Origin of the sequence: Pseudomonas sp. URIL14HWK12:I5 (genome assembly GCF_900176445.1) — a bacterium.
GTDB lineage: Bacteria > Pseudomonadota > Gammaproteobacteria > Pseudomonadales > Pseudomonadaceae > Aquipseudomonas > Aquipseudomonas monteilii.
Map to the genome: position 1 here is coordinate 169,554 of NZ_FWXQ01000007.1, position 55,654 is coordinate 225,207.

The window sequence follows — 55,654 nt, forward strand, 5'->3', positions numbered from 1 at the left end:
ATGACATCAGCTACGCCTACCTGGGCGATGCCCGCAACAACATGGGCAACTCACTGCTGCTGATCGGTGCCAAGCTTGGCATGGATGTACGCATCGCCGCACCCAAGGCGCTGTGGCCGCATGATGACCTGGTCGAGCGTTGCAAGAAGTACGCTGAAGAAAGTGGCGCCCGCATCACCCTCACCGAAGACCCGGTTGCTGCGGTCAAGGGTGTGGACTTCGTGCACACCGACGTGTGGGTGTCGATGGGCGAGCCGATCGAGGCGTGGGGCGAGCGCATCAAGCAGCTCAAGCCTTATCAGGTGAATGCGCAGCTGATGAAGTCCACTGGCAACCCGCGGACCAAGTTCATGCACTGCCTGCCGGCGTTCCACAACTCCGAAACCAAGGTAGGCAAGCAGATCGCCGAACAGTACCCGGACCTGGCCAACGGCATCGAAGTGACCGACGACGTGTTCGAGTCGCCGGCCTGCATCGCCTTCGAGCAGGCGGAAAACCGCATGCACACGATCAAGGCGATCCTGGTGTCGACCCTGGCTGACCTCTGACAACCACCTCGTTCCTGTGGGGGCTGGCTTGCCAGCGCCTGCAGGATCGAGGCGCTACCTCATCCGCAAAGGACATTCCCCATGCGTATCGTTGTTGCATTGGGCGGCAACGCCCTGCTGCGTCGCGGCGAGCCCATGACCGCTGAGAACCAGCGCGCCAATATCCGCACCGCCACCGAACAGATCGCCAAGATCCACCCTGGCAACGAGCTGGTCATTGCCCACGGCAACGGCCCGCAGGTTGGCCTGCTGTCACTTCAGGCACTGTCCTACAAACCCGACGAGGCCTACCCGCTGGACGTGCTGGGCGCTGAAACCGAGGGCATGATCGGCTACATGATCGAGCAGGAACTGGGCAACCTGCTGGACTTCGAAGTGCCATTCGCCACCCTGCTGACCCAGGTGGAAGTGGACGCCAATGACCCCGCCTTCAAAGACCCCACCAAGTTCATCGGCCCGGTCTACAGCAAGGACGAAGCCGAACGGCTGGCCAAGGAAAAGGGCTGGGTGGTGAAGGCTGACGGCGACAAGTACCGCCGCGTGGTGGCCAGCCCCAAACCCAAGCGCATCTTCGAAATCCGCCCGATCAAGTGGCTGCTGGAAAAGAGCAGCATCGTGATTTGCGCAGGCGGTGGTGGTATCCCCACCATGTACGATGAAAACCGCAAGCTCAAGGGCATCGAGGCGGTGATCGACAAGGACCTGTGCTCGGCTTTGCTGGCCGAGCAACTGGATGCCGACCTTCTGATAATCGCCACTGACGTCGATGCGGCGTACATTGACTGGGGCAAGCCTACGCAAAAAGCCATCGCCCAGGCACATCCTGACGAACTCGAACGGCTTGGCTTCGCTGCCGGCTCCATGGGGCCAAAGGTGCAGGCTGCCAGTGACTTCGCCCGCAATACCGGCAAAGTGGCGGTGATCAGTTCGCTCGAGAACATCGAAGACATCGTCAAAGGCACTGCCGGCACTCGGGTCTCCACCGCGAAGCCGGGGATCAGCTACCGTTGAATGCAGTGGGCGGGCGCCCGGCGCCCGCCATTTTCGACCTTCCAGAGGAGATAGCCATGGCCCAGTACCACCCCGGTCATGTACACATCGAGCGCACTGCGCTGAACGCGGCAGACCACAGCTACGACCTGAACATCGAGTACGAGGCAGTGTCTGACCCCAAGGAAGGCAGAGGCATTCAGTTCCATATGCATGGCAGCATCGAAGGCAAAACGGTGGAAGAAAAGTTCTTCCTCGCCAAGGACCAGGTGTTGCCCAGCTTTCTCATGCAACTGACCCGCAAGGCCCAGTCGTATCTGGCGCCGCCGAAGAAGTTCGAGACCCTGAGTTCGCCGCACAAGCTCTATGACTACATGTTCGCCGACATTCGCGAAAAACTCGATGTGAAATCGGGCGATCCGATCAAGCCTGAACATCTGGAGTGATTTCAAGAACCGGGGCCGCACAGCGGCCCCGGCGATGTTAAGGCATACTACTGCCCTCCCCGGCCACCACCTCACCCTCCCTCATGCGCATCCACGTCAGCTTCATCGACCGCGTCGGCATCACCCAGGAAGTCCTCGCCCTGCTCGGTGCCCGCAACCTCAACCTGGACGCCGTGGAGATGGTCCCGCCGAACGTCTACATCGACGCCCCCACCCTTAGCCCCGCCGTGCTCGAAGAACTGCACGACGCGCTCTTCGAGGTGCATGGCGTGCAATCGGTGGACGTGGTCGACATCCTTCCTGGCCAACGCCGCCACCTGCAACTGGATGCCCTGCTGGCCGCCATGAGCGACCCGGTGCTGGCGGTGGACAGCGCCGGGCTGGTGCTGCTGGCCAACCCAGCGCTGATCGAACTGTGTGGCCGCGAATCCGCCGGGCGCTCGGTGGGCGAACTGTTTGGCGACCCGGCGCTGCTGCAAGCCCTGCTGGACAATAACTTCCACCTGCCCATGCGCGAGATGCAGCTGAACGGCCAGAGCCTGCTGCTGGACGCCATGCCGATCACCAACGCCGGTGGCCTGCTGACGCTGTACCCACCTTCACGCATGGGCGAACGCCTGTCAGCCTTGCACCACGACCACGCCGAAGGTTTCGATGCCCTGCTCGGCGAGTCACCGGCCATCCGCACCCTCAAGGCCCGCGCCCTGCGCGTGGCGGCGCTCGATGCGCCATTGCTGGTGCATGGCGAAACCGGCACCGGCAAAGAACTGGTAGCCCGCGCCTGCCATGCCATCAGCAGCCGCCACGCAGCACCGTTCCTGGCCCTGAACTGTGCCGCGCTGCCCGAGAGCCTGGCCGAGAGCGAGCTGTTCGGTTATGCCCCTGGCGCCTTCACCGGCGCGCAACGGGGCGGCAAGCCCGGGCTGATGGAACTGGCCAACCAGGGCACGGTGTTCCTCGATGAAATTGGCGAAATGTCGCCATACCTGCAGGCCAAACTGCTGCGCTTTCTCAGTGACGGCAGCTTCCGCCGGGTGGGCGGTGACCGCGAAGTGAAGGTGGATGTGCGCATCATCAGCGCCACCCACCGCGACCTGGAACGCATGGTTGCCGACGGCAGCTTCCGCGAAGACCTGTTCTACCGCTTGAACGTGCTCAACCTGCAGGTACCGCCACTGCGCGACCGGGGCCAGGATATCCTGATGCTGGCGCATTTCTTCATGCAGCAAGCCTGCACGCAGATTCAACGCCCGCCCTGCCGATTGACGCCAGCCACCCATTCGGCGCTGCTGGCCAACCCTTGGCCGGGCAATGTACGCCAACTGCAGAACGTGATTTTCCGCGCAGCGGCTATCTGTGAGGGCAACCTGGTGGACATCGGCGACCTGGACATCGCCGGTACTTCGGTGGCACGTGGGCTGGATGGCGACGTAGCCAGCCTGGAGCAGGCCGTGGGTGACTTCGAGCGTGAGCTGTTGCAGCGCTTGTATGCCAGCTACCCGTCGACGCGGCAGTTAGCCGGGCGTTTGCAAACTTCGCATACCGCTATTGCCCAGCGACTGCGTAAATATGGAATACCCGGAAAAGCCTGATACTTGTCGTCAAAACTTACCGCTGATTCAGATTTTTCCTAGCCGCTCAGCCGCAATTGACTGGAGTACTCGCCGTAGAATGGTGACATTGTAATTTTGCATGTCACCCTGAGCGAAGAGTACCCTGATGTTTGAACTCGATTTTTACGGGACACTTGTAGCCGCCTCCTTGGTACTGCTACTGGGGCGCGGTCTGGTCGCACGTATTGGCTTTCTGCGCGCTTACAATATTCCGGAGCCTGTGGCAGGTGGTTTGGTCGTTGCGCTGGCACTCTTGGCATTGCGCAGTTTCGATGTACAGGTCCAGTTTGATACCTCGTTGCAAGCACCGTTGATGCTGGCGTTCTTCGCCACCATCGGTTTGAGTGCAGACTTTGCCAGCCTGAAGAAGGGCGGACGCGTGGTTACTGTGTTCCTGCTGGTGGTGACGGGCTTGCTGCTGGTTCAGAACGCCATGGGTATCGGGCTGGCAACGGCATTGGGGCTCGACCCACTGATGGGCCTGCTGGCCGGTTCGATCACCTTGTCTGGTGGCCACGGCACTGGCGCTGCCTGGAGCGCGACCTTCACTGAAAAGTTTGGCTTGGCTTCGGCCTCGGAACTTGCACTTGCCTCTGCCACGTTCGGCCTGGTGTTGGGCGGTTTGATTGGTGGCCCGGTTGCCCGGCTGCTGATCAAGCGCGTCAAAACACCGGGTGTGGAAGAAGAAGTGCCGCAGTTACCCAAGGGCTTTGAGCAGCCGGACAAAGAGCGGTTGATTACATCGTTTTCATTTATCGAAACCTTGGCTCTTATTGCCGTCAGCTTACTGGCCGGCACATTACTTAATAGCCTGTTGAAAGGTACGGCATTCGAACTACCGACATTCGTTTGCGTACTCTTCGTGGGCGTATTGCTGCGCAACGGCCTTTCGGCGTTCGGTTTTTATCATGTCTTCGAACGGGAAGTCTCGGTACTGGGCAACGTCAGTCTGTCGCTGTTCCTGGCGATTGCCTTGATGTCACTCAAACTGTGGGACCTGGCAGCACTGGCCTTGCCGTTCTTCATACTGCTGGCTGCGCAGACATTGGTCATGGCACTGTTTGCGATCTTCGTGACATTCCGAGTCATGGGCCGCAACTATGATGCAGCCGTGCTGGCCGCGGGGCACTGTGGCTTCGGCCTGGGTGCAACACCCACGGCGATTGCCAACATGCAAGCGGTGACCCAACGCTACGGCGCCTCGCACATCGCCTTCCTGGTGGTGCCGATGGTGGGTGCGTTCTTCATCGACATCATCAACGTGATCGTGATCAAACTGTACCTGGCATTGCCATTTATCACTGGCTAAACCCACCGGCAAGTCCCGGGCATGGCTAGCCCGGGACCGGCGCATGCCCGGGTTCAGGGACGAACCGCTGTCACTTCGATCTCGACACGCCAGGCAGGGTCGGCCAGGCCTGCAATCTGGAACGCCGAGCGTGCAGGAAGGACTGGCTGCCTGGCGGCTGGCCCGAAGAATTGGGTATAGCCGGCCATGAAACCGTCGAAGTCCATTTTCCCGCCGTTCTCCGGGCCGCCCACCAGGAACACCTGCATCTTCACCACATCGGCAAGACCAAGGCCCAGTTCTTTCAGCTGCTGCTGGATGTTTCCAAGCACATTGATGGTTTGTGCCTTGGTATCACCATAGGCTTCCAGCGAACCCTTGGGTGCGTCAGGGTGAATAACCGACGGGACAGAACCACTCAGGTAGACAACCGTCTTCCCGGCAGGCACCTCTACAGCCGACGAGATAGGGAAACTACCTGCGCCATGGCGCACGATTTCTTGTGCATGAACGCTCCCGGCACCCGCGAGTGCCACGGCCATTGCTGCGGTCGTTAAAGCCACTTTCATACTGTTCTCCTGATGATTGCCAAAAATGTGCACGCATCGATGCTGCGCGCACGGGTCATTCCATTGCGCCTTGTGTGCTTAGAACCGATACAGGCTGAAGGGTTTGGGGTCCAGCACCGGCGCCTTTCCAAGCAGCAAGTCCGCCGACAGTTCGGACGACACCGGGCTTTCGGTCATACCCCAACCGGTTGCGGTGTTGAGGACCAGCCCCGGGTACTCATTGACCTGCGAAATGATGGGGTTTTCGTCGGGAGCGATGGCCATCGCACCGCTCCACTGATCGATCAGCTTCGCATCGCTGAACGCGGGGAACTCGACCTTGAGTTTTTCCAGTGAGGCATTCAGTTCCGGCAGGTCCGGCGCTGCGGTCATCAGCCGGTTTTTCTCGAAAGGCGAAACCTCGTCCAGCTTCCAGTGCGTTGGCTGAATGAACGAATCGATCAGTTGCTTGTTGAGTGAAATGTGCACCGGGAAGTCGGGGATGGCCAGCAGGGGCAGGTACTTATAGCCATACATGAACGACTCTTTGACCACCGGGGCAACGACGACGCGTGGCGAGGTGGCGTATGTGCCGTCAGCCTGCTCACGGAAGTAGATATTCCCCGGCAATGCAACGTTGCCCCCGGGTGCACGGGGTGCCGCGCTGATGATTTGCTGGGACTGGTAGGCGGGCAAGGTAGGCACATCGACGCCCAGGTTCTGCATGAACAGCCGGGACCATGCGCCGCCCGCCACGATCACGCGAGACGCCCTGATGGCGCCCTTTTCCGTGACCACGTCGGAGATGGCACCTGCGTGGGTTTCCAGGCCCCTGGCCGCGCAGTGGGTGTAGATCCGCACACCCACTTTCTTGGCATACTCGGCCATGACGAACGATGCACGCTCGGCATCCAGGCTACCGGAGTCTTCCTCGAAGCCTGCGACCGTCCAGCGCGAGGATGCACCGCGCAGGCGCTGTTCAAGTTCACTGCCTTGAATGATTCGCGTCTTGAAAGGAATGTCCGCGCCGACTTCCCGCGTTTTGACATCGATCCACTTTCTGACGCCTTCCAGGTCTTCTTCATCGAAAGGTACTTCGACCCGACCTTGTGTGCGGTAACTTGTGTCCGCCCCCACTTTGGCATTCATCTCTCGCCAACGTTGCTTGGCAAGATGGTGCAACTGGAATGTCGCATCAGGCATCTTGTAGGTCATGACCTGGCCATAGAACCTGCAAGACTGTTCGCCGGCAACTTCACCTTTTTCAACGACAACGACCGAGAGGCCGCGCTCGACAAGGTTGATTGCAGTCATGAGCCCCAGAATACCAGCGCCAACAACCACTACGTCTGCCTGCTTGGGAAGCGCCCCCTCGGTGCCTGCGACATAACCAAACCGCGGTTTGCCGGGAATCAATCGGCCTTCCCGGGTCAACAAAGGGGTCAGAACCCCTGCGCCGCCTGCGATCGCCAAAACGCCGCCGCCAATCAAAAATTTACGCCTCGTCATTCCCATGACACTTTCCCTTCCTGATATTCGGTGCTGGTTGCATGAGCCCGGGCAGCAAGGCACATGCTTGGCCGACAGCCGAATTACCAACTTGTGGTTATTGCTTCAGGCTAACGGCCCACATGAAAGGTGGCCATTCTGGTGACGCGCAATAGGCGGGAAAATCGTTGGGGGCAAATACTTAGTTCAGCCATTTGAAAACTATCACGCAGGTGACATAAATAGTTGATATGGCGACACCCTATAGGTGCAAGAAGAAAGCTCGCAAAGTTTCGCAAGTATCGAACTTGTTTGATTCATTTCCGGCTTGGCAACAACTGAACCGCCTCAAGGTACCGTATAGATTTCGATACACCGTAACGAAATCAGTACACATCCGTTCGAGTGCTATTGCGCAAGGGTTTGATCCCCAAACCCTTTTTCATGCACAACCTTCTGTAGCGTTTTCGTTCCAAACCAACAAACAGCCATCCCATAAAAATAAATAAGGTATTGTTTTTAAAGGATTTTCCTCTATTGGCCGCATTATTGCTAAGGGAAAGCACCCCAAGAGCGCGGAGCCACCGCGCCCAACGCCCTGCTTCCCGAGGATTCCCCATGAGCGAGTTGCGTTTCACTGAAGATCACGAATGGCTGCGCGTCGAAGTCGATGGCAGCGTCACCGTGGGCATCACCGCCTACGCCCAAAACGCCCTTGGCGATGTGGTTTTCGTGCAACTGCCAGAGTTGCAGCCGTATGAGAAAGGCAGCGAAGCGTCCACAGTCGAGTCGGTAAAAGCCGCCAGCGGCGTCTATATGCCCCTGACCGGTGAAGTGGTTGAGGTCAACGGCCAACTCGAAGAAAGCCCGGAACTGGTCAACGAAGACCCGATGGGCGAAGGCTGGTTCTTCCGCTTCATCCCTGCCGACGCCAGCGCCGTAACCGCCCTGCTCGACCAGGACGCCTACGACCGCCTGCTCAAAGCCAACGACGACGCCTGAGGAACCCCGCCATGACCATCCACCTCGGCACCGCCAACGAATTCATCGCCCGCCACATCGGCCCGCGCGCCGCTGACGAGCAGGCCATGCTCGCCGCCCTGGGCTTCGACTCGCTGGAAGCCATGACCGCTGCGGTCATCCCTGACAGCATCAAGGGCACCAGCGTGCTCGGTTCGCACGACGGCCAGAGCGAAGCCGACGCGCTCGCCGCGCTCAAGGCCATCGCCGGCAAGAACCAACTGTTCAAGAGCTACATTGGCCAGGGCTACTACAACACCCACACCCCGGCACCGATCCTGCGCAACCTGCTGGAAAACCCGGCCTGGTACACCGCTTACACCCCATACCAGCCAGAAATTTCCCAAGGCCGCCTGGAAGCGCTGCTGAACTTCCAGACCCTGATCAGCGACCTCACCGGCCTGCCGATCGCAAACGCCTCCCTGCTCGACGAAGCCACTGCAGCGGCCGAGGCCATGACCTTCTGCAAACGCCTGTCGAAGAACAAGGCCAGCCACGCCTTCTTCGCCTCCGTACACTGCCACCCGCAAACCCTCGACGTGCTGCGCACCCGTGCCGAGCCGCTGGGTATCGAAGTCGTGATCGGCGATGAGCGCGAACTGGGCGATGTCAGCGCCTTCTTCGGCGCCCTGCTGCAATACCCGGCCAGCAACGGTGACGTGTTCGACTACCGTGACGTGGTACAGCGCTTCCACGCAGCCAACGCCTTGGTTGCCGTGGCCGCTGACCTGCTGGCCCTGACCCTGCTGACCCCGCCGGGCGAGTTCGATGCCGACGTGGCCATCGGCAGCGCTCAGCGCTTCGGCGTGCCACTGGGCTTTGGTGGCCCGCACGCGGCTTACTTCGCCACCCGTGACGCCTTCAAGCGCGACATGCCGGGCCGCCTGGTCGGCGTATCGATCGACCGCTTCGGCAAGACCGCCCTGCGCCTGGCCATGCAAACCCGCGAGCAGCATATCCGCCGCGAAAAGGCCACCAGCAACATCTGCACCGCCCAGGTGCTGCTGGCCAACATTGCCAGCATGTTCGCCGTGTACCACGGCCCGGCCGGCCTCAAGCGCATTGCCGAGCGCACCCACGCCCTGACCGCGATCCTGGCCGCCGGCCTGAAAACGTTGGGCGTGCAGGTAGTGGGCGCCAGCGCCTTCGACACCCTGACCCTGGCCACCGGCGCTGCAACCGCCAGCCTGCATGACAAGGCCCGCGCCCAAGGCATCAACCTGCGCCAGGTCGACGCCACCCACCTGGGCCTGTCGCTGGACGAAACCAGCAGCCAGGCTGACGTCGAGTCGCTGTGGCAACTGTTCGCTGGCGACCAGGCTCAACCAGACTTCGCCGCGCTAGCCGCCAGCACCGGTTCGCTGTTGCCTACCGCCCTGCTGCGCCAGTCGGCGATCCTCGAACACCCGGTGTTCAACCGCTACCACAGCGAAACCGAGCTGATGCGCTACCTGCGCCGCCTGGCCGACAAGGACCTGGCGCTGGACCGCAGCATGATACCGCTGGGCTCGTGCACCATGAAACTGAACGCCGCCAGCGAGATGATCCCGGTCACCTGGGCCGAGTTCGGCAACCTGCACCCGTTCGCCCCGGCCGAGCAGAGCCAGGGCTACCTGCAGATGACCACCGAGCTGGAAGCCATGCTGTGCGCCGCTACTGGCTATGACGCCGTATCGCTGCAGCCCAACGCCGGCTCCCAGGGCGAGTACGCAGGCCTGCTGGCCATCCGTGCCTACCACCGCAGCCGTGGCGAAAGCCACCGCGACATCTGCCTGATCCCGTCGTCGGCCCACGGCACCAACCCTGCCACCGCCCACATGGCCGGCATGCGCGTGGTGGTTACCGCTTGTGACGCACGCGGCAACGTCGACGTAGAAGACCTGCGCGCCAAGGCCATCGAGCACCGCGAGCGCCTGGCCGCGATCATGATCACCTACCCGTCGACCCACGGCGTGTTCGAGGAAGCGATCGGCGAAATCTGCGCGATCATCCACGACAACGGTGGCCAGGTGTACATCGACGGCGCCAACATGAACGCCATGGTCGGCCTGTGCGCCCCGGGCAAGTTCGGCGGCGACGTGTCCCACCTGAACCTGCACAAGACCTTCTGCATCCCGCACGGCGGTGGCGGCCCGGGCGTTGGCCCGATTGGCGTCAAGTCGCACCTGGCGCCGTTCCTGCCAGGCCACGCGCAGCTTGAAAACACCGAAGGGGCCGTATGCGCCGCGCCGTTCGGCAGCGCCAGCATCCTGCCGATCACCTGGATGTACATCCGCATGATGGGCGGTGCCGGCCTCAAGCGTGCCTCGCAGATGGCAATCCTCAACGCCAACTACATCGCCCGCCGCCTGGAAGAGCACTATCCTGTTCTGTATACCGGCGGCAATGGCCTGGTGGCCCACGAGTGCATCCTCGACCTGCGCCCGCTGAAGGACACCAGCGGCATCAGCGTCGACGACGTGGCCAAGCGCCTGATCGACTTTGGCTTCCACGCCCCGACCATGTCCTTCCCGGTGGCGGGCACGCTGATGATCGAACCGACCGAAAGCGAGTCCAAGGAAGAACTGGACCGCTTCTGCAACGCGATGATCCAGATCCGCGAAGAAATCCGTGCGGTCGAAAACGGTAGCCTGGACAAGGACGACAACCCGCTGAAAAACGCCCCGCACACCGCGGCCGAGCTGGTTGGCGAATGGGCCCACGGCTACAGCCGCGAGCAGGCGGTCTACCCGCTGCCAAGCCTGGTGGAAGCCAAGTACTGGCCGCCAGTGGGTCGGGTCGACAACGTGTTCGGCGACCGCAACCTGGTGTGCGCCTGCCCGTCGATCGAGAGCTATCAGGACGCCTGATGCAGTCGGGAACCATGGGGCTGCTGCGCAGCCCTTTCGCGGCACAAGGCCGCTCCTATACGGGCGGCGCTGTCCTGTAGGAGCGGCCTTGTGCCGCGAAAGGGCCGCAAAGCGGCCCCAAGGTTTGCAGGAGGAACATCCATGTCACTGAGCGTCTTCGACCTGTTCAAGATCGGCATCGGCCCCTCCAGTTCGCACACGGTCGGCCCGATGCGCGCCGCCGCGCGGTTCGCTGAAGGGCTGCGCCGTGACGGCTTGCTCGCCCGCACGGCCAGCGTCAAAGCCGAGTTGTATGGCTCACTGGGCGCCACCGGCAAGGGCCACGGCAGTGACAAGGCGGTGCTGCTGGGCCTTGAAGGCGAACAGCCGGACATTATCGACACCGAAAGCATCCCCGCCCGCCTGCAGGCCATCCGCGACAGTGGCCACATCAACCTGCTGGGCGAGCACAGCATTGCGTTCATTGAAAAACAGCATGTGGCAATGATCCGCAAGCCGCTGGACTACCATCCCAACGGCATGATCTTTCGCGCGTTCGACGACGCCGGCCTGCAAATCCGCAGCCGCGAGTATTACTCGGTGGGCGGCGGATTCGTGGTCGACGAGGACGCCGCCGGCCACGACCGCATCGTCGAGGACAGCACCGTGCTGCCCTACCCGTTCAAGACCGCCAAGGAACTGCTCGGCCATTGCACCACGCAAAACCTGTCGATAAGCCAAGTGATGCTGGCCAACGAGGCCGCCTGGCGCCCAGAGGCAGAAACCCGCGCCGGGCTGCTGCGCATCTGGCAGGTGATGCAGGATTGCGTTGAAGCGGGCTGCCAGCATGAAGGCATATTGCCGGGCGGGCTCAAGGTCAAGCGGCGGGCGCCCGCGTTGTACCGCCAACTGAGCCGCCACCCGGAAGCCAGCCTGCGCGATGCCCTGTCGGTGCTCGACTGGGTCAACCTCTACGCCTTGGCCGTGAACGAAGAAAACGCCTACGGCGGGCGCGTGGTCACCGCACCCACCAATGGGGCGGCAGGTATCGTCCCGGCAGTATTGCACTATTACATGCGCTTCGTGCCGGGCGCCAGCGAGGACGGGGTGGTGCGTTTTCTGCTCACCGCTGCGGCCATCGGCATCCTGTACAAGGAAAACGCCTCCATCTCTGGCGCGGAAGTGGGCTGTCAGGGCGAGGTCGGCGTGGCCTGCTCGATGGCTGCCGGCGCGTTATGCGAGGTGATGGGTGGCAGCGTGCAGCAGGTGGAGAACGCTGCAGAAATCGGTATGGAGCATAACCTGGGCCTGACCTGCGACCCGATCGGCGGGCTGGTCCAGGTGCCGTGCATCGAGCGCAATGCCATGGGCTCGGTGAAGGCAATCAACGCGGTGCGCATGGCCTTGCGCGGCGACGGGCAACATTACGTGTCGCTCGACAAGGTCATCCGCACCATGCGCCAGACCGGCGCCGACATGAAAAGCAAATACAAAGAGACCGCCCGTGGCGGCCTGGCCGTCAACATCATCGAATGTTGACCCGACAACAACACCAAGGAGTCACCGATGTCCGAAACACTGCTCAAGACCCCACTGCACGCCCTGCACCTGGAACTGGGTGCCCGCATGGTGCCGTTCGCCGGCTACGACATGCCGGTGCAGTACCCGCTGGGCGTGCTCAAGGAACACTTGCACACCCGCGAGCAGGCCGGCCTGTTCGACGTTTCGCACATGGGCCAGATCATCCTGCGCGGCGCTGATGCCGCCAAGGCCCTGGAAAGCCTGGTACCCGTGGACATCATCGACCTCCCGGCAGGCATGCAGCGCTATGCCATGTTCACCAACGAGCAGGGCGGCATCCTCGACGACCTGATGGTGGCCAACCTGGGTGACGACACGCTGTTCCTGGTGGTCAACGCCGCCTGCAAGGACCAGGACCTGGCCCACCTGCGAAAACACATCGGCAACCGTTGCGAAGTGCAGCCGCTGTTCGAGCAACGTGCCCTGCTGGCCCTGCAAGGCCCAGCTGCGGTCAAGGTGCTGGAACGCCTGGCCCCGGAAGTGGCCGGCATGACCTTCATGCAGTTCCGCCCGGTGAAGCTGCTGGGCGAAGACTGCTTCGTCAGCCGCTCGGGCTACACCGGCGAAGATGGCTACGAAATCTCGGTTCCGGCACAAGCCGCCGAAGCCCTGGCCCGTCGTCTGCTGGCCGAGCCGGAGGTACAGCCGATTGGCCTGGGCGCTCGCGACTCGCTTCGCCTGGAAGCCGGCCTGTGCCTGTATGGCCACGACATGAATGCCGAGACCACCCCGGTCGAGGCCAGCCTGCTGTGGGCGATTTCCAAGGTGCGCCGTGCCGACGGTGCACGTGCCGCCGGGTTCCCGGGTGCCGAGGCCATCTATGCCCAGCAGCGCGATGGCGTGGCACGCAAGCGCGTCGGGCTGCTACCGCAAGAACGTACGCCCGTTCGTGAAGGCGCGGATATTGTCGATGCAAACGATAAACCGGTCGGCAAAGTCTGCAGCGGCGGCTTTGGCCCGACACTCGGCGCACCTGTAGCAATGGGTTATATCGATAGTGAACATGCTGCAGTCGACACCCCGCTGTTTGCCGTGGTGCGGGGCAAGAAGGTTGCCTTGAAAGTCAGCAAAATGCCTTTCGTGGCACAACGTTACTACCGTGGTTGAAACAGCTTTGTGAAGGTTACGGGCAGGTTCCACATATTCGTTTTCGAACCTGCTCAATAACTTTTGAACATGGCGCCAGGCCAGGCGCCATGCCGTTTCCGTCAAATCGGTCGGTTATCGGCAAACGGCTGATTTTCCATACGACCAAGGGCTTGTTTTTCGCTCGGGAGTTGGCGTAGAGTCACTGCACTGTGTTTGCATGGGTCGCAACAGTTCGTGACCTGGGCCAGTAGCCGAGATTTGCTACAACCCGTTCGACGTCTCTTACTTTCCTGCAACCCAGCCCAGTACTCTTTCGCTTACAAACAAGTGCGAAAGAAACTGTCATCAAAATTCAAGCTTCATAGGAAATAAGACAATGGCTGAGCGTCAGAACGGTACCGTCAAGTGGTTCAATGACGAAAAAGGTTACGGCTTCATCACCCCCGAAAGCGGTCCGGATCTGTTCGTGCACTTCCGCGCTATCGAAGGCAACGGCTTCAAGAGCCTGAAAGAAGGCCAGAAGGTTACCTTCGAAGCAGTCCAGGGCCAGAAAGGCATGCAGGCTGACAAAGTTCAGGTCGCCGGTTAAGCCGAACCCGACTTCGAGAAAAGCCCCTGCCAAGTGCAGGGGCTTTTTTTTGCCCGTAGAATAGCGGCTTCGTCTTCTGGAGCCGTCCCGCATGTCCAAGCCTCTGCTCACCCCTCAGGGAGATTTTCCACCGGTCGGCCTGGGCCGGCGCCTGGCGGCGATGTTCTACGACTTTTTACTGTGCACGGCCCTGCTGATCGTGACCGCTGGCGCTTACAAGATGATCCAGATGGCGATCATCGGCGAGGCACGCATGCGCGAGCTGACCGAGGCTGGGGCACTGGATGGCGACCCTCTGCTGTCGACGGTGCTGCTGTTCGCCCTCTTCGGCTTCTTTGCCAAGTTCTGGACCCATGGCGGGCAGACCCTGGGCATGCAGGTATGGGGTGTGCGAGTGCAGAACGCCGATGGTTCGGCCATCAGCCTGTGGCAGGCGCTGTTGCGCTTTGTGGTGTCGATTGCTTCGTGGCTGTGCCTGGGGTTGGGTTTCTTCTGGGTGTTAATCGACAAGCGCAAGCGGGGCTGGCATGACATCTATTCAGAGAGCCAGCTGGTGCGGGTGCCGAAGCAGAAGAAATGAGCACAGGTTAACACCCATGAAAAAGCCGACCCTAAGGTCGGCTTTCTTGTGCAGCTCAGGCCATCAACCCGCCCGGCGCAACAACCACACACCGGCCAAGGCACAAATGCCCGCCGGAATCACCACCGCCAGCAGCGGCGGGAAGCCAAACACCTGGCTAGATGGCCCCAGCAAGTCCTGGCCGATGCGGAACACGAAGCCCACCAGCACACCGGTGAACACGCGCTGCCCGAGGGTTACCGAGCGCAGCGGGCCGAAGATGAAGGAAATTGCCATCAGCACCAGTGCCGCAGTCACCATCGGCTGCAGTACCTTGGTCCAGAACGCCAGCCAGTAGCGGGCATTGTTCAAACCCTGGTCAGACAGGTAGTGGATGTAGTCCCACAGCCCGGTAATCGACAGCGATTCCGGCGCCAGGATCACGGTATTGAGCAGTTCTGGCGTGAGCGAAACGTCCCAGCGCTCTTGCGGCGCGCTGACGACTTCGGTGTGGTCACCACGGAAATAGGTGGTGCGCACGTCGGCGAGCAGCCAGTGGTCGTTCTGGTACTGGGCACGGCGGGCGAAGCTCGACGTGACGATCTTGCGCTCGTTGTCGAAGCGGTAACGGGTCACCCCCAGCAGCAGGCCGTTAGGCTGCACGGCGTTGATGTGCACGTACTCTTCACCCTGACGGTGCCACATACCGCGCTTGGAGCTTTGCGCCTCACCCCCGCCTTGGGCCAGCGAGCGGTCGGCCTGGGCCTTGTTCTCGGTCACCGGTGCCACGTATTCACCGATCAGCACGCCGACCAGCATCAGTACCAGCATCGGCTTCATCACCGCCCAGACGATACGGCCGATGGAAACGCCGGCCGCACGCATGATGGTCAGCTCGCTGCTGCTGGCCAGGCTGCCCAGGCCGATCAGGCAGCCGATCAGTGCCGCCATCGGCAGCATTTCGTACAGCCGCCGCGGTGCGGTGAGCAGGACGAAGTTGCCAGCCTCCATCACAGTATAGGTATCACTCAGGTCGCTCATCTCATCGATGAAGGCGAACAGCGAAGCCAGGCCGAGGATGATCCCCAGCACAGCCAGGATGGCCAGCAGCACGCTCTGGCCGATATAGCGGTCGAGCTTAGCCATGGGCCACCTCCGCACGACGGGCAGCGCGCTTGAGGCGCAGCGGCTCCCAGTACATCAGCCCCAGGCCGATCAGCAGGAACAGACCGTGGACCCACCACATGCCCAGGCCGATCGGAAGTTTGCCCTTCTCGAGGGCACCGCGTACGGAAATCAGCATTGTCAGGTAGGCCATGTACAGAAGAATTGCCGGCAGCAGCTTGAGGAAGCGGCCCTGACGCGGGTTGACCCGGGACAGTGGCACCGCCAGCAGGGTGACGACGAACACCAGGATCGGCAGCGACAACCGCCATTGCAACTCGGCACGCTCACGCAGGCCCTTCTTGCCGATCAACTCGGAGGTAGGGATGGCTTCACGTTCGGTGACTTCCTCGCTGACTTCCGGCTTGGGCAGCAGCACGCCATAGGTGTCGTACTTGATGGCGCGGTAGTCGGCCTGGCCCGGGTTACCGTCGTAGCGGTAACCGTTTTCCAGCACCAGATAGCGGTTGCCGTCGGCCTGGATTTCCTGGTGACCCTTTTCCGCGACCAGCACCGACGGCGCGCGGTCCTTGGTTTTGTCCTGGTTGAAGCGCTTCTCCGAAATGAACACCCCGGCCAGGTTGATGCGGTCATCCGACAGCTGCTCGGTATAGGTGACCCGCGAGCCGTCACGCAACGTCTGGAAGCGGCCAGGCACCAGGGTGTCGAACTCGGTCAGCGCGTCTTGCTGGGCGATGATCTGCTGCACCTGGGCCACGCCCAGCGGTGCAAGGCTCAGGCTCAGCCAGGCCACCAGCAGGGCGACCAGGGCGGCCGGCACCATGGTCAGGCCCAACAGGCGCTGCTGGCTCATGCCGGTGGCCGACAACACGGTCATCTCGCTCTCCAGGTACAGGCGCCCGTAAGCCAGGAGAATACCGAGGAACAGCCCCAGCGGCAGGATCAATTGCAGGAAACCCGGCAACCGGAAGCCCATGATCAGGAACAGCACGCCCGGGTCGAGCACGCCCTGGGCAGCCTGGGCCAGGTACTTGATGAAGCGCCCGCTCATGATGATCACCAGCAGCACAGCGCTGACGGCGCTCAAGGTCACCAGGACCTCGCGGGACAGATAACGAAAGACGATCAAACCAGACACTCCTGGGTTGTCAGGGCGGACTGCCATGCAATGGCGCCAAACAATGACTTAGTACATCCAAGACCAATGCCGGTTCGCCAAAGGCGAACCTCCATGTAAAGTGCGCGCATTATCCTGTGATTGACCGCCCCTGTCACTTGGCCGCGCATGAACGCGCATAACGGGGTTGTCAGCACGCTTGCCGCAGGCTCAAACTGGCAGCTTTTCCGCTGGCGCGCCACTAAGCGGCCAGGCCCGTCCAGAGCGCTGGCACACACAGCGCCATTCGTATCGATCATTCGGGGATCCTGACATGGAACTGGTTGTAAAAAGCGTAGCTGCTGCATCCGTAAAAACCGCCACACTGGTCATTCCGGTAGGTGAAAACCGCAAGCTCGGTGCTGTGGCCAAGGCTGTCGACCTGGCCAGCGAGGGTGCCATTAGCGCCGTGCTCAAGCGCGGCGACCTGGCCGGCAAGCCGGGCCAGACCCTGCTGCTGCAGAACCTTGCGGGCCTGAAGGCCGAGCGCGTGCTGCTGGTAGGCAGTGGCAAGGATGAAGCCCTGGGCGACCGCGCCTGGCGCAAGCTGGTTGCCAGCGTGGCCGGCGTACTCAAGGGCCTGAACGGTGCCGATGCAGTGCTGGCCCTGGACGATGTGGCGGTCAACAACCGCGACGCCCATTACGGTAAATACCGCCTGCTGGCCGAAACCCTGCTCGACGGCGAATACGTCTTCGACCGTTTCAAGAGCCAGAAGGCCGAGCCGCGCGCCCTGAAAAAGGTCACCCTGTTGGCCGACAAGGCCGGGCAGGCCGAAGTCGAGCGTGCGGTCAAACACGCCAGCGCCATCGCCACCGGTATGGCTTTCACCCGCGACCTGGGCAACCTGCCGCCTAACCTCTGCCACCCAAGCTTCCTGGCAGAGCAGGCCAAGGACCTGGGCAAGGCGCACAAGGCGCTGAAGGTCGAGGTGCTGGACGAGAAGAAGATCAAGGACCTGGGCATGGGTGCGTTCTATGCCGTGGGCCAAGGCAGCGACCAGCCTCCACGCCTGATCGTGCTGAATTACCAGGGCGGCAAAAAGGCCGACAAGCCATTCGTGCTGGTCGGTAAAGGCATCACCTTCGACACCGGCGGCATCAGCCTCAAGCCAGGCGCCGGCATGGACGAAATGAAATACGACATGTGTGGCGCCGCCAGTGTGTTCGGAACCCTGCGTGCCGTGCTGGAACTGCAGCTGCCAATCAACCTCGTGTGCCTGCTGGCCTGCGCCGAAAACATGCCGAGCGGCGGTGCCACCCGCCCAGGTGACATCGTCACCACCATGAGCGGCCAGACCGTGGAAATTCTCAACACCGACGCCGAAGGCCGCCTGGTGCTGTGCGACACCCTGACCTACGCCGAGCGCTTCAAGCCGCAGGCGGTGATCGACATCGCCACCCTGACCGGCGCCTGCATCGTCGCCCTGGGCAGCCACACCTCCGGCCTGATGGGCAACAACGACGACCTGGTGGACCAGTTGCTCGACGCCGGCAAGCGCGCCGACGACCGTGCCTGGCAGCTGCCGCTGTTCGACGAATACCAGGAGCAGCTGGACAGCCCGTTCGCCGACATGGGCAACATCGGCGGGCCGAAGGCCGGCACCATCACCGCGGGTTGCTTCCTGTCGCGCTTCGCCAAGGCCTACAACTGGGCGCACATGGACATCGCCGGTACCGCCTGGGTCAGTGGCGGCAAGGACAAAGGCGCCACCGGCCGCCCAGTGCCTCTGCTGACCCAGTACCTGCTGGACCGCGCTGGCGCGTGACGCCGTGAGGCCGGTGGCGCCTTGTGCGCCACTGGCCGGCGATTCTCACCATGAGCAAAGTCGACTTCTACATCTTGCCCACCGACTCGCTGTCGGCGCGGCTGGATTTCGCCTGCAAGCTGTGCGAAAAGGCCTGGCGCCTCGGCCACCGGGTCTACCTGCACTGCCAGGACGCGGAACAGCGCAGCGAGCTGGACCAACGCTTGTGGCGCTTCAAGGGCGAGGCGTTCGTGCCCCACGACCTGGCCGAGGTGCATGCCGATGCCGGCGTGGCGTTGGGCTTGGCAGACAGCGCGGGCGAGCACCGCGACTTGCTGATCAACCTGGGCGCCAGCGTGCCGGGCTTTGTCGGCCAGTTCGAGCGGGTGGCCGAAATCGTGGTCGAGGAGCCTGGCATCCGCCAATCGGCCCGAGAGCGATTCCGTTTCTACCGCGAACAGGGCTATGCTCTGCAAGACCACCGCTTACAGCGACTTTGACGACGATGGACAAGCCCTCCCCTTTGCCCGACTCCGCCCATCTGCTCGATGACCTCGAGTCAATCCGACAGCTGCTTGGCGACGCCGACCTGCAACCGCCGCTGCTGACCGAAACGGTGGAGCAGATTCCGTTGCTGCTTGACGAACCTGCCGGCAACCCTGCACCGGTTGCCGAACCGGTGGCTGCCGAACCCGAGGACGACCCGCAAACCCGCCGCCAGGACACCCTGCTGCACCTGGAGAGCGAACTGCGTGCGGCCGCGCAGATGATCATGCAGGACGTGATCAACGACTTCACCCCGCACATCGAGAACGAGATCAAGCGCCGGCTGGATGCGCGGATCGAGCGGTTGATCAAGCGTTCGGAGTAAGCCTGAATTTCGGCGGTGCCCGCGAAGCAGGCGCCGCCGCACTGCCAGATAGCAGCAGCTTGTCGCCTGCGGCCCCCACCTTGGTTATACTTCCCGGCTTTCCCGAATAAATGCACAGGGTCCCGCCGCGCATGGATAAGACCTACCAGCCGCACGCCATCGAAACTTCCTGGTACAACACCTGGGAGTCCGAGAACTATTTCGCCCCACAAGGTGCAGGCGAGTCCTACACCATCATGATCCCGCCGCCGAACGTGACCGGCAGCCTGCACATGGGCCATGGATTCAACAACGCGATCATGGACGCCCTGATCCGTTTCCGCCGCATGCAAGGCCGCGACACCCTGTGGCAGCCAGGCACCGACCACGCCGGTATCGCCACGCAGATGCTGGTCGAGCGCCAGCTCGAAGCCAAAGGCCAGAACCGTCATGACCTGGGCCGCGAGAAGTTCCTGGAAAAGGTCTGGGAATGGAAGGACCAGTCCGGTGGCAACATCAGCCGCCAGATCCGCCGCCTGGGCTCCTCGGTAGACTGGAGCCGCGAGCGCTTCACCATGGACGACGGCCTCTCCGAAGCCGTTAAAGAAGCGTTCGTGCGCCTGCATGAAGATGGCCTTATCTACCGTGGCAAGCGCCTGGTCAACTGGGATACCAAGCTGCACACGGCCATCTCTGACCTCGAAGTGGAAAACCACGACGAAAAAGGCCACCTGTGGAACCTGCGCTACCCGCTGGCCGACGGCGCCAAGACCGCCGAAGGCAACGACTACCTGGTGGTTGCCACCACCCGTCCGGAAACCCTGCTGGGTGACGCGGCCGTTGCGGTCAACCCGAACGACGAACGCTACCAGGCACTGATCGGCAAGTTCGTCGAACTGCCGCTGGTTGGTCGCCGCATCCCGATCATCGCCGACGACTACTGCGACCCAGCGTTTGGTACCGGCTGCGTGAAGATCACCCCGGCTCACGACTTCAACGACTACGAAGTCGGCAAGCGCCACAACCTGCCGCTGCTGAACATCTTCGACAAGAACGCCTTCGTGCTTGCCAGCGCCCAGGCCTTCAACCTCGACGGCAGCGTCAACGAGCAGGTTGATACCCGACTGCCTGCCCAATACGCCAACCTCGACCGCTTCGTCGCGCGCAAGCAGATCGTTGCCGACCTGGATGCCCAGGGCCTGCTGGTGAGCATCGACGACCACGCCCTGAAGGTGCCGAAAGGCGACCGTTCGGGCACCGTGATCGAGCCGTGGCTGACCGACCAGTGGTACGTCTCCACCAAGCCGCTGGCGGAACCTGCCATCGCCGCCGTGGAAGATGGCCGTATCCAGTTCGTGCCCAAGCAGTACGAGAACATGTACTTCTCCTGGATGCGTGACATCCAGGACTGGTGCATCAGCCGCCAGCTGTGGTGGGGCCACCGCATCCCGGCGTGGTACGACGAGGCCGGCCAGGTCTACGTTGGCCGCAACGAGGAAGAAGTGCGCGCCAAGCACAACCTGGGCGCCGACGTGGTCCTGCGCCAGGACGACGACGTGCTCGACACCTGGTTCAGCTCCGGCTTGTGGACCTTCTCCACCCTGGGCTGGCCGGAACAGACCGAGTTCCTCAAGAAGTTCCACTCCACCGATGTGCTGGTAACCGGCTTCGACATCATCTTCTTCTGGGTTGCGCGCATGATCATGCTGACCATGCACCTGATCAAGAACGAGGACGGCACCCCGCAGGTACCGTTCAAGACCGTGTACGTGCACGGTCTGGTACGTGACGGCCAAGGCCAGAAGATGTCCAAGTCCAAGGGCAACGTGCTGGACCCGCTGGACATCGTCGACGGCATCACCCTCGACGCCCTGCTGGAAAAACGCACCAGTGGCATGATGCAGCCCAAGCTGGCCGAGAAAATCGCCAAGCAGACCAAGGCCGAGTTCCCTGAAGGTATCGCCAGCTACGGCACCGACGCCCTGCGCTTCACCTTCTGCTCGCTGGCCTCGACAGGCCGCGACATCAAGTTCGACATGGGCCGCGTCGAAGGCTACCGCAACTTCTGCAACAAGATCTGGAACGCCGCCCGCTACGTGCTGGACAAGGGCGAGGACTGTGGCCAGAACGGCGAAGCTTACGAATTGTCGCTGGCTGACCGCTGGATCATCTCGCAGCTGCAGCGCACCGAAGCCGAAGTGACCCGCCAGCTGGAGCAGTTCCGCTTCGACCTGGCCAGCCAGGCGCTGTACGAGTTCATCTGGAACCAGTACTGCGACTGGTACCTGGAGCTGTCCAAGCCGGTACTGTGGGATGAAAACGCCCCGGTCGAGCGCGCTCGTGGTACCCGCCGCACCTTGGTGCGCGTGCTGGAAGTGGCGCTGCGCCTGGCGCACCCGTTCATGCCGTTCATTACCGAAGAAATCTGGCAGCGCATCGCGCCGCTGGCCGGTATCGAAGGCAAGACCATCATGCTGCAGCCGTGGCCGGTGGCCAATGAGGCACGCATCGACGCCGCCGCTGAAGGTGACATCGAGTGGCTCAAGGAATTGATGGTCGGCCTGCGCAACATCCGCGCCGAAATGAACATCGGCCCAGGCAAGCCGCTGCCGCTGTTCCTGAAGAACGCCAACGCCGACGACCAACGCCGCCTGCTGGAAAACGAAGCGCTGCTGAAGAAGCTGGCCAAGGTGGAGTCGTTCACCGTGCTGGGCGATGCCGACGAAGCGCCGCTGTCGGCCACCGCCCTGGTCGGTGACCTGCAAGTGCTGGTGCCAATGGCCGGCCTGATCGACAAGGATGCCGAGCTGGCGCGCCTGAACAAGGAAATCCAGCGCCTGCAAGGCGAAGTGGCACGCGTGGGTGGCAAGCTGTCCAACGCCGCCTTCGTCGACAAGGCTCCGCCTGCGGTGATCGAGAAGGAACGTGCCAAGCTGGCCGAGTCTGAACAGGCCCTGGCCAACTTCACCGAGCAGCATGCGCGCATCGCTGCGCTGTAAACCTCGGTAAATTCATCGCGGGCAACCCCGCTCCTACAGGTCAACGTAGGAGCGGGCTTGCCCGCGATGCTTTTCAGGACTCCACCATGATCCAGAAACCTACCCTGCACCCGCGCAACCGCCACCAGGGCCGCTACGACTTCCCTAGCCTGATCAAGGCCCACCCGGACCTTGCCCGCTTCACCATCACCAATCCCCACGGCAAACCGAGCATCGACTTCGCCAACCCTGAAGCCGTGCGCGTGTTCAACCGTGCCCTGCTCAAGGCCCAGTACGGCATCCAGCACTGGGATATCCCCGCCGACTACCTGTGCCCGCCCATCCCCGGCCGCGCCGACTACATTCACGTGGCCGCCGATCTGCTGGCCGAAGACAACGCCGGCGAGGCGCCAAAGGGTGCCAAGGTGCATGCACTGGATATCGGTGTGGGTGCCAACTGCATCTACCCACTGCTTGGGCACAGCGACTACCGCTGGCGCTTCCTGGGCTCGGACATCGACCCCGTGGCCCTGGCATCGGCCAAGGCCATCGTGCAGGCCAATGGGTTGGGCAAGGCCATCACCCTGCGCCAACAGACCAATCGCACGCACATCCTCAGCGGCCTGCTGCAGGATGACGAACGCTTCGACCTGACCCTGTGCAACCCGCCCTTCCATGCCTCACGCGAAGAAGCCACCCGTGGCAGCCAGCGCAAATGGAAGAACCTGGGCAAGCAAGACCCCAAGCGCAAGCTGCCTGTGCTCAACTTCGGTGGCCAGAACAATGAACTGTGGTGCGAGGGCGGCGAAATCCGCTTTGTCACCCAACTGGTCGGCGAGAGCGTGCAGTACGCCGAGCGGGTGCTGTGGTTCACCAGCCTGGTGTCCAAGGCCAGTAACTTGCCGGGCATCGAGACCGCACTGAAGAAGGCAGGCGCCAAGGCCGTACGCATCATCGAAATGGGCCAGGGGCAGAAACAGAGCCGCATGGTCGCCTGGAGCTTCCTTGACGATGCCGCGCGCCAGGCCTGGCACGCCCAGCGTAAATCACAGGCATGAAAAAACCGCGCCCGGGCAAGCCGGGCGCGGTTTCGTCAACACGTCAACAATTACTTGTTGATGGCGTCGGTCAGCACTTTGGCTGGAACGAACTTGACGACTTTCTTGGCAGCGATTTCGATGGCAGCGCCAGTCGAAGGGTTGCGGCCGGTACGGGCAGGACGCTCGGAGACTTTCAGCTTGCCGATGCCTGGCAGGGTGATTTCAGCGCCGTTTTCCAGTTGGTCGGCAACGATCTGGCCCAGTTGCTCCAGAGCGTTCTTGGCGGTGGCTTTTGGCGCGGCGATCGATTCGGCGATGTCGGCAATCAGTTGGTCTTTGGTCAATGCCATGGTGGTGTTCCTTCCCTATCAAATTCGATGGTTATGCAGCGAACTACGACGTTATCGGGCCAGCCCCTGAAAGTGGAGGGCCGCGCCAATCGCGTATGTAGATACGTAAATCGGCGTTTGGTTCGACACGACGACAGCACGCTGCCAGCAATGCGCCACACGAGGGGCACAAGACCGCGCAAAACTACCACAGGAGCAGATAAATATCCGCTGCGCACTTCGATTTAATGCAGGTTTTTCGGGGGTTTTAGCTTAAAACGCACAAATTTGAACAAAAAACGAACAACCGACATATCTGCCAACATACGGCCACTGCATCACCTTGTGTCTAGGGTAAACTTGGCAACTTTTGCAGCTCGCCGAGAATCCCATGCCAATCCGTCATTGCATCGTTCACCTGATCGACAAAAAGCCTGATGGCAGCCCCGCGGTGCTGCATGCTCGCGACTCCGAACTGGCCGCCTCCGATGCCATCGAGAACCTGCTGGCCGACCTCAATGACAGCTATAACGCCAAGCAAGGCAAAGCCTGGGGCTTTTTCCACGGTGAGTCGGGCGCCTACCCGTTGAGCGGCTGGCTGAAGCAGTACCTGGACGAAGAAAAAGACTTTACCGCCTTCAGCCGCATTGCCGTGGAACACCTGCAAAAGCTGATGGAAGAGTCCAACCTGTCCACTGGCGGCCATATCCTGTTCGCCCATTACCAGCAAGGCATGACCGAATATCTGGCCATTGCGCTGCTGCACCACAGCGAAGGGGTAGCGGTGAACGCCGAACTCGACGTGATGCCCTCGCGCCACCTTGACCTTGGCCAGTTGCACCTGGCGGCACGCATCAACCTGTCGGAGTGGAAGAACAACCAGAACTCCAAGCAGTACATCTCGTTCATCAAGGGCAAGAACGGCAAGAAAGTGTCGGATTACTTCCGCGACTTCATCGGCTGCCAGGAAGGTGTAGATGGCCCAGGCGAAACCCGTACCCTGCTCAAAGCCTTCAGTGACTTCGTCGAGAGCGAAGACCTGCCGGAAGAGTCCGCCCGCGAAAAGACCCAGACCCTGGTCGAGTACGCCACCACCCAGACCAAACTGGGCGAGCCGGTAACGCTGGAAGAGCTGTCCAGCCTGATCGACGAAGACCGGCCCAAAGCGTTCTACGACCACATCCGCAACAAGGACTATGGCCTGTCGCCAGAAATCCCGGCGGACAAGCGCACCCTCAACCAGTTCCGCCGCTTCACCGGGCGTGCCGAGGGGCTGTCGATCAGCTTCGAGGCACACTTGCTGGGCGACAAAGTGGAGTATGACGAGGCGGCAGGCACCCTGATCATCAAGGGGCTGCCGACAACGCTGGTGGATCAGTTGAAGCGGCGCAAGGACTAATCCCCTCAAAGCCGGTAAAGGAGGCCACCAGCGCCTCCTTTGCCGATTTGCGCAGCCGCTTTACCAGCCGCTCCTGACGCAAAGCCTCGCCTTTATCCGGCCATTGCTCCACATACACCAGCGCCTGGGCTGGACTGGTCTTGAAGTAGCGGGCGCCCTGCCCCTTCTGGTGCGCCGCAAAACGCCGCTGAGGGTCATCGCTGATGCCGCAGTACAGCGAGCCGTTGGCGGTCCTTACCAGGTAGACATACCAGGGTTTGCCAACAACGGATTCGACGGTTTCACTCACCTTGGGCCTGCTGGAATGCGCGCAATCCCTTGAATGCCTGCAGGCGAACCTTGTTCTGCACCAGCGGCGACCAGCCCAGCAATACGCCAGGCATACCCAAGGCCTGCCGCGACCAACGCCACAGGTCGAAGGTGTCGTCATGCTGGCAGATCAGCCCATCACGAATGACAAAACGCGCCTGGATGTCGTTGACCACAACACGGTCGGTCTGGGTGAACAGGTAGGTGGCCACCCAGTGCGCGCCGCCACTGCGCTCATCGGCGCGGACGCTGTCGAACGTCAGGGTAAAGTTCTTGGCGCGGCGGGTGAGCATACGCCACATATCACCTGCATCCTTGCCGCGCAGGGTGCCGAAAACCGGGTCGCTGAAAACGATATCGTCGCTGTAGCAGGCCACCATCGCCTCGGCGTCCAGGCGCTGGAAGGCCTGGTAGAAGCGGGTGATCAGGTCGCGGTTGGCGTCGCTCATGGGGGCAGGTCCGTCCTGGGGTTCAAAGCAGCACGATAATCTGCCCCGATAGCTTATGCCAGTACCCGCGAAGAGGCCGGCACTGCCATCACCCGTCTCAGACTTTTTCGCTGGTCACCTGCACATGCAACGCCCGCCCGGCACCCAGCCCGAACACGATGGCACCAATACCCAATACCGCAAAAATCCACCCCAGCGCGGCCCAGCCCCCGGTAAGGTCATGCACCAGCCCCACCGCAAACGGCCCCATCGACGCCAAGGTGTAACCCACGCCCTGCGCCATGCTCGACAGGTTCGCCGCTACATGGGCGTCTTTCGAACGCAGCACAATCAGGGTCAGCGCCAGGGCAAAAGTACCGCCCTGCCCCAGGCCCAGCACCACGGCCCATCCCCACAGCCCCGAAACCGGCGCATACAGGCAACCGAACAGGCCCGCCAGGGTAATCAACATGACCAGCACGATCGCCAGGCGTTGGTCCTTGCCACGGGTGGCTAGCCAGGGCGCACTCAGCGAGCTGACCAGCTGCACGATCACCGACCCCGACAGCACCAGCCCTGCCTCGGTCGGGCTCAGGCCACGGCCTATCAGGATCGATGGCAACCAACCGAACACGATGTAAGCCAGCGATGACTGCAAGCCCATGTACAAGGTCACCTGCCAGGCCAGCGGATCGCGCCACAGGCCCCGTACACGATAAGCCACCTTGTGCAGGCCATGCCCCTGGCGGGCCTGTGGCAGCCACACCAGCATCGCCAGCAAGGCCGGCAATACCCAGAAGCCCAGCCCAAGTGCCCAACTACCGCCAAAATGCTGGGCCAACGGTACGGTAGCCCCCGCCGCCATGGCGGCGCCCAGGCACAACGCCATGGTGTACACACCGGTCAGCGTGCCGGCGTGCTGCGGGAAGTCGCGCTTGACGATACCCGGCAGCAGCACGCCGATAATGCCAATGCTCGCCCCCGCCATCAGGCTGCCGAGGAACACGCCAACGGGGCCGAAGGCGCTTCGCACCCCGATACCCAGCGCCAACGTGACAAGAATGCCGAGGATCACCCGCTCACTGCCAAAACGCCGCGCCAGCAAGGGTGCCAGCGGCGCGAACAGCCCCAGGCACAGCACCGGCAAGGTGGTCAGCAAGCCGGCCTGCGAGGCACTCAGCCCCAGCCCTTCAGACACCAGCCCCAGCACCGGCGCCATGCTCGACAACGCCGGGCGCAGGTTCAAGGCTACCAGCACCAGGCCCAGCAGCAACAGCCAGGGCCGCCGCAACACTACAGGCTGCTGCTGCACCTGCTCGTCGTCAGCCTCGGCATCGATCAGCAGCTCATCGAGGTCCCGCTCGTTCGGCGGGGTATTGCGGGTGATGGATTCAGCCATGGCCTTCTCGGTGTCAGGATTCGATGAGGGTGCGGCTGAGGCGCTTGGCCCGCTCCGCGTCGCGTTGTTCGATGGCTTCGAGGATCTGGCCGTGCAGGTCGAACGTGGCCTGACACCGCGGAACAGTCGCCATGTTGCGTTGCAGCGCGGCAGCCACCACCCCGGAAAAGTAGCGATACAGCTCGCTTAACGCCGGGTTGTGGGCGGCATCGACCAACCGCTGGTGGAACACCAGGTCGCAGGCCACATAAGCATCGACATCCCCGTGAAAGTGCCCGGCGCTGCTGGCCAGCGCATCGCGTAGCGCCTGCAGATCGGCATCGGTACGGCGCAGCGCCGCCAAGCCGATAGCTTCGGCTTCGAGGATGTGACGGGTTTCCCGGGCCTGCTCAGCACTGCAGCGAGACATCGCCTGCACCGCCTGCAGCGGATCCTGGGCCGTGCGCAGGTAACTACCGTCACCTTGGCGAATTTCCACCAGGCCACTGAACGCCAGCACACGCATGGCTTCGCGCACGGTATTGCGGCTGATGCCCAGTTGCAGGGCCAACTCCGGCTCGGTAGGCAGTCGCTGGCCGACCTGCCAGTCGCCCAGCACGATGCGCTCACGCATGCGATCCACAGCAAGCTCAACCAGGGAACGCTTGGTCAGCTCAGTATTCATTGCACTCAACCAATCATCCGATGAATTTGCACAAGCTTACTGGAGGTCGGTCTACGCCGCAAACCACCTGACATTTCTGCCAGTTGTGAACAACCCACGTTGTTGCAACGCTCGCAATGTACTTTCAAGGGCGTCCTGACATGCGACTCACTAGCCTGCTGCTATTGCTGCTTCTGGCCATACTCCCGGGTTGCGAACCGACCCGACACCCAAGCCGCCCCAAGGCCTTGTTAATCGGTCTCGATGGTGTGCAGCTTGAGCGCTACCTGCAATTGGGCAACGCGACCAACCTGAGCCAGCGGCTGTATTACGGCAAGGCCTATACGGGTGGCATCAACGGCAAGGCCAGCGAGCAACCGACCTTGTGCGGCCCGGGATGGGTCACGTTGCTGACGGGTGTCTGGAGCAACAAGCACGGGGTCAGCAACAATGCCGAGTCATTGCGGGTAGACCCGTCGTTTCCCAGCCTGTTCAAACGACTGCGACTGGCCATGCCGAATGCCTACCTGTCCAGCGTGGTCGGCTGGTCACCGCTGAACACGGCCTACCTGCTGGAGGACGCCCATGGCGCCGATGTGCGTGAGAGTGGTTTATCAGATGCACGCGTCATCGAGCGAACGCTGCAGATCCTGGACAATACACCCGCCGACTTTACCTTCATTCAACTGGATGAAGCAGACCAGACTGGCCACGACAGCGGCTTTGGCGAACGCTATCAACAGTCGTTGCGCACGCTCGACAGCCAGATCGGCCATTTGCTGGACAAGGTCGATGAGCGCCAGCGCCTGAACCCGCAGGAAGACTGGCTGGTGATCGTCAGCACGGACCATGGGCGGGATTACTGGGGCAAAGCGCATGGCGGTATGTCGGAGCAGGAAAAAACCATCTTCATTGCCAGCAACAAGCCGTTGAACCAGGAACTTTCGCAACCCGGCATTCCAGCGGAAAACCCTGGGCCGAACCACCTGTACAGCCTGCCTGCGCAAACCTCGGTCGCCCCCACCGTGTTACGTCACATGGGCCTGAAACTGCTGCCGGAATGGCTACTGGATGGCACACCCTTGCTGGGTGATACCGGCGTGCGCAAGGTACGGGTCGACGAAACCAAAGGGCGGGTACGCTGGAACAGCAATGCTCCCGGCTACCTGACGATACTCAAGAACGGGCATGTGGTTGCGCAAGTACCGGCCAAGGACGGGCAATGGACCGACCCCGAAGGCATGGGGCAGGAGAACGACTATGTGCTAGTGCTCGATGGCACACCAGCGGCGGTGCGTAACCGTCCGGCTGGCAAAGCATTTGTCATAGAAGAAAGCAGTTATTAAGCCGGGCGCGCTCTTAATAAAGGCGCGCCCGACAATGCTTCAGTTCAACGCATCGAGCAACGCCTGGTTCATCTCTGGCGTACCGATGGTAATGCGCAGGAACTGGGCAATGCGTGCCTGCTTGAAGTGACGCACGATCACGCCCTGCTCCCGCAGTCGGGCAGCCAGTTCGGCGGCATCCTGTTGCGGGTGGCGGGCGAAGATGAAGTTGGCGGCCGAAGGCAACACTTCAAAGCCCTTGGCTTGCAACTGCCCGACCAACGCTTCGCGGCTGTCGATCACTTTACGGCAGGTTTCTTCGAAGTACTCACGGTCTTCGAACGCCACCGCTGCGCCCACGATCGCCGCTCGGTCCAGCGGGTAGGAGTTGAAGCTGTTCTTGATCCGCTCCAGTGCCTCGATCAGGTCCGGATGCCCCACCGCCAGACCAACCCGCAGGCCAGCCAGCGAGCGCGACTTCGACAGCGTCTGGGTGACCAGCAGGTTGTCGTAGCGGTCCACCAGGCTGATGGCCGTCTCGCCGCCGAAATCGATGTAAGCCTCATCCACCACCACCACCGAGTCACGGTTGGCCTGCAGCAACTGCTCCACTGCCTGCAGCGGCATCAGGCAACCTGTCGGCGCGTTGGGGTTGGGGAAGATGATGCCGGCGTTGGGCTTGTTGTAGTCCTCGATGCGGATCTGGAACTGCTCGTCCAGCGCCACCTGCTCGAAGGCAATACCGTAGAGACCACAGTAGACCGGGTAGAAGCTGTAGCTGATGTCCGGGAACAACAGCGGTGCATCGTGCTGGAACAGGCCGTGGAAGATGTGCGCCAACACCTCATCCGAGCCGTTGCCGACAAACACTTGCGCCGGGGTTACGCCGTAATAGTCGGCCACCGCTTGCTTGAGGCGGTCACCGTTCGGGTCCGGGTAAAGGCGCAGGTTATCGTTCAACTCACCGCGCATGGCCTCCAGCGCCTTGGGCGATGGGCCATAGGGGTTTTCGTTGGTGTTGAGCTTGACCAGACGGGCCAGCTTGGGCTGCTCGCCCGGCACGTAAGGCACCAGGTCCTTGACGAAGGGGCTCCAGAATCGACTCATGCTCAGTTCCCCTTCTCTTGGGTCAGGATACGGTATTCAGCGCTGCGGGCGTGGGCGGTCAGCGACTCGCCACGGGCCAGGACCGACGCGGTGTGCCCCAGCTCGGAGGCACCCTGCTCGGAGCAGAAGATGATCGACGAACGCTTCTGGAAGTCATACACCCCCAGCGGCGACGAGAAACGTGCGGTGCCGGAGGTCGGCAACACGTGGTTGGGGCCGGCACAGTAATCGCCCAGCGCTTCGCTGGTGTGGCGGCCCATGAAGATCGCCCCAGCGTGGCGAATGTGCGGCAACCAGGCTTGCGGGTCGGCCACCGACAGTTCCAGGTGTTCCGGTGCAATACGGTTGGCCACGTCCATCGCCTGTTGCATGTCACGCACCTGAATCAGTGCACCACGGCCGTTGATCGACTTCTCGATGATTTCGGCACGCTCCATGGTCGGCATCAGCTTGTCGATGCTGGCGGCAACGCGGTCGAGGAAGGCGGCATCCGGGCTGACCAGAATGGCCTGGGCGTCTTCGTCGTGCTCGGCCTGGGAGAACAGGTCCATGGCGATCCAGTCCGGGTCGGTCTGGCCGTCGCACACCACGAGGATTTCCGACGGGCCGGCGATCATGTCGATGCCCACCTGGCCGAACACATGGCGCTTGGCAGTAGCAACGTAGATGTTGCCTGGGCCGACGATCTTGTCCACCTGCGGCACGCTTTCGGTGCCGTAGGCCAACGCGGCAACAGCCTGGGCACCACCGACGGTGAACACACGGTCGACACCGGCAATGCACGCGGCCGCCAGCACCAGCTCGTTGACCTCACCACGCGGGGTCGGTACCACCATGACCACTTCGGCCACGCCGGCAACCTTGGCCGGGATGGCGTTCATCAACACCGACGACGGGTACGACGCCTTGCCGCCCGGCACATACAGGCCAGCACGGTCCAGTGGGGTAACCTTCTGGCCAAGCACAGTGCCGTCGGCCTCGGTGTACTGCCAGGAATCCTGCTTCTGCCGCTCGTGGTACATGCGCACGCGATTGGCGGCTGTTTCCAGGGCTTCGCGCTGGGCCGGGGTGATGCGGGTCAGCGCCAGCTCCAGGCGTTCACGATTGAGGATCAGGTCGTCAATCGACTTGGCATCTACGCCATCGAAACGCTGGGTGAATTCAACCAGCGCCGCATCACCGCGCTCACGCACGGCCATGATGATGTCGAGCACGCGCTGGTTGACCGCGTCATCGGACACACTTTCCCAGCTCAGCAGATGATCCAGATGTCGGGCGAAATCCGGATCAGCGGCGTTGAGACGGGCAATTGCAGTGGACACGGTCATGGCGAGGGCCTCGATTATTAGCGAATGCTCAGGCGCCCTAGGCTACCAGTCCATCCGCGCGGGCACCCGAGAAAAATGGCTATGACGCGGATAGACGGGCGCGACAGCGAAGGCCGCGCGCAGGAGTCAGCCGCGGTGTCGCGATTCGACCGCTTGACGAAGCGTGTCGATCAGGCTCTGGATACGGGCGTGCTGCATTTTCATGGAGGCCTTGTTGACCACCAGGCGCGAGCTGATCGTGGCGATCAGTTCCTGGGGCTCCAGGCCGTTGGCACGCAGGGTGTTGCCGGTGTCGACCACGTCGATGATCTTGTCGGCGAGGTTGATCAGCGGTGCCAGCTCCATCGAGCCATATAGCTTGATGATGTCGACCTGACGCCCCTGCTCGGCGTAGTAACGCTTGGCTACGTTGACGAACTTGGTGGCCACGCGCAGGCGGCCCTTGGGCTCAGGCGCGCCAACCGCGCCAGCCGTCATCAGCTTGCACTGGGCAATCTGCAGGTCCAGAGGCTCATACAGGCCCTGGCCGCCGTACTCCATCAGCACGTCCTTGCCGGCCACACCCAGGTCGGCGGCACCATGCTCGACATAGGTCGGCACGTCGGTAGCACGCACGATCAGCAGGCGCACGTCGTCCTGCGTGGTGGGGATGATCAGTTTGCGGCTCTTGTCCGGGTTCTCGGTCGGCACGATACCGGCCTCGGCCAGCAACGGCAGGGTATCGTCGAGAATACGGCCTTTGGAAAGCGCGATGGTCAACATTGGAACGTCGGTCCTTAAGCGGCTGCTGCCGGCCAGGTCATCGACCTGGCCGCATTCAATTCAAAGGGTGCGTCCATGCACCTTCGGGCTACTAGCCCGGTACGCGGCGGATTTTCGCGCCGAGCATCTGCAGTTTCTCTTCGATGCACTCGTAACCACGGTCGATGTGGTAGATGCGATCGATCAGGGTATCGCCTTCGGCAACCAGCGCCGACAGCACCAGGCTGGCGGACGCACGCAGGTCGGTGGCCATGACCGGGGCACCCTTCAGCGCTTTTACGCCAGTGACGATGGCAGTGTTGCCTTCGACCTGGATCTGCGCGCCCATGCGGTGCATTTCGTAAACATGCATGAAACGGTTTTCGAAGATGGTCTCGATCACTGCGCCCGTGCCTTCGGCAATGGCGTTCAGCGAGATGAACTGCGCCTGCATGTCGGTCGGGAACGCCGGGTACGGAGCGGTACGCAGGTTGACGGCTTTCGGCCGCTTGCCGTGCATGTCCAGCTCGATCCAGTCTTCGCCGGTGTTGATGTCGGCGCCGGCTTCCTTGAGTTTTTCCAGTACGGCTTCAAGGATGGTCGGGTCGGTGTCCTTGACCTTGACACGGCCGCCAGTCACGGCAGCAGCGACCAGGTAGGTACCGGTCTCGATGCGGTCCGGCATCACGCGGTAGTTGGCCGAGTGCAGGCGCTCGACGCCATCGATGGTGATGGTGTCGGTGCCAGCGCCCTGGACGTTGCCACCCATGGCATTGATGAAGTTGGCCAGGTCGACCACTTCCGGCTCACGCGCGGCGTTCTGCAGCACGCTGCGGCCTTTGGCCAGGGCAGCGGCCATCATGATGTTTTCGGTACCGGTCACGCTGACGGTGTCGAAGAAGAAGTGCGCACCGCGCAGGCCACCCTCAGGCGCCTTGGCCTTGATGTAGCCGCCTTCCACTTCGATTTTCGCGCCCATGGCTTCGAGGCCACGGATGTGCAGGTCGACCGGGCGTGAGCCAATGGCGCAACCGCCAGGCAGGGCCACTTCGGCTTCGCCGAAACGGGCAACCATCGGGCCCAGCACCAGGATCGAGGCGCGCATGGTCTTGACCAGCTCGTAAGGCGCGACCAGGGTCTTGATGGTGCGTGGGTCGATCTCCACCGCCAGCTTTTCGTCGATCACAGGCTCGATGCCCATGCGGCCGAACAGCTCGATCATGGTGGTGATGTCGTGCAGGTGCGGCAGGTTGCCCACGGTGACCGGGCCGTCAGCCAGCAGGGTAGCCGCCAGAATTGGCAGGGCTGCGTTCTTCGCACCCGAAATGCGGATCTCGCCGTCAAGGCGAGCGCCGCCAGTAATAATCAGTTTGTCCATTGGAATCTCGCCGCCAAGTTGGCTCAGGTGCGCTCAGCCCAGGCTGCGCTGCTGAAAAATTTCATGGTTACCGCATGGATGCTGCCATTGGCAATCCACGGATTCAGGTGAGCATAGATCGCCTGCTGGCGTTTGACCGGGCTAAGGCCAGCCAACTCGTCGCTGATCACGTTCAACTGGAAGTTGCAGCCTTCGCCTTCAACTTCGACCCGGGAACCCGGCAATTTCTCTTCAAGGAAGCTTTTAACTTCTACGGCCTGCATGCTCAACCTCAATCGGCGCCCGATGCGCACGGGTCGGCCATCATACAAAAAAGCCCCTCGCCTGCGAAGCCCAACGAGGGTTTCGCTGACCGAGGGGCCATCATCCGCGCTGGGCCATCAGGTTGCCAGCACTTCATCGAGGTCATAAACCTCGGCAATTTCCCGCATGTCGTCGGGCATGTTGCGCACCTGGCAGCCCTTGCCACCCGCTTGGGCATCGCGCATGAATGCCAGCAACAGCGACAGACCTACGCTGGTGGAGTGCTGCACCGCCGAGCAATCCAGCACCAGCTGCGCCTCGCGACAAGCCGCGATCAGTGCCTTGCCCTGCTTGCGCAGGACCGGGCCGCTACGGTAATCCAGCACACCAGCCAGGCGCAGTACGCCCGGCTCGGCCATGCTTACAGCGGCCTCACTCATTTGACGGTCTTCTCTGGCGAGTTGTCGGCAGCCTGCTTGGCCTTTGCCACTTCACCGGCCCAGCCATCGATGGTCTTGTCCAGGTCGTTGCCGTTGCGCTGCATGGCATCGGCGAACTGGTCGCGGAACAGCTTGCCGATGTTGATGCCGTTGACGATGACGTTACGCACTTTCCATTCGCCACCCAGGTTTTCCAGGGTGTACTGCACCGGGTATACGGCGCCATTGTTGCCGGTGACCTTCATACCTACGGAAGCGCGCTTGCCGTCATCGGCTTTGGCCGGGTCTACGACGATACCCTGGTTGTTGTACTCCAGTAGCGCGTTACCGTAGAACTGGAACAGGCTGCGCTTGAAGTTTTCCTGGAAGCGCTGCATCTGCTCGGGCGTGGCCTTGCGCGAGTACTTGACGGTCATGATGCTTTTGGAAATACCGTCGGCATCGACCACCGGCGCGAGGATCCGGTCAAGGGTGTCGTAGAAAGCTTGCGGGTTGGACTTGTACTGCTCTTTGTTGGCCTTGAGCTCACTCAGCAGCTCGGTGGTGGTGCTCTGCACCACGTCGTGCGGCGACTGCGCGGCCAGGGCCATCAGAGGGAAGGCCGCCAGCAGGACCAGCAGGCCACGTCGCAGGATCGAAATCATGGAAACTCCTTAATTAGCCGGTTGCGCTTCTTTCGGTTCCTTGCCAACGGAGTTGAGCAGGAACTTGCCAATCAGATCTTCCAGCACCAGTGCCGACTGGGTGTCGTGGATGGTCGCACCGTCCTTGAGCACCTGGTCTTCGCCGCCCACGCTGATGCCGATGTACTTCTCGCCAAGCAAGCCGGCGGTCAGGATCGAGGCCGTGGAGTCGGTCGGCAGGTTGTCCACCGACTTGTCCAGCTGCAGCGTCACCCGACCGGTGTAGGAATCACGGTCCAGATCGATGGCGGTAACCTTGCCGATCGTCACACCGGCCATGGTCACTTTAGCTCTGACCGTCAAACCGGCGATATTGTCGAAGTAGGCATAAACTTTATAGGTATCGCTGCTCGGGCTGGCCGACAGCCCGCTGACACGCAGGGCCAGCAGCAGCAGCGCCAGGATCCCGGCCAGGAGGAACAGGCCGACACCGATTTCCAGGGTGCGGTTTTGCATCAGAAATCTCCAAACATCAAGGCGGTCAGAATAAAGTCCAGACCCAGCACTGCCAACGAGGCGTAGACCACGGTCTTGGTGGTGGCACGGCTGATCCCTTCTGAGGTGGGCTCACAGTCGTACCCCTGGAATACGGCGATCCAGGTCGTGACGAAGGCGAACACCAGGCTCTTGATCAACCCGTTGAGCACGTCGTCGGTAAAGGAAACACTGTTCTGCATGTTGGCCCAGAACGAGCCCTCGTATACACCCAGCCAGTCCACAGCCACCCACGAGCCCCCCCAGATGCCGACCACGCTGAAGATCAGCGCCAGCAGCGGCAACGAGATGAAACCGGCCCAAAGGCGTGGCGCGACGATGTACTTGAGCGGGTCGACGCCGATCATTTCCAGGCTCGACAGCTGCTCGGTGGACTTCATGTTGCCAATTTCAGCGGTCAGTGCGGAGCCTGCGCGGCCGGCGAACAGCAACGCTGTCACCACCGGACCAAGCTCGCGCAGCAGGGTCAGGGCGACCATCTGCCCCACCGCCTGTTCCGAACCGTATTTGGTCAGGATGCTGTAGCCCTGCAGCGCCAGCACCATGCCGATGAACACCCCGGACACGACAATGATCGCCAGCGACAGCACGCCTACCGAGTACAGCTGCTTGGTCAGCAACTGGAAACCGCCGCCGATGCCGCCGCGGCCGATCAGTGCATGGAACAGGAACAGGCAGGAACGCCCCAGTACCGCCAGCACGTCGATCGCCGAGCGACCTAGCAGGCGGACACGTTCGAGTAAGGATCTTCTGCGCATCAACGCGCCCCCAGCAGGTCGGCGCGGTAATCAGGCGCAGGAAAGTGGAAGGGAACCGGGCCGTCCGGGTCGCCCTTCATGAACTGGCGAATCCGTGGGTTGTCCGACCCCATCAGCTCATCAGGCGTGCCCTGGCCCAACACCTGGCCGTCCCCCACCACATAGATGTAGTCGGCAATGCTGGCGGTTTCTGCCAGGTCGTGGGATACGACGATGCTGGTGATGCCTAACGCATCGTTGAGCAGGCGGATCAGGCGCACCAGTACGCCCATGGCGATCGGGTCCTGGCCGACGAACGGTTCGTCGTACATGAGGATCTGCGGGTCCAGGGCAATGGCCCGGGCCAGCGCCACACGGCGCTTCATGCCGCCAGACAGTTCGTCGGGCATCAGGTCGATGGCACCGCGCAGGCCCACGGCCTGCAGCTTCATCAACACGATGTCACGGATCATCTCGTCCGACAGCTGGGTGTGCACGCGCAGCGGGAACGCGACGTTCTCGAACACATCGAGGTCGGTGAACAGCGCGCCGCTCTGGAACAGCACACCCATCTGCTTGCGGGCGTCGAACAGGTCGCTGCGCGACAGCGTCGGCAGGTTTTGCCCGGCAACCCATACCTCACCGCTGGAGGGGCGCAGCTGCGCGCCCATCAGGCGGAGCAACGTGGTCTTGCCGCAACCCGATGGCCCCATGATGCCGGTGACCTTGCCGCGCGGGATGCGAATGTCGACGTTGCTGAAAATGCTGCGCGAACCGCGTTTGAAGGTAAGCCCCTTCAACTCGACCGCGTAGGCGCTATCCACACTCATCTAGACTCCTTGCTAGTGCAGCCTCGTCCTAATGGACGCCGGCCTCCATCAGGAAGGCACACGCGCCCCTGGCAGGCCGAATAGCGGCGAACTATAGCACCGCTGACAGCGCCGCCCCAAGGCCGGGCAACGAGTCGTTCAGCCCTGAGACAGGCTTTGATGACATTCGCCACAGCAATCGAAAGGGTGAGGGTTTTTGTCATTGCGCGTATAATCGCGGCCTTTTCATCAGGCATTGCTTTTTCGACATGAGCCAATCCAGCGAGCTGATCCAATCCGCCCAACGCACCCTGCGCCTGGAACTCGAGGCCGTAGAGGCCCTGCTGGCGCGCATCGACGACAACTTCGTCAAGGCCTGCGAACTGATCCAGGCCTGCAAGGGCCGGGTTGTCGTGGTCGGCATGGGCAAGTCCGGGCACATCGGCAACAAGATCGCCGCCACCCTGGCCAGCACCGGCACCCCGGCATTTTTCGTGCACCCGGCCGAAGCCAGCCATGGTGACATGGGCATGATCACCCGCGAGGATGTCATCCTTGCCCTGTCGAATTCCGGCAGCACCGCAGAGATCGTCACCTTGCTGCCCCTGATCAAGCGCCTGGGCATCAAGCTGATCAGCCTTACCGGCAACCCGGATTCGCCCCTGGCCCAGGCCGCCGAGGTCAACCTTGACGCCCGCGTCGCGCAAGAGGCCTGCCCGCTGAACCTGGCGCCCACCTCCTCTACCACGGCGTCGCTGGTGCTGGGGGACTGCCTGGCCATCGCCCTGCTCGAAGCCCGAGGCTTCACCGCCGAGGACTTTGCCTTCTCGCACCCGGGTGGCGCACTGGGCCGACGCCTGCTGCTCAAGGTCGAGAACGTGATGCATGCCGGCGACGAACTGCCTCAAGTGCCGCGTGGCACCCTGCTCAAGGACGCGCTCCTTGAAATGTCCCGCAAAGGTTTGGGCATGACCGTGATCGTCGAAGCTGACGGCAAGCTGGCCGGGATCTTCACCGACGGCGACCTGCGCCGCAGCCTGGACCGCAACATCGACGTACACACCACCCTGATCGATCAGGTCATGACCGTGCATGGCAAGACGGCACGTGCCGAAATGCTTGCCGCCGAAGCCCTGAAGATCATGGAAGACCACAAGATCGGCGCCCTGGTGGTGGTGGATCGCGAAGACCGCCCGACCGGTGCCCTGAACATGCACGATCTGCTGCGCGCCGGCGTAATGTAAGGAGCGATGGAATGAACCAGGACCTCATGCAACGCGGCAAGCACATCAAGCTGGCAGTGTTCGACGTGGACGGCGTGCTCACCGACGGGCGCCTGTACTTCCTCGAAGACGGCAGCGAATTCAAGACCTTCAACACCCTCGACGGCCAGGGCATCAAGATGCTCATGAACGCGGGCGTGACCACCGCGATCATCAGCGGCCGCAAGACCCCGGTGGTCGAGCGCCGCGCCAGAAACCTCGGCATCCCGCACCTGTATCAGGGCCGAGAGGACAAATTGGTCGTGCTTGACGGCCTGCTCGCCGAACTGGGCCTAAGCTATGATCAAGTAGCCTACCTGGGCGACGACCTGCCGGACCTGCCGGTCATTCGCCGGGTAGCATTGGGCATGGCCGTGGCCAACGCCGCGCCGTTCGTTCGCCAGCACGCCCACGGCGTGACCCAGGCACGCGGCGGCGAGGGAGCGGCCCGTGAATTCTGCGAACTGATCATGCAGGCCCAGGGTACCCTGGACGCTGCCAACGCCAACTACCTGTAAGGCTGCCCATGTTCAGCAAGAAAGCCCGCAATGCTGCGCTGCTCGCAGTGATCGCTGCCCTGCTGGTGGCGATCGGCTACTGGAATGTCAGCCCGGAAAGCTTCCTCGACAAGCCGGTGGCCCAGGTCGACGAAAGCGCTATCGACTACTATGCGATCAACGCCCACAGCGTGCAGTTTCTGCCCGACGGCAAACTGCAGTACGAGATGACCGCCGACAAGGTCGAACACCTCAAGGCCAGTGAAATCACCCTGCTGACCACGCCGGACCTGCACATGTACCGCGGCACCGAATACCCGTGGCACGTGCAGAGCACCCGCGCCGAGGTCAACCCGGACGGTACCGAGGTCGAGCTGATCGACAAGGTACGGGTTGCTCGCACCGACGAAAAGCAGCGCGAAACCATCATTACCAGCTCACGCATGACCGTGTTCCCGCAGAAGCAATATGCGCAGACCGAGCAAGCCGTTAGAATCGACGGCGCCGGTGGCACTACTACGGGCAAAGGAATGAAAGCGTATTTGAAAGAAGGCAAGATGGACTTGCTCTCTAACGTAAGAGGACAGTATGAGGCTCGTTAAAACCCTCCCCCTTTTGCTCAGCCTGAGCGCAGCACTGGGAAGCGCGAGCGCCCTCGCCCTGCCGAACGACCGTGACCAGCCGATCCGTATCCAGGCCGACAACGCCCACCTGGACGACAAGCAAGGCGTGGCCACCTACACCGGCGACGTGATCATCACCCAGGGTTCGATGATGATCAAAGGCAACACCGTGACCATCACCCGTTCCGCCTCTGGCGACATCGACGTGGTGACCTCGGTGGGCAACCTGGCCTACTTCGAGCAGCAGCAGAGCGCGGCCAAGCCGGACAAGATGAAAGGCTGGGGCGTTACCATCCAGTACCAGTCGCAGAAGGACCTGGTGATCCTCACCGACCGTGCCAAGGTCGAGAACGAGGGCAACACCACCGAAGGCGAGAAAATCGTCTACAACACTCAGACCCAGGTGGCGACTGCGGGTCGCGGTGGCAACGTGACCACACCGCGTCAGCGTATCGACATGGTGATCCAGCCCAAGAAGAAGGCCGAGTAAATGGCAACCCTCAAAGCCCAGCACCTGGCCAAGAGCTACAAGGGGCGACAGGTGGTACGTGACGTCAGCCTGTCGATCGACAGCGGCCAGATCGTCGGCCTGCTTGGCCCCAACGGCGCCGGCAAGACCACTTGCTTCTACATGATTGTCGGGCTGGTCCAGGCCGAGCAGGGGCGTGTGCTTATCGATAACCTCGATGTCAGCCACCAGCCCATGCACGGCCGCGCCCGCGCCGGCATCGGCTACCTGCCGCAGGAGGCCTCGATCTTCCGCAAGCTGTCGGTGGCCGACAACATCATGGCCATCCTCGAGACCCGCAAGGACCTCGACCGCGACGGGCGCCGCAAAGAACTGGAAAGCCTGCTACAGGAGTTCCACATCAGCCACATCCGTGACAACCTCGGCATGAGCCTGTCCGGTGGTGAACGCCGCCGGGTCGAGATTGCCCGCGCCCTGGCCACCGCACCCAAGTTCATCCTGCTGGACGAACCGTTCGCTGGCGTCGACCCGATTTCGGTCGGCGACATCAAGCAGATCATCCACCACCTCAAGGCCAAGGGCATTGGTGTACTGATCACCGACCACAACGTGCGCGAAACCCTGGATATCTGCGAAACCGCCTATATCGTCAACGATGGCCGCCTGATCGCCGAAGGCGATGCCGAGACCATCCTGGCCAACGAGCTGGTCAAAGAGGTTTACCTGGGTCACGAGTTCCGGCTCTGACCCCGGCACATGCCTGGAGTACTGGCAAATCGCCCTGAAACCGGGGTGAAAGTTGTTACAGTGCTCTAGGCAAACGCTACAATTTAAGGCATAAAACTTGCTTGATCTGGCGCCCCGGCGCCCTCGTGTAGTGGATGGCGCATGCGCGCCGGCGAACAAGGTATTAAGCCCCAGCCATGAAACCATCGCTCGTCCTAAAAATGGGCCAGCAACTGACGATGACACCGCAGTTGCAACAGGCCATCCGCCTGCTCCAGCTTTCCACCCTGGACCTCCAACAGGAAATCCAGGAAGCGCTGGAGTCGAACCCGATGCTCGAACGTCAGGAAGACGGCGACGACTTCGACAACAGCGACCCGATGGCGGACAACGCCGAGAACAAGCCGGCCGCCGAAGTCCAGGACAACAGTTTCCAGGAAAGCACCGCCAGTGCCGACAACCTGGAAGACGGTGAGTGGAGCGAGCGCATCCCCAACGAGCTTCCAGTCGATACCGCCTGGGAAGACATCTACCAGACCAGCGCCAGCAGCCTGCCAAGCAACGATGACGACGAGTGGGACTTCACCACCCGCACCTCAGCCGGCGAGAGCTTGCAGAGCCACCTGCTGTGGCAACTGAACCTGGCACCGATGTCCGACACCGACCGCCTGATCGCCGTCACGCTGATCGACAGCATCAATGGCCAGGGCTACCTGGAAGACACGCTCGAGGAAATCTGCGCCGGTTTCGACCCGGAGCTGGATATCGAGCTGGACGAGGTCGAAGCGGTGCTGCACCGCATCCAGCAGTTCGAGCCAGCCGGCGTCGGCGCGCGCAACCTGGGCGAATGCCTGCTGCTGCAACTGCGCCAGTTGCCCGCCAGTACTCCCTGGATGACCGAAGCCAAGCGCCTGGTCACCGATTTCATCGACCTGCTCGGCAGCCGCGATTACAGCCAGCTCATGCGGCGCATGAAAATCAAGGAAGACGAGCTGCGCCAGGTGATCGAACTGGTACAGAGCCTCAACCCGCGCCCCGGTTCGCAGATCGAGTCCAGCGAGCCCGAGTACGTGGTGCCTGACGTCATCGTGCGCAAAGACAGCGACCGCTGGCTGGTGGAGCTGAACCAGGAGGCTATCCCGCGCCTGCGCGTCAACCCGCAATACGCCGGTTTCGTGCGCCGTGCCGATACCAGCGCCGACAACACCTTCATGCGCAACCAGTTGCAGGAAGCGCGCTGGTTCATCAAGAGCCTGCAAAGCCGCAACGAAACCCTGATGAAGGTTGCCACACAGATCGTCGAGCACCAGCGCGGTTTCCTCGACCATGGTGACGAAGCCATGAAGCCGCTGGTATTGCATGACATCGCAGAAGCGGTGGGCATGCACGAGTCGACCATTTCGCGGGTTACCACGCAGAAATACATGCATACACCGCGTGGCATCTACGAACTGAAATACTTTTTCTCCAGCCACGTCAGCACCTCCGAAGGCGGAGAATGCTCGTCCACGGCGATCCGCGCGATCATCAAAAAACTGGTTGCGGCGGAAAATCAGAAAAAGCCATTGAGTGACAGCAAGATCGCTGGTTTACTGGAGGCACAAGGCATCCAGGTAGCCCGTCGCACCGTCGCCAAGTACCGCGAGTCCCTCGGCATCGCACCGTCGAGTGAGCGCAAGCGACTGATGTAGCCCCTGAGATGTGCCACAGCGTTTGTGGGGCAGGTGCAAGACCTGCCTCTTTATGCACGGGCAACAAAGGAGAAGCTGTATGCAAGTCAATATCAGTGGACAGCATGTAGAAGTCACCCAGCCACTGCGCGATTACGTGCTTGAAAAGCTCGCCCGCGTGGAAAGTCACTTCGACAAGATCACCAACGTGCAGGTCATCATGAAAGTCGAGAAGCTGCAGCAGAAGGTCGAGGCGACCCTGCAGATTCCCGGCGGCGAAGTGGTAGCCAACGCCGAACACGAAGACATGTATGCAGCGATCGACGCCTTGGCCGACAAGCTCGACCGCCAACTGAAAAAACACAAGGAAAAACAGCAAAGCCTGCTGCAAGGTGCAGCTGCCCGCTGATCCCCCTCATCCATGATCCGACTTGAAACCATCCTGACCCCCGGCCGTTCACTCGTGAACGTGCCGGGCGGCAGCAAGAAGCGCGCCCTGGAAAAGGTCGCCACCGTCATCGCCGACCAAGTGCCAGAACTGGAGATGCAAGACGTCTTCGAAAAGCTGGTCGCCCGCGAAAAACTCGGATCGACCGGTTTCGGCAATGGCATCGCCATTCCGCACTGCCGCCTTGAAGGCTGTTCAGCGCCGGTTAGCGCCCTGCTGCACCTGGAAGCACCTATTGATTACGACGCCATCGATGGCGCGCCCGTGGACCTGCTGTTTGTACTGCTGGTACCCGAAGCCGCCACCGATGCGCATCTGGAACTGCTGCGTCAGATCGCCAGCATGCTCGATCGCAAGGAGGTCCGTGATCGCCTGCGCGCGGCCACCAGCAGTGAGGCCCTGTTCCAGGTTGTCCTGGACGTACAGAACGAGCACTGAACATGCGCCTGATCATCGTCAGCGGCCGGTCCGGCTCCGGCAAGAGCACCGCCCTCGATGTCCTGGAAGACAACGGTTTCTACTGCATTGACAACCTGCCCGCCGGGCTGCTGCCGCAGCTGGCGGAGGATGCACTGATCAACACGGAATTACTGCAACCCAAGGTTGCCGTGTCGATCGATGCACGCAACCTGCCCAGCCACCTCACGCGCTTCCCCGAGCTACTCGAAGAAGCCCGTGCGCGGAACATCCAGTGTGACGTGGTGTTCCTGGATGCCGACGAAGACATGCTGCTCAAGCGCTTCTCGGAAACCCGTCGTCGCCATCCACTGACCAATGCCAACCGTTCGCTGGCAGAAGCGATCCGCGTGGAGAGCGAGCTGCTGGGGCCAATTGCCGACCTGGCAGACCTGAAGATCGACACCACCAGCCTCAACCTGTACCAACTACGGGACTCGATCAAGCTGCGCCTGCTCAACCAGCCCGAGCCCGGCACAGCCTTTTTGGTCGAGTCGTTTGGTTTCAAGCGCGGCATGCCAGTCGATGCCGACCTGGTGTTCGATGTACGCTGCCTGCCCAATCCCTACTGGAAGCCCGAACTGCGTGAGCACTCCGGCCTCGATCAACCGGTCGCCGACTACCTGGCCGCACAGCCAGACGTCGAGGACATGTTCAATGACATTTCCAGCTACTTGCTCAAGTGGCTACCCCGCTTCGCCGCCAGCAACCGCGCCTACGTCACCATTGCTATCGGCTGCACCGGCGGCCACCACCGCTCGGTCTACATCACCGAACGCCTTGGCCAGTTGCTGCAGCAATCCCTGAAAAACGTCCAGGTCCGCCACCGCGACCTCTAAGCCCAAGGATCCGCCCCACGATGCCCGCCCGCGAAATCACCATCATCAACAAGCTGGGCCTGCATGCCCGGGCGGCAGCCAAGTTCGTCGGCGTTGCCGGCCGCTTCCCCTGCCAGGTACGGGTTGGCCGCGCACCGGACAAGCTGGTGGATGGCAAGAGCATCATGGCGGTGATGATGCTGGCGGCCGGCAAAGGCACACAGGTTCACCTGCTTACCGAAGGTGAGCAGGACAACGACGCCATGGATGCGCTGGTCGAGCTGATCAACAACTTCTTCGACGAAGGCGAATAAGCCGCTTCGATCCAGGTTGACTGTACCGGCGATGAGGTCAGATCAGGACATCGCGGTGTCCATCACCATCATCAGGCAGAACCCGATACAAAGCCCCAGGCTAGCCAGGCGATGGTGGCCGTTGCTGCGTGATTCCGGGATGATTTCCTGGGTAACCACCAGCAGCATCGCCCCCGCCGCACAGGCCAGGCCCAGCGGCAGCAGCAGCTCGGCGATGTTCATCAACCAGGCACAGATCACTGCGGCTCCCGGCTCGACCAGCCCAGAAGCGGCACCGATCAGGAAGGCTTTGAAGCGCGGCATGCCCGCCCCCGCCAGCACCAGCGCAATGACCAGCCCTTCAGGCACATCCTGCAAGGCGATGCCCATGGCCAGGCTGTCGGCGTCGGCCATGCCACCACCGGCCGATACGCCAATCGCCATGCCTTCGGGGATGTTGTGCGCGATGATCGCGATGACAAACAGCCAGATGCGCGCGGCAATCACTGGCTGATTGCCGGTGCCGACCAGTGCTTCCGGCGAGGCACCTGACACCTTGAGGTCAACCAGAAACAGGCACAGCGCACCGAACATCAGGCCAAAGCTGATCAGGCCACCCGCGCCCCAAGGGCTGAAACCGATGGATTGAGCGGCGTCCAACCCCGGAATGATCAGGGAAAACGCGGTGGCCGCCAGCATTACGCCAGCGCCGAAGCCCAGCAGCGTATCGGCCAGTGCCACCGGCATGTTGCGAATGACCAGTACCGGTACCGCGCCCAGCGCCGTCCCCAGGGCGCATAATGCGCCGCCTTCCAGCGCACGCAACATGCGCGGTTCCAGGTCCAGCCAGGCAAGGCCACGCGCCACCAGCAGCGCGGCGCCAGCCAGCAAAAGCAAAGTCCCAAGCGCCAGCCGAAACAGGCGCACACTGCTGACAGACATCACCTCAGAGCGCATACCGGTCCGACTCACTTCAGGGCTTCGAGGTAACGGCGTTCCACTTCGGCCCAGTCAATCACGTTGTAGAAGGCACCGATGTATTCCGGACGACGGTTCTGATACTTCAGGTAGTAGGCATGTTCCCACACGTCCAGGCCGAGGATTGGCGTGTTGCCGAGCATCAGCGGGCTGTCCTGGTTGCCACTGCTCTCGACAACGAGGGTTTTCTGCGGCGTTACGCTGAGCCAGGCCCAGCCGCTGCCAAAGCGGGTCAGCGCAGCCTTGGTGAACGCCTCCTTGAAGGCATCGAAACCACCCAGTTGCGAGGCGATGGCCTGCGCCAGCTGGCCGTGTGGCTCACCACCACCTTGCGGCGACATCACCGTCCAGAACAGGCTATGGTTGGCGTGCCCCCCGCCATGGTTGGTCACAGCGCCACGCAGGCTTTCCGGTAGCTGCTTGACTGCACCAACCAGCTTCTCCACGGGCCATTCGGCCCATTCGGTGCCTTCGATGGCGGCATTGAGGCCGTTGACGTAGGTCTGATGGTGCTTGGTGTGGTGAATTTCCATGGTCTGCGCGTCGATGTGCGGCTCCAGCGCATCGTAGGCGTAGGGCAAAGCAGGCAAGGTATGCGGCATGTCAGTGAATTCCGTAGGCATGGTTTCTGTGCGCCACGTCTGGCTGGGCAGCGAACGCGCTGGCCCCGGTGCCGTGGCGGTTAAGCAGACGCTCGGTACGTGGGTACTGGCCGTATTCGGCGATAAAACTCAGCAGCTGGGTGTAGGTGCGTCCACTGTGACGCAGGGCTGCGTCACGCAGCCCCTGGGGTAAACGCGCCTCCTGGCTGGCCTGCAACAGCCGCTGGTGAGCGGCGCACAGGTAGTCGGCGCTCTCGTGCGGCTGGTTGAGGCGCAGGTGCAGGTCGGCCAGGTTGTGATGGGCGATGACGAATGCAGCCACCGCTTCGTCGACGTCATGCCAGCGCTCGAACAGCACCTGCGCCAGCGCCAGGGCTTGCAGGTAGTGTTCCCGGGCGTCGACCAACCCGCCTTGTTCGAACAGGCGGTTGGCGGTTTCCGTAGTGCGTTTCCAGTGCTGCATGGTTGTCTCCTGAGCGGCGACGCAGTGTCAGATACCGCCAGCGGTGAGTTTTTCCGGGTCCAGCAGTGCTTCCAGCTGGTCGCGTGACAGGTCGGTGTGCTCCAGCGCCACGTCGATGATCGGGCGGCCCTGCTTGTAGGCGGTCTTGGCGATTTCGGCGGCCTTGAGGTAGCCGATGATCGGGTTCAGCGCAGTGACCAGAATCGGGTTGCGCGCCAGGGCTTCCTTGAGCTTGCCCTCGTTGACCCTGAACGTGGCGATGGCCTTGTCGGCCAGCAGACGGCTGACGTTGGCCATCAGCTCGATGCTTTCCAGCAGGTTGCGGGCGATCACCGGCAGCATCACGTTCAGCTCGAAGTTGCCGGACTGGCCAGCGACAGCGATGGTGGCGTCGTTGCCGATCACCTGGGCAGCAACCATGGCGGTGGCCTCAGGAATCACCGGGTTGACCTTGCCAGGCATGATCGAAGAGCCCGGTTGCAGGCCTTGCAGCTCAATTTCGCCCAGGCCGGCGAGCGGGCCGGAGTTCATCCAGCGCAGGTCGTTGGCGATCTTCATCAGCGCCACAGCAGTGGTCTTGAGCTGGCCAGACAGCGCCACGGCAGTGTCTTGCGAGCCGATCAGGGCAAACAGGTTCTGGCCCGGGGTGAACTCTACCTGGGTCAGGCCGCTGAGCTGGCGGGCGAAACCGGCCGCGAACTGTGGGTGGGCGTTGATGCCGGTACCCACGGCCGTGCCACCCTGGGCCAGCGCCTGCAAGCTCGGCAGGGTCGCCTCGATGTGCGCCTTGGCAGCGTTGATCTGCGCGGCCCAGCCATCCAGCACCTGGCTCATGCGCACCGGCATGGCGTCCATCAAGTGGGTACGGCCGGTTTTCACGTACTGATGCACCTGCACCGACTTGGTCTCGATCACCTGCACCAGGTGGCTCAGGGCCGGAAGCAGTTGTTCGTGCAGTGCCAGTGCAGCACTGACGTGAATGGTGGTCGGGATGATGTCGTTGCTGCTCTGGCCACAGTTGACGTGGTCGTTGGCGTTGATCGCATCACCCAGTACACGGCTGGCCAGGGTGGCGATCACCTCGTTGGCGTTCATGTTCGAGCTGGTGCCGGAGCCGGTCTGGAACACATCCACCGGGAAGTGCTGGATGAAGTCCTCGGCCAGCAGTTGCTCGACCGCCTTGACGATGGCATTGCCCTGCGCGGCAGACAATTGCTCCAGCTCGACGTTGGCCTTGGCGGCAGCCGCCTTGGCCAGCAACAGCGCGCGAATGAACTGGGCCGGCATGCGCTGGCCGCTGACCGGGAAGTTGTCGACCGCGCGCTGAGTCTGGGCACCGTACAGGGCCTGGGCCGGCACCTGCAGTTCGCCCATGCTGTCACGCTCGATACGGGTATCACTCATCATCAAATCCTTGCATCAGTTCATCGGGAGAAATCGACGGCAGCAGGCGGCAATTGGCCAACTGCAGGGCGTAGGGCTGCCAGCGCTGGTTCTGTTCCTGGCGATCGAGATTGCGAAGGTCCAGCAAGGGGCGCCAGGCCTGGTCCAGGCACAGGCAGCGCCAATGCCAGGGCAGCATGCGGTCGCAGGCGGTATCCAGTAACAGGCGCAAGGAGGTCAGGGCCACCGTCCATGGCGAAGTCTCGGTGCAGCACACCAGGTAGCGGCCCTCGGCCAGGTAATGCTCGATCAGGCGCGGCTCGTCGGGTTCGAGCGCACAGCGGATGCGCCGGCTGAGCCAGCGCCAGTTTTCCAGGTAGGGCAGTTCGCGGAGGACGGGTTTCATGAACATCATCGCCGGGTTACTGGATAATGATATTCATTATTAGGTGATAAATAGAATCACTTCAAGAAAAAGGTGATGAAACAAAAACCCGGCGCAGGGCCGGGTCTTCTGATTTGCCAAGGTATCTGGAACGAATCAGCTACCTGCGACAGTCATTCGCTCGATCAGTACCGAACCCGTGTGAATGTTGCTACGGGTTTCGAGATCACTCCCGATCGCGACAATTTGCTGGAACATATCCTTCATATTGCCGGCAATGGTCACTTCCTGCACCGCGTGCTGGATCTCGCCGTTCTCAACCCAGAACCCTGCCGCACCACGGGAATAATCCCCGGTCACCATGTTCAGGCCATGCCCCATCAGCTCGGTGACCAGCAGGCCACGGCCCATGCGGCGGATCAGTGCTGCCTGGTCTTCGACACCATGGCTGACGTACAGGTTATGCACGCCACCGGCGTTGGCAGTACTTGGCAAGCCCAGCTTGCGCCCGGAATACGTGCCCAGCAGGTACGACACCAGCTCGCCTTTGTCGACGAACGGCTTGGCATAGGTGGCCAGACCGTCACCATCGAATGCGGCGCTGCCCAGCGCTCGCGGAATGTGCGGGCGCTCGTCGAGGGTTAGCCAGGAGGGGAACAGGCGCTGGCCAATGGTCCCTTCAAGGAATGACGATTTGCGGTAAAGATTGCCGCCGGAAATGGCCGAGAGGAAGCTGCCGAACAGGCCGCCGGCCAGCTCGGCGGAAAACAGCACCGGCACCTCGCAAGTGGGCACCGGGCGCGCGCCCAGGCGGCTGGCGGCACGCTGGGCAGCGCGTACACCGATACTGCGCGGATCGGCGAGCAGGTTGCCTTGGCGGTTTACGTCATACCAATAGTCGCGCTGCATCTGCCCGTCGCCTTCGGCGATCATGACGCAGCTCAGGCTGTGCCGGGTCGAAGCGTAGCCCCCGATGAAGCCATGGCTGTTGCCATACACGCGGCAGCCCTGGTGGGTATTGAGGGTGGTGCCATCGGCATTGAGGATGCGCGGGTCGGCATCGAACGCCGCAGCCTCGCAGGCCAGGGCCATCTCGATGGCCTTCTCGGGCTCAATGTCCCAGTCGTGATAAAGGTCCAGGTCCGGGATGTCCCGGGCCATCAACGCGGCGTCCGCAAGGCCCGAGCATTCGTCCTCGGAAGTATGCTTGGCAATGGCCAACGCCGCAGCGACGGTTTCGCGGATCGCGTCCGGGCCACTGGCCGAAGTGCTGGCCGAACCTTTGCGCTGGCCAACGTAGAGGGTAATGCCAAAGCCCTGGTCGCGATTGAACTCAACGGTCTCGACCTCACGCTGGCGTACCGTGGTGGACAGGCCCTGCTCCAGCGACACGGCCACTTCGCAGGCACTGGCCCCTTGGCGGCGAGCCTCGGCGATGATTGCCTCGACCTGCTCCTGCAATGCTGGCAGGTCTTTCGGACCTACGCTCTGGACTGCACTCATGGTTCTCTCCACTCAAATTCTGCGTTCGGCGAGGGTCATTCTACGACCGGGCCGGACAAGCGGCCCCCGACTGGTTATCATGGCGGCGATTTCTAGCGGACTGCCACCATGGTTGATTCAAACGACGACGCCTTCGACGGCGAAAAAAGCAAAACCCAGATCAAGCGCGAACTGCATGCGCTGGTCGAACTTGGCGAGCGCCTGACCACGCTCAAGGCCGATACCCTGGCACGCCTGCCGTTGACCGACGAGCTGCGCAAAGCACTGGCTGAAGCCAGCAAGCACACCGCTCATGGCGCCCGTAAGCGCCACATGTCGTTCGTCGGCAAGCTGATGCGCGTACAGGACCTGGATGCCATCCACGCCTTGCTCGAACAGATGGACAGCTCGACTCGCCAGTACAACGAGCGATTCCACAACCTGGAGCGCTGGCGTGACCGGCTGATCGACGGTAACGACGAAGACCTCGAGCGTTTCGTCAACGAGTACCCCGAAACCGATCGCCAGCAAATGCGTTCGCTGGTGCGCCATGCTCAACACGAAAAGGCCCGGAACAAGCCACCTGCCGCTGCGCGCAAGGTGTTCAAGTACATCCGCGACCTCGACGAGTTGCAGCGCGGGTTGCGCTGAACCCTTGGGGGCCGCTTTGCGGCCCCCAAAAGCCATCACGCCCCGGTACCGCCCACGGTAATCGCATCCAGCTTCAAGGTAGGCTGCCCTACCCCCACCGGCACCGACTGCCCGTCCTTGCCGCATGTGCCCACTCCGCTGTCCAGCGCCAGGTCGTTACCGACCATCGACACCCGGCTCATCGCCTCAGGACCATTGCCGATCAGGGTTGCGCCTTTCACAGGTGCAGTAATCTTGCCGTCTTCGATCAGGTAGGCCTCACTGGTCGAGAACACGAATTTGCCGCTGGTGATGTCCACCTGGCCGCCGCCCAGATTGGCGCAGTAGATCCCTTTTTTCACCGATGCGATGATTTCCTGCGGGTCGCTTTCGCCAGCCCGCATGTAGGTATTGGTCATGCGTGGCATCGGCAGGTGTGCGTAGGATTCGCGGCGCCCGTTGCCGGTCACCGCCATGCCCATCAGGCGTGCGTTCAGCTTGTCCTGCATGTAACCCTTGAGCACCCCGTTCTCGATCAACGTGGTGCACTCGGTCGGGGTACCTTCGTCATCGACGCTCAGCGAACCACGGCGGCCCTCAAGCGTGCCATCGTCAACGATGGTGCACAGGCTCGATGCCACTTTCTCGCCGATACGGCCGCTGAAAGCCGAACTGCCCTTGCGGTTGAAGTCACCTTCCAGGCCATGGCCGACAGCCTCGTGCAACAGCACACCCGACCACCCCGAACCTAACACCACCGGCAAGGTACCGGCCGGAGCCGGAATCGCTTCCAGGTTCACCAGGGCCTGACGCAGCGCTTCACGGGCATAGCCCATCACGCGCTCTTCAGTGAAGAAGCGGTAGTCGGTACGCCCGCCACCGCCCTGCCCGCCGCGCTCGCGGCGGCCGTTCTGCTCGACGATGACGCTGACGTTGAAGCGCACCAGCGGACGCACGTCGGCAGCCAGGCTGCCATCGGCCGCCGCAATCAGGATACGCTCCCAAACCCCGGCCATGCTCACACTGACCTGCTGAATTCGCGGGTCCAGGGCACGGGTGGCGGCATCGACACGCTTGAGCAGCTCGACCTTTTCGGCACGGCTCAGTACATCCAGCGGGTTGTCCGCCGCATACAGGGCCGTGACGTCCTGGCTGCGGAAGGCCTGCACCGTACCGTTTTGACCGGCACGGGAAATGGAACGGGCGGCGCGCGCCGCCGAGGTCAGCGCCTCGAGGTTGATTGCATTGCTGTAGGCGAACCCGGTCTTTTCACCGGACTGGGCACGCACGCCCACGCCCTGGTCGAGGTTGAAACTGCCCTCTTTGACGATGCCGTCTTCCAGGGCCCAGGTTTCCGAGATCTGGCCCTGGAAATACAGGTCGGCGGCGTCGATGCCGGGGCCAGCCAACTCACCCAGCACGCTCTGCAGGCTGTCCAGGGTCAAGCCGCCTGGGGCCAGGAGCTGCTCACTGACGGTGGATAACATCTGGCTCATAGTCACTCCGCGGTGTGCGCAGGCCGCAACGCGCCCTGCGAGAAAAAGCGCCGGTGCGATACCACCGGCATGCGCGCCCGAATGGACGCTTGTTCTTCAATGTCGCGCTCGGCAAGAAGTACCGCTTCGCCTTGCGCCTGTTCTGCAACGATGCGCCCCCAAGGGTCGACAATCGCCGCATGCCCATGGGTTTCCCGTGGGCCTGGGTGGGTGCCTCCCTGCGCCGCAGCCAGCAGGTAGCACTGGGTCTCGATGGCTCGGGCGCGTACCAGTACCTCCCAATGGGCCGCGCCTGTCACTGCCGTAAAGGCAGCCGGCGCAGTGATCAGCTCCGCGCCGGCAGCACGCAGTGCGCTGTACAGCTCGGGGAAGCGCAAGTCGTAGCACACGCTCAACCCCAACCGCCCGACCGGCGTGTCAGCCACCACCACCTGAGCACCATGGGCGTAGTCGTCCGACTCACGGTAACGGCCACGGTTGTCGACAACATCCACGTCAAACAGGTGCAGCTTGTCATAACGTGCCGCGATCTCGCCGTGTTCATCGATCAACAGCGAGCAGGCATGGGCCTTGGCCTCGGGCTGGCCGACCGGTGGCAAGGGCAAGGTACCGGCAACAATCCATAACTTGAGGTCACGGGCGGTGCGTTTCAACCATGGCAGGATCGGCCCTTCACCCAACGCTTCGGCACGGCCGATGGCAGCGGCATCCTTACGGCCCATGGCAGCGAAATTTTCTGGCAGCACGGCCAGCCGTGCGCCGCCCATCGCGGCCTGCTCCAACAGGGCACCGGCACGTTGCAGGTTGGCCAGCACATCGTCCTGGCTGACCATCTGGATTACCGCTGCCTTCATGGGCACTCCTAGCGGGATTTCTCGAAAGGTTTCACAAAGGTGATTCTAGGCTCTTTAACCGGTCCTTCGACACGGTAGTGCACACTGGCAAAGCGCGAAACACGGTCACCGATCAACCGATCGACCAGGAACAAGGCGCCACCTACGGCCGGCGCGCCGACAATCAGTGCCGCCAGCGGCAGGTTGTTGGTCACCGGCAGGCTGACCTGCAGGTTGGCATCAATCCGGTCGCGCACCATGTCCAGGGTCCCATCCAGCTCGAAATTGCTCGACGGGCCGGTCACGCTGATGGGCTCGCGGGTCACATACACCCCGTCACTGGCCACCAGCAGGCCCTTGACCCGGTCATAGGCCAGGCCTTTCTCGAACAGGTCGGAGAAGTCCAGACGCAGGCGTCGGCCAATGGAGTTGAAGTTGAGCAGGCCGAATACCCGCAACGCCTGGGCGCTGCCTTCAACCTCGACGAACTGGCCGGTACGCAGTGCCGCGTCCATGCTGCCCGAGAAGCGCTCCAGCCCGACCGCAGCCGGCGAACCCGGCCAGCGGCCATCCACATCCAGGCGGAAATCGCGGCTGGTCACGGTCGGGGCAAAGCCCCAGGCCTTGAGTACATCGGCCAGGTTCTTGCCGTCCAGGCGCCCTTTGTACCAGCTGCTGGTCTTACCCGTTTCGCCTTCCCAGCCACCGCCGCCGTCGATACGCAGGCCTTTGAAGTCGAGGTCGATATCACTGGCGCTAACACCACGCGCGGTGGGTCGCAACTTGATCGATGCACTGCCGAACAAGTCGTCGCCGCGGTACAGCTTGTCGATGCTCAGGTCCAGCGCCGGGACCTTGCGCGGGTCGAACGAGGCCAGCGGATCGGGGCCATCCTCAGCTTGCGCCTGGGCCGGGTCGGCCGCCGGCAAGCGCAAGGTTTGCATACGCACCACCATGGGCGAACCTTTGGCATCCGGCACGCGTGCGTTACCTATCACTTCCTTGCTGTCAAGGCGCAGGTCCCAAGCCTGGCCGCCTCGTGCCAGCCTCACCACTGCCTGATTCAGGTCCATGCCAAAGGCTTTCAACTGGCCAATGCTCAGGTCTACGCTTTGCAGGTTTTGCCGCGCGCTGCCACCGGGGTCGTCGCCCGCCAGGCGCGCTGCCTGCTCTTGCCAAGGTGCCAGGTCCAAAGCCTCCAGGCGGCCACGTACCCGCAGGCCTTGACCGGCCGGCAGTTGAGCGTTACCGGCGCCGAGCAGCAACTCACCGCGCCCCTGAGCCAGTGCGTTGGCCGGCGCGGCATAGGCAAAGCGGGCAAGGTCGGTGTAGACAGCATCGAAGCGACGCTCCGGCCCCTGCAGGCTCATACTGAAACGGCTGTCGCGGGTATCCGCCACCGTTTTGCCGAACGGTGCCGGCAGGTCGATCGCCAGGCCCTTGAGGTTGGAGGTGACGCTCAGGCTGTTTTCCCGGCTACCCAGGCTGACCTGTAGCTGGTAAGGCAAGTCGCCGGAGGCCGGCAGGGCCTGCTTGAACTGCAGCCACTCGGTCAACGCCTTGAGCGACACCTGGCCATTGGCATTAATGCGGGTCTGCATCTGGCCAGCCTGGCCTTCAGCAGTGATTTGCGCCGTTACCGGCTTGCCGAAGGCTTGCAGGCTGATGCCCTTGCCGCTCAGGCCTTTGTCGAAATCAAAGCTGAAATCACCCTTCAGGCGGTTCAACTCCAGGCTCGGCGGGGCGACTTTCAGGCGCGCATCGTTGGTGGCGAAGTCCACCTGTACTTTCGGTCGCGGCCCATGGGCCAAGGGGATATCGAGCTTGACCTTGCCCTTCAGCGGCCCTTCACCCTCCCAGCCGGCGAAAATCTCACCGGTACCGATTGGCGCTTCCTTGAGAATCTTCAGCCCATCGCCCAGGGTGCCGTCGAAGTCTCCATCCAGGTACAGGTGGCTGTGCTGATCACCGTCGACATGCGGTATATCGACCGTCACATCGCTGACCTTGGTGTCGAGCAGCACGCCGCGTTGGGCCTTGATGCGCACGCCGCTGTCCTCGATGAACACATCGCCATCCACGTGCTGCACCTGCGGCCAGCCAGGCTGGAAGTCCAGGGCGGCATCGCGCACCTTGAAGAACAGGCTGATACTGCGTGCTTCAGGAGCCGCGCCATGATTAAGCGAGCCCTGGTACTGGAAGTAGCCTTCATCCACCGTGCCCTTGACGATGGCGCTGCGCAACCACTCGTCGAGGGCCGGGCTGAGCACTTCGGGCAAGTACTTGGCGGTATAGCGCCCATCGCCTTCGGTCAGGCCGACGCGCAGGTCCATGTAGTCCTCGCGGCCTTCCTCGAACAACAGGCGAATCAGGAAATCACCGGCGATCTTGCCCTCTTCGCCCAGCACCTTGAGGTACGGCGCAATCAGGGTGAAACCGTCTTTGTCCAAGGCCCAGGTCAGGCGTGCATTGGCCTTCTGGTAGTGCCAGGGCTTGGCGAAGATCGGGTACAGATGCAGCATGAACGCCTCGGTATCCAACCGCAGCTCACCATGGCCCAGGTCACCGCTGATGCTGCCGCTGACGTTACCGGCAGCCGGGGCATTGTGATAGGCATCGAAACCGACCTTTTCCAGGTTGGCCTCGAACTGCAGGCGTTTGTCGCCCTCGGCTTTCGGCCGGGCCTCCAACCGCACATTGCGCAGCGCGCCGGTGACTTTCAGGCCATCGACCACGGCCATGACTTTGTCAGGCAACGGCGCCAAAGCATCGATCAGCGGGGTCAAAGGCGTGAGATCGAGCCGGTCGGCCTGCACCCGCCAGTTTTCATCGGCTGCGTTCTCGCCCGGGCGCTGCTGCAACTG

57 protein-coding genes (2 of these 57 only partly in view) are annotated in these 55,654 nt (G+C 62.2%); 29 read left to right on the forward strand and 28 right to left on the reverse strand.

What is annotated here, in order from left to right:
- The 5 genes from B9A31_RS17500 to gltS all read left to right on the forward strand — a co-directional run.
- Nucleotides 1-548, forward strand: partial view of an ornithine carbamoyltransferase gene (locus B9A31_RS17500; protein WP_016713102.1) — the 3' portion only. Its footprint begins 463 nt before the window's first position; the window shows 548 of its 1,011 coding nt (coding positions 464-1,011); the start codon falls outside the window, past its left edge; its stop codon occupies nt 546-548.
- An 81-nt stretch (nt 549-629) separates the two neighbouring features.
- Nucleotides 630-1,559 (forward strand): carbamate kinase, encoded by a 930-nt coding sequence (gene arcC / locus B9A31_RS17505; protein WP_019098200.1) that lies wholly within the window; start codon nt 630-632, stop codon nt 1,557-1,559.
- Nucleotides 1,560-1,615: 56 nt separating this feature from the next.
- The gene (locus tag B9A31_RS17510) at nt 1,616-1,984 is read left to right on the forward strand and encodes a DUF5064 family protein (protein ID WP_016713104.1); all 369 of its coding nucleotides are present in this window, start codon (nt 1,616-1,618) and stop codon (nt 1,982-1,984) included.
- A gap of 83 nt (nt 1,985-2,067) precedes the next feature.
- Nucleotides 2,068-3,576, forward strand: a complete 1,509-nt coding sequence (locus B9A31_RS17515) for a sigma-54-dependent transcriptional regulator (protein ID WP_016713105.1) — start codon at nt 2,068-2,070, stop codon at nt 3,574-3,576.
- Nucleotides 3,577-3,703: 127 nt separating this feature from the next.
- On the forward strand, nt 3,704-4,906 hold the full coding sequence (gene gltS, locus B9A31_RS17520; RefSeq protein WP_019098198.1) for a sodium/glutamate symporter: 1,203 nt from the start codon (nt 3,704-3,706) through the stop codon (nt 4,904-4,906).
- A gap of 53 nt (nt 4,907-4,959) precedes the next feature.
- On the opposite strand, the gene B9A31_RS17525 is transcribed toward gltS, so the two are convergent.
- Nucleotides 4,960-5,454 carry a RidA family protein gene (locus B9A31_RS17525; RefSeq protein ID WP_025753772.1) on the reverse strand — a complete coding sequence of 165 codons (495 nt, stop codon included), beginning with the start codon at nt 5,452-5,454 and terminating at the stop codon, nt 4,960-4,962.
- 78 nt (nt 5,455-5,532) lie between these two features.
- The gene (locus tag B9A31_RS17530; RefSeq protein ID WP_026020418.1) at nt 5,533-6,948 is read right to left on the reverse strand and encodes an NAD(P)/FAD-dependent oxidoreductase; all 1,416 of its coding nucleotides are present in this window, start codon (nt 6,946-6,948) and stop codon (nt 5,533-5,535) included.
- Between the two features lie 591 nt (nt 6,949-7,539).
- Between B9A31_RS17530 and gcvH the strand changes: the two genes are divergently transcribed.
- The 6 genes from gcvH to B9A31_RS17560 all read left to right on the forward strand — a co-directional run bounded on the left by gcvH (nt 7,540) and on the right by B9A31_RS17560 (nt 14,608).
- Nucleotides 7,540-7,923 carry a glycine cleavage system protein GcvH gene (gene gcvH / locus B9A31_RS17535; protein WP_084297177.1) on the forward strand — a complete coding sequence of 128 codons (384 nt, stop codon included), beginning with the start codon at nt 7,540-7,542 and terminating at the stop codon, nt 7,921-7,923.
- A gap of 11 nt (nt 7,924-7,934) precedes the next feature.
- Nucleotides 7,935-10,790, forward strand: coding sequence for an aminomethyl-transferring glycine dehydrogenase (gcvP, locus tag B9A31_RS17540; RefSeq protein ID WP_027609547.1), 2,856 nt, complete (start codon nt 7,935-7,937; stop codon nt 10,788-10,790).
- 141 nt (nt 10,791-10,931) lie between these two features.
- A complete protein-coding gene (locus B9A31_RS17545) occupies nt 10,932-12,308 on the forward strand; it encodes an L-serine ammonia-lyase (RefSeq protein ID WP_019098193.1) in 1,377 nt (458 codons plus the stop codon).
- A gap of 27 nt (nt 12,309-12,335) precedes the next feature.
- Entirely contained in the window at nt 12,336-13,457 is a 1,122-nt protein-coding gene (gene gcvT / locus B9A31_RS17550; RefSeq protein ID WP_025753775.1) for a glycine cleavage system aminomethyltransferase GcvT, read from the forward strand.
- 358 nt (nt 13,458-13,815) lie between these two features.
- The gene (locus tag B9A31_RS17555) at nt 13,816-14,028 is read left to right on the forward strand and encodes a cold-shock protein (RefSeq protein WP_003257941.1); all 213 of its coding nucleotides are present in this window, start codon (nt 13,816-13,818) and stop codon (nt 14,026-14,028) included.
- A 91-nt stretch (nt 14,029-14,119) separates the two neighbouring features.
- Entirely contained in the window at nt 14,120-14,608 is a 489-nt protein-coding gene (locus B9A31_RS17560; RefSeq protein WP_009687037.1) for an RDD family protein, read from the forward strand.
- A 63-nt stretch (nt 14,609-14,671) separates the two neighbouring features.
- Here B9A31_RS17560 and lptG read toward each other — a convergent pair whose 3' ends face one another.
- Nucleotides 14,672-15,733 (reverse strand): LPS export ABC transporter permease LptG, encoded by a 1,062-nt coding sequence (gene lptG / locus B9A31_RS17565; RefSeq protein ID WP_025753776.1) that lies wholly within the window; start codon nt 15,731-15,733, stop codon nt 14,672-14,674.
- Nucleotides 15,726-16,841: an LPS export ABC transporter permease LptF gene (gene lptF, locus B9A31_RS17570; RefSeq protein ID WP_016713115.1), complete on the reverse strand. Its 1,116-nt coding sequence runs from the start codon at nt 16,839-16,841 to the stop codon at nt 15,726-15,728. Before lptF ends, lptG begins: the two co-directional genes overlap by 8 nt.
- Before the next feature lie 301 nt (nt 16,842-17,142).
- Between lptF and B9A31_RS17580 the strand changes: the two genes are divergently transcribed.
- From B9A31_RS17580 to rlmF, 5 genes are all read left to right on the forward strand, one after another.
- Nucleotides 17,143-18,636 (forward strand): leucyl aminopeptidase, encoded by a 1,494-nt coding sequence (locus tag B9A31_RS17580; RefSeq protein WP_084297178.1) that lies wholly within the window; start codon nt 17,143-17,145, stop codon nt 18,634-18,636.
- A gap of 50 nt (nt 18,637-18,686) precedes the next feature.
- Entirely contained in the window at nt 18,687-19,115 is a 429-nt protein-coding gene (locus B9A31_RS17585) for a DNA polymerase III subunit chi (RefSeq protein ID WP_019098191.1), read from the forward strand.
- Between the two features lie 5 nt (nt 19,116-19,120).
- Nucleotides 19,121-19,486, forward strand: coding sequence for a hypothetical protein (locus B9A31_RS17590; protein WP_016713119.1), 366 nt, complete (start codon nt 19,121-19,123; stop codon nt 19,484-19,486).
- Nucleotides 19,487-19,617: 131 nt separating this feature from the next.
- Nucleotides 19,618-22,464, forward strand: a complete 2,847-nt coding sequence (locus B9A31_RS17595) for a valine--tRNA ligase (protein WP_019098190.1) — start codon at nt 19,618-19,620, stop codon at nt 22,462-22,464.
- An 86-nt stretch (nt 22,465-22,550) separates the two neighbouring features.
- Nucleotides 22,551-23,501: a 23S rRNA (adenine(1618)-N(6))-methyltransferase RlmF gene (gene rlmF, locus B9A31_RS17600; protein ID WP_019098189.1), complete on the forward strand. Its 951-nt coding sequence runs from the start codon at nt 22,551-22,553 to the stop codon at nt 23,499-23,501.
- Nucleotides 23,502-23,551: 50 nt separating this feature from the next.
- Here the strand turns inward: rlmF and B9A31_RS17605 are convergent, their stop codons facing one another.
- Nucleotides 23,552-23,833 carry an HU family DNA-binding protein gene (locus B9A31_RS17605; RefSeq protein WP_003255106.1) on the reverse strand — a complete coding sequence of 94 codons (282 nt, stop codon included), beginning with the start codon at nt 23,831-23,833 and terminating at the stop codon, nt 23,552-23,554.
- Between the two features lie 370 nt (nt 23,834-24,203).
- Between B9A31_RS17605 and yejK the strand changes: the two genes are divergently transcribed.
- Nucleotides 24,204-25,211, forward strand: coding sequence for a nucleoid-associated protein YejK (yejK, locus tag B9A31_RS17610; RefSeq protein ID WP_019098188.1), 1,008 nt, complete (start codon nt 24,204-24,206; stop codon nt 25,209-25,211).
- Here the strand turns inward: yejK and B9A31_RS17615 are convergent.
- The 4 genes from B9A31_RS17615 to B9A31_RS17630 all read right to left on the reverse strand — a co-directional run bounded on the left by B9A31_RS17615 (nt 25,159) and on the right by B9A31_RS17630 (nt 28,011).
- On the reverse strand, nt 25,159-25,500 hold the full coding sequence (locus tag B9A31_RS17615; RefSeq protein ID WP_080587368.1) for a GIY-YIG nuclease family protein: 342 nt from the start codon (nt 25,498-25,500) through the stop codon (nt 25,159-25,161). The genes yejK and B9A31_RS17615 overlap by 53 nt on opposite strands.
- Complete coding sequence (locus B9A31_RS17620; protein ID WP_016713123.1) at nt 25,493-25,969, reverse strand: nuclear transport factor 2 family protein; 477 nt, start codon at nt 25,967-25,969, stop codon at nt 25,493-25,495. Before B9A31_RS17620 ends, B9A31_RS17615 begins: the two co-directional genes overlap by 8 nt.
- Nucleotides 25,970-26,066: 97 nt before the next feature.
- Entirely contained in the window at nt 26,067-27,347 is a 1,281-nt protein-coding gene (locus B9A31_RS17625) for a CynX/NimT family MFS transporter (protein ID WP_025753780.1), read from the reverse strand.
- A gap of 13 nt (nt 27,348-27,360) precedes the next feature.
- Nucleotides 27,361-28,011 carry a FadR/GntR family transcriptional regulator gene (locus B9A31_RS17630; RefSeq protein WP_019099462.1) on the reverse strand — a complete coding sequence of 217 codons (651 nt, stop codon included), beginning with the start codon at nt 28,009-28,011 and terminating at the stop codon, nt 27,361-27,363.
- Nucleotides 28,012-28,151: 140 nt separating this feature from the next.
- Between B9A31_RS17630 and B9A31_RS17635 the strand changes: the two genes are divergently transcribed.
- On the forward strand, nt 28,152-29,336 hold the full coding sequence (locus tag B9A31_RS17635) for an alkaline phosphatase family protein (protein WP_084297179.1): 1,185 nt from the start codon (nt 28,152-28,154) through the stop codon (nt 29,334-29,336).
- A 39-nt stretch (nt 29,337-29,375) separates the two neighbouring features.
- Here B9A31_RS17635 and hisC read toward each other — a convergent pair whose 3' ends face one another.
- The 10 genes from hisC to B9A31_RS17685 all read right to left on the reverse strand — a co-directional run bounded on the left by hisC (nt 29,376) and on the right by B9A31_RS17685 (nt 37,297).
- The gene (hisC, locus tag B9A31_RS17640) at nt 29,376-30,422 is read right to left on the reverse strand and encodes a histidinol-phosphate transaminase (protein ID WP_016713127.1); all 1,047 of its coding nucleotides are present in this window, start codon (nt 30,420-30,422) and stop codon (nt 29,376-29,378) included.
- 2 nt (nt 30,423-30,424) lie between these two features.
- On the reverse strand, nt 30,425-31,750 hold the full coding sequence (gene hisD / locus B9A31_RS17645) for a histidinol dehydrogenase (protein WP_084297180.1): 1,326 nt from the start codon (nt 31,748-31,750) through the stop codon (nt 30,425-30,427).
- A 126-nt stretch (nt 31,751-31,876) separates the two neighbouring features.
- Nucleotides 31,877-32,512 (reverse strand): ATP phosphoribosyltransferase, encoded by a 636-nt coding sequence (gene hisG, locus B9A31_RS17650; protein WP_016713129.1) that lies wholly within the window; start codon nt 32,510-32,512, stop codon nt 31,877-31,879.
- Nucleotides 32,513-32,603: 91 nt separating this feature from the next.
- Nucleotides 32,604-33,869, reverse strand: coding sequence for a UDP-N-acetylglucosamine 1-carboxyvinyltransferase (gene murA / locus B9A31_RS17655; RefSeq protein ID WP_016713130.1), 1,266 nt, complete (start codon nt 33,867-33,869; stop codon nt 32,604-32,606).
- Between the two features lie 23 nt (nt 33,870-33,892).
- Entirely contained in the window at nt 33,893-34,132 is a 240-nt protein-coding gene (locus tag B9A31_RS17660; protein ID WP_003255121.1) for a BolA family protein, read from the reverse strand.
- 117 nt (nt 34,133-34,249) lie between these two features.
- Nucleotides 34,250-34,552 carry an STAS domain-containing protein gene (locus B9A31_RS17665; protein WP_016713131.1) on the reverse strand — a complete coding sequence of 101 codons (303 nt, stop codon included), beginning with the start codon at nt 34,550-34,552 and terminating at the stop codon, nt 34,250-34,252.
- Nucleotides 34,549-35,196 (reverse strand): MlaC/ttg2D family ABC transporter substrate-binding protein, encoded by a 648-nt coding sequence (locus B9A31_RS17670; RefSeq protein WP_019099459.1) that lies wholly within the window; start codon nt 35,194-35,196, stop codon nt 34,549-34,551. The genes B9A31_RS17665 and B9A31_RS17670 overlap by 4 nt, the downstream gene beginning before the upstream one ends.
- A gap of 9 nt (nt 35,197-35,205) precedes the next feature.
- The gene (mlaD, locus tag B9A31_RS17675; protein WP_016485045.1) at nt 35,206-35,691 is read right to left on the reverse strand and encodes an outer membrane lipid asymmetry maintenance protein MlaD; all 486 of its coding nucleotides are present in this window, start codon (nt 35,689-35,691) and stop codon (nt 35,206-35,208) included.
- Nucleotides 35,691-36,488, reverse strand: a complete 798-nt coding sequence (mlaE, locus tag B9A31_RS17680; RefSeq protein WP_016713133.1) for a lipid asymmetry maintenance ABC transporter permease subunit MlaE — start codon at nt 36,486-36,488, stop codon at nt 35,691-35,693. The genes mlaD and mlaE overlap by 1 nt, the downstream gene beginning before the upstream one ends.
- Complete coding sequence (locus tag B9A31_RS17685; protein WP_016713134.1) at nt 36,488-37,297, reverse strand: ATP-binding cassette domain-containing protein; 810 nt, start codon at nt 37,295-37,297, stop codon at nt 36,488-36,490. Before B9A31_RS17685 ends, mlaE begins: the two co-directional genes overlap by 1 nt.
- A 248-nt stretch (nt 37,298-37,545) precedes the next feature.
- On the opposite strand from B9A31_RS17685, the gene B9A31_RS17690 reads away from it, so the two are divergent.
- The 10 genes from B9A31_RS17690 (at nt 37,546) to B9A31_RS17735 (ending at nt 44,559) form a co-directional block, all read left to right on the forward strand.
- Nucleotides 37,546-38,520: a KpsF/GutQ family sugar-phosphate isomerase gene (locus tag B9A31_RS17690; RefSeq protein ID WP_019099458.1), complete on the forward strand. Its 975-nt coding sequence runs from the start codon at nt 37,546-37,548 to the stop codon at nt 38,518-38,520.
- Between the two features lie 11 nt (nt 38,521-38,531).
- Nucleotides 38,532-39,056, forward strand: coding sequence for a KdsC family phosphatase (locus tag B9A31_RS17695; protein ID WP_016713136.1), 525 nt, complete (start codon nt 38,532-38,534; stop codon nt 39,054-39,056).
- An 8-nt stretch (nt 39,057-39,064) separates the two neighbouring features.
- Nucleotides 39,065-39,637, forward strand: a complete 573-nt coding sequence (gene lptC / locus B9A31_RS17700; protein WP_019099457.1) for an LPS export ABC transporter periplasmic protein LptC — start codon at nt 39,065-39,067, stop codon at nt 39,635-39,637.
- Nucleotides 39,624-40,148 carry a lipopolysaccharide transport periplasmic protein LptA gene (gene lptA, locus B9A31_RS17705; protein WP_012270658.1) on the forward strand — a complete coding sequence of 175 codons (525 nt, stop codon included), beginning with the start codon at nt 39,624-39,626 and terminating at the stop codon, nt 40,146-40,148. Before lptC ends, lptA begins: the two co-directional genes overlap by 14 nt.
- Nucleotides 40,149-40,874: an LPS export ABC transporter ATP-binding protein gene (lptB, locus tag B9A31_RS17710; RefSeq protein ID WP_010952146.1), complete on the forward strand. Its 726-nt coding sequence runs from the start codon at nt 40,149-40,151 to the stop codon at nt 40,872-40,874. It begins immediately after the preceding gene.
- A 176-nt stretch (nt 40,875-41,050) separates the two neighbouring features.
- Entirely contained in the window at nt 41,051-42,544 is a 1,494-nt protein-coding gene (locus B9A31_RS17715; RefSeq protein WP_025753783.1) for an RNA polymerase factor sigma-54, read from the forward strand.
- Between the two features lie 79 nt (nt 42,545-42,623).
- A complete protein-coding gene (gene hpf, locus B9A31_RS17720) occupies nt 42,624-42,932 on the forward strand; it encodes a ribosome hibernation-promoting factor, HPF/YfiA family (RefSeq protein ID WP_003255135.1) in 309 nt (102 codons plus the stop codon).
- A 12-nt stretch (nt 42,933-42,944) separates the two neighbouring features.
- Complete coding sequence (gene ptsN / locus B9A31_RS17725) at nt 42,945-43,409, forward strand: PTS IIA-like nitrogen regulatory protein PtsN (protein ID WP_016713139.1); 465 nt, start codon at nt 42,945-42,947, stop codon at nt 43,407-43,409.
- Between the two features lie 2 nt (nt 43,410-43,411).
- The gene (gene rapZ / locus B9A31_RS17730; RefSeq protein ID WP_016713140.1) at nt 43,412-44,266 is read left to right on the forward strand and encodes an RNase adapter RapZ; all 855 of its coding nucleotides are present in this window, start codon (nt 43,412-43,414) and stop codon (nt 44,264-44,266) included.
- A 20-nt stretch (nt 44,267-44,286) separates the two neighbouring features.
- The gene (locus B9A31_RS17735) at nt 44,287-44,559 is read left to right on the forward strand and encodes an HPr family phosphocarrier protein (RefSeq protein ID WP_016713141.1); all 273 of its coding nucleotides are present in this window, start codon (nt 44,287-44,289) and stop codon (nt 44,557-44,559) included.
- Between the two features lie 42 nt (nt 44,560-44,601).
- Here B9A31_RS17735 and B9A31_RS17740 read toward each other — a convergent pair whose 3' ends face one another.
- From B9A31_RS17740 to pmbA, 6 genes are all read right to left on the reverse strand, one after another.
- Nucleotides 44,602-45,495 (reverse strand): ZIP family metal transporter, encoded by an 894-nt coding sequence (locus B9A31_RS17740; RefSeq protein ID WP_084297181.1) that lies wholly within the window; start codon nt 45,493-45,495, stop codon nt 44,602-44,604.
- An 11-nt stretch (nt 45,496-45,506) separates the two neighbouring features.
- Entirely contained in the window at nt 45,507-46,118 is a 612-nt protein-coding gene (locus B9A31_RS17745) for a superoxide dismutase (RefSeq protein ID WP_025753784.1), read from the reverse strand.
- Nucleotide 46,119: 1 nt separating this feature from the next.
- Entirely contained in the window at nt 46,120-46,581 is a 462-nt protein-coding gene (locus tag B9A31_RS17750; protein WP_027609543.1) for a hypothetical protein, read from the reverse strand.
- 27 nt (nt 46,582-46,608) lie between these two features.
- The gene (locus B9A31_RS17755) at nt 46,609-47,985 is read right to left on the reverse strand and encodes a class II fumarate hydratase (protein ID WP_084297182.1); all 1,377 of its coding nucleotides are present in this window, start codon (nt 47,983-47,985) and stop codon (nt 46,609-46,611) included.
- A complete protein-coding gene (locus B9A31_RS17760) occupies nt 47,978-48,379 on the reverse strand; it encodes a hypothetical protein (protein WP_019099451.1) in 402 nt (133 codons plus the stop codon). Before B9A31_RS17760 ends, B9A31_RS17755 begins: the two co-directional genes overlap by 8 nt.
- Before the next feature lie 126 nt (nt 48,380-48,505).
- Nucleotides 48,506-49,852, reverse strand: a complete 1,347-nt coding sequence (gene pmbA, locus B9A31_RS17765) for a metalloprotease PmbA (protein ID WP_019099450.1) — start codon at nt 49,850-49,852, stop codon at nt 48,506-48,508.
- A gap of 108 nt (nt 49,853-49,960) precedes the next feature.
- Here pmbA and yjgA point away from each other — a divergent pair, with 108 nt between their 5' ends.
- Nucleotides 49,961-50,482, forward strand: coding sequence for a ribosome biogenesis factor YjgA (yjgA, locus tag B9A31_RS17770; protein WP_016713148.1), 522 nt, complete (start codon nt 49,961-49,963; stop codon nt 50,480-50,482).
- Nucleotides 50,483-50,517: 35 nt separating this feature from the next.
- On the opposite strand, the gene tldD is transcribed toward yjgA, so the two are convergent.
- The 3 genes in view from tldD to B9A31_RS17785 are tightly spaced (at most 8 nt apart) and all read right to left on the reverse strand, a layout consistent with a single transcriptional unit that may run on beyond the window.
- On the reverse strand, nt 50,518-51,957 hold the full coding sequence (gene tldD, locus B9A31_RS17775; protein ID WP_016713149.1) for a metalloprotease TldD: 1,440 nt from the start codon (nt 51,955-51,957) through the stop codon (nt 50,518-50,520).
- Between the two features lie 2 nt (nt 51,958-51,959).
- On the reverse strand, nt 51,960-52,811 hold the full coding sequence (locus B9A31_RS17780) for a carbon-nitrogen hydrolase family protein (protein WP_019099449.1): 852 nt from the start codon (nt 52,809-52,811) through the stop codon (nt 51,960-51,962).
- An 8-nt stretch (nt 52,812-52,819) separates the two neighbouring features.
- A protein-coding gene (locus B9A31_RS17785) for a YhdP family protein (RefSeq protein ID WP_084297183.1) crosses the window boundary here: on the reverse strand, nt 52,820-55,654 show its 3' portion. The gene runs 987 nt beyond the window's last position; only the last 2,835 of its 3,822 coding nucleotides appear in the window; the start codon falls outside the window, past its right edge; it ends in the stop codon at nt 52,820-52,822.

Coding starts and splice junctions, on each gene's coding strand:
- B9A31_RS17755 (WP_084297182.1), bottom strand. CDS start 47,985: ATGAGTGATACCCGTATCGAGCGTGACAGCATGGGCGAACTGCAGGTG.
- lptB (WP_010952146.1), top strand. CDS start 40,149: ATGGCAACCCTCAAAGCCCAGCACCTGGCCAAGAGCTACAAGGGGCGA.
- lptC (WP_019099457.1), top strand. CDS start 39,065: ATGTTCAGCAAGAAAGCCCGCAATGCTGCGCTGCTCGCAGTGATCGCT.
- B9A31_RS17715 (WP_025753783.1), top strand. CDS start 41,051: ATGAAACCATCGCTCGTCCTAAAAATGGGCCAGCAACTGACGATGACA.
- gcvH (WP_084297177.1), top strand. CDS start 7,540: ATGAGCGAGTTGCGTTTCACTGAAGATCACGAATGGCTGCGCGTCGAA.
- B9A31_RS17670 (WP_019099459.1), bottom strand. CDS start 35,196: ATGATTTCGATCCTGCGACGTGGCCTGCTGGTCCTGCTGGCGGCCTTC.
- murA (WP_016713130.1), bottom strand. CDS start 33,869: ATGGACAAACTGATTATTACTGGCGGCGCTCGCCTTGACGGCGAGATC.
- hpf (WP_003255135.1), top strand. CDS start 42,624: ATGCAAGTCAATATCAGTGGACAGCATGTAGAAGTCACCCAGCCACTG.
- hisG (WP_016713129.1), bottom strand. CDS start 32,512: ATGTTGACCATCGCGCTTTCCAAAGGCCGTATTCTCGACGATACCCTG.
- B9A31_RS17750 (WP_027609543.1), bottom strand. CDS start 46,581: ATGCAGCACTGGAAACGCACTACGGAAACCGCCAACCGCCTGTTCGAA.
- B9A31_RS17620 (WP_016713123.1), bottom strand. CDS start 25,969: ATGAGCGACGCCAACCGCGACCTGATCACCCGCTTCTACCAGGCCTTC.
- B9A31_RS17595 (WP_019098190.1), top strand. CDS start 19,618: ATGGATAAGACCTACCAGCCGCACGCCATCGAAACTTCCTGGTACAAC.
- mlaD (WP_016485045.1), bottom strand. CDS start 35,691: ATGCAAAACCGCACCCTGGAAATCGGTGTCGGCCTGTTCCTCCTGGCC.
- mlaE (WP_016713133.1), bottom strand. CDS start 36,488: ATGCGCAGAAGATCCTTACTCGAACGTGTCCGCCTGCTAGGTCGCTCG.
- lptA (WP_012270658.1), top strand. CDS start 39,624: ATGAGGCTCGTTAAAACCCTCCCCCTTTTGCTCAGCCTGAGCGCAGCA.
- B9A31_RS17780 (WP_019099449.1), bottom strand. CDS start 52,811: ATGAAGGCAGCGGTAATCCAGATGGTCAGCCAGGACGATGTGCTGGCC.
- gltS (WP_019098198.1), top strand. CDS start 3,704: ATGTTTGAACTCGATTTTTACGGGACACTTGTAGCCGCCTCCTTGGTA.
- B9A31_RS17560 (WP_009687037.1), top strand. CDS start 14,120: ATGTCCAAGCCTCTGCTCACCCCTCAGGGAGATTTTCCACCGGTCGGC.
- gcvP (WP_027609547.1), top strand. CDS start 7,935: ATGACCATCCACCTCGGCACCGCCAACGAATTCATCGCCCGCCACATC.
- B9A31_RS17590 (WP_016713119.1), top strand. CDS start 19,121: ATGGACAAGCCCTCCCCTTTGCCCGACTCCGCCCATCTGCTCGATGAC.
- B9A31_RS17530 (WP_026020418.1), bottom strand. CDS start 6,948: ATGGGAATGACGAGGCGTAAATTTTTGATTGGCGGCGGCGTTTTGGCG.
- arcC (WP_019098200.1), top strand. CDS start 630: ATGCGTATCGTTGTTGCATTGGGCGGCAACGCCCTGCTGCGTCGCGGC.
- B9A31_RS17665 (WP_016713131.1), bottom strand. CDS start 34,552: ATGAGTGAGGCCGCTGTAAGCATGGCCGAGCCGGGCGTACTGCGCCTG.
- B9A31_RS17760 (WP_019099451.1), bottom strand. CDS start 48,379: ATGATGTTCATGAAACCCGTCCTCCGCGAACTGCCCTACCTGGAAAAC.
- B9A31_RS17735 (WP_016713141.1), top strand. CDS start 44,287: ATGCCCGCCCGCGAAATCACCATCATCAACAAGCTGGGCCTGCATGCC.
- hisD (WP_084297180.1), bottom strand. CDS start 31,750: ATGACCGTGTCCACTGCAATTGCCCGTCTCAACGCCGCTGATCCGGAT.
- B9A31_RS17740 (WP_084297181.1), bottom strand. CDS start 45,495: ATGCGCTCTGAGGTGATGTCTGTCAGCAGTGTGCGCCTGTTTCGGCTG.
- B9A31_RS17605 (WP_003255106.1), bottom strand. CDS start 23,833: ATGGCATTGACCAAAGACCAACTGATTGCCGACATCGCCGAATCGATC.
- B9A31_RS17630 (WP_019099462.1), bottom strand. CDS start 28,011: ATGAATACTGAGCTGACCAAGCGTTCCCTGGTTGAGCTTGCTGTGGAT.
- lptG (WP_025753776.1), bottom strand. CDS start 15,733: ATGGCTAAGCTCGACCGCTATATCGGCCAGAGCGTGCTGCTGGCCATC.
- gcvT (WP_025753775.1), top strand. CDS start 12,336: ATGTCCGAAACACTGCTCAAGACCCCACTGCACGCCCTGCACCTGGAA.
- B9A31_RS17515 (WP_016713105.1), top strand. CDS start 2,068: ATGCGCATCCACGTCAGCTTCATCGACCGCGTCGGCATCACCCAGGAA.
- B9A31_RS17545 (WP_019098193.1), top strand. CDS start 10,932: ATGTCACTGAGCGTCTTCGACCTGTTCAAGATCGGCATCGGCCCCTCC.
- tldD (WP_016713149.1), bottom strand. CDS start 51,957: ATGAGCCAGATGTTATCCACCGTCAGTGAGCAGCTCCTGGCCCCAGGC.
- ptsN (WP_016713139.1), top strand. CDS start 42,945: ATGATCCGACTTGAAACCATCCTGACCCCCGGCCGTTCACTCGTGAAC.
- B9A31_RS17660 (WP_003255121.1), bottom strand. CDS start 34,132: ATGCAGGCCGTAGAAGTTAAAAGCTTCCTTGAAGAGAAATTGCCGGGT.
- pmbA (WP_019099450.1), bottom strand. CDS start 49,852: ATGAGTGCAGTCCAGAGCGTAGGTCCGAAAGACCTGCCAGCATTGCAG.
- hisC (WP_016713127.1), bottom strand. CDS start 30,422: ATGAGTCGATTCTGGAGCCCCTTCGTCAAGGACCTGGTGCCTTACGTG.
- rlmF (WP_019098189.1), top strand. CDS start 22,551: ATGATCCAGAAACCTACCCTGCACCCGCGCAACCGCCACCAGGGCCGC.
- B9A31_RS17580 (WP_084297178.1), top strand. CDS start 17,143: ATGGAACTGGTTGTAAAAAGCGTAGCTGCTGCATCCGTAAAAACCGCC.
- B9A31_RS17745 (WP_025753784.1), bottom strand. CDS start 46,118: ATGCCGCATACCTTGCCTGCTTTGCCCTACGCCTACGATGCGCTGGAG.
- B9A31_RS17695 (WP_016713136.1), top strand. CDS start 38,532: ATGAACCAGGACCTCATGCAACGCGGCAAGCACATCAAGCTGGCAGTG.
- B9A31_RS17685 (WP_016713134.1), bottom strand. CDS start 37,297: ATGAGTGTGGATAGCGCCTACGCGGTCGAGTTGAAGGGGCTTACCTTC.
- B9A31_RS17690 (WP_019099458.1), top strand. CDS start 37,546: ATGAGCCAATCCAGCGAGCTGATCCAATCCGCCCAACGCACCCTGCGC.
- yejK (WP_019098188.1), top strand. CDS start 24,204: ATGCCAATCCGTCATTGCATCGTTCACCTGATCGACAAAAAGCCTGAT.
- rapZ (WP_016713140.1), top strand. CDS start 43,412: ATGCGCCTGATCATCGTCAGCGGCCGGTCCGGCTCCGGCAAGAGCACC.
- B9A31_RS17555 (WP_003257941.1), top strand. CDS start 13,816: ATGGCTGAGCGTCAGAACGGTACCGTCAAGTGGTTCAATGACGAAAAA.
- B9A31_RS17510 (WP_016713104.1), top strand. CDS start 1,616: ATGGCCCAGTACCACCCCGGTCATGTACACATCGAGCGCACTGCGCTG.
- B9A31_RS17585 (WP_019098191.1), top strand. CDS start 18,687: ATGAGCAAAGTCGACTTCTACATCTTGCCCACCGACTCGCTGTCGGCG.
- B9A31_RS17525 (WP_025753772.1), bottom strand. CDS start 5,454: ATGAAAGTGGCTTTAACGACCGCAGCAATGGCCGTGGCACTCGCGGGT.
- B9A31_RS17635 (WP_084297179.1), top strand. CDS start 28,152: ATGCGACTCACTAGCCTGCTGCTATTGCTGCTTCTGGCCATACTCCCG.
- yjgA (WP_016713148.1), top strand. CDS start 49,961: ATGGTTGATTCAAACGACGACGCCTTCGACGGCGAAAAAAGCAAAACC.
- B9A31_RS17625 (WP_025753780.1), bottom strand. CDS start 27,347: ATGGCTGAATCCATCACCCGCAATACCCCGCCGAACGAGCGGGACCTC.